The 54,352-nt window shown below is 60.1% G+C and carries 60 protein-coding genes and 2 tRNA genes (2 of these 62 only partly in view); 37 read left to right on the plus strand and 25 right to left on the minus strand.

The window, feature by feature from the left end:
* The 4 genes from A6U87_RS01350 to A6U87_RS01360 all read right to left on the minus strand — a co-directional run.
* A protein-coding gene (locus tag A6U87_RS01350) for a cold-shock protein (RefSeq protein ID WP_047514662.1) crosses the window boundary here: on the minus strand, positions 1–17 show its start. It extends 193 nt beyond the left edge of the window; the window shows 17 of its 210 coding nt (coding positions 1–17); the start codon lies at positions 15–17; the stop codon falls past the left edge of the window.
* A gap of 625 nt (positions 18–642) precedes the next feature.
* Positions 643–888, minus strand: coding sequence for a DUF982 domain-containing protein (locus tag A6U87_RS01355; protein WP_065689444.1), 246 nt, complete (start codon positions 886–888; stop codon positions 643–645).
* A 159-nt stretch (positions 889–1,047) separates the two neighbouring features.
* The gene (locus A6U87_RS29070) at positions 1,048–1,254 is read right to left on the minus strand and encodes a hypothetical protein (protein WP_083199245.1); all 207 of its coding nucleotides are present in this window, start codon (positions 1,252–1,254) and stop codon (positions 1,048–1,050) included.
* A gap of 88 nt (positions 1,255–1,342) precedes the next feature.
* Entirely contained in the window at positions 1,343–1,591 is a 249-nt protein-coding gene (locus tag A6U87_RS01360) for a hypothetical protein (protein WP_065689445.1), read from the minus strand.
* 337 nt (positions 1,592–1,928) lie between these two features.
* On the opposite strand from A6U87_RS01360, the gene A6U87_RS01365 reads away from it, so the two are divergent.
* Positions 1,929–2,972, plus strand: a complete 1,044-nt coding sequence (locus A6U87_RS01365; protein WP_141683894.1) for an acyltransferase — start codon at positions 1,929–1,931, stop codon at positions 2,970–2,972.
* Between the two features lie 34 nt (positions 2,973–3,006).
* Here A6U87_RS01365 and A6U87_RS01370 read toward each other — a convergent pair whose 3' ends face one another.
* Entirely contained in the window at positions 3,007–3,441 is a 435-nt protein-coding gene (locus A6U87_RS01370) for a CAP domain-containing protein (protein WP_244499405.1), read from the minus strand.
* 222 nt (positions 3,442–3,663) lie between these two features.
* Positions 3,664–3,738 (minus strand) — tRNA-Thr (locus tag A6U87_RS01375).
* 151 nt (positions 3,739–3,889) lie between these two features.
* Between A6U87_RS01375 and A6U87_RS01380 the strand changes: the two genes are divergently transcribed.
* The 13 genes from A6U87_RS01380 to A6U87_RS01440 all read left to right on the plus strand — a co-directional run bounded on the left by A6U87_RS01380 (position 3,890) and on the right by A6U87_RS01440 (position 11,268).
* Entirely contained in the window at positions 3,890–4,084 is a 195-nt protein-coding gene (locus A6U87_RS01380) for a hypothetical protein (protein ID WP_065689447.1), read from the plus strand.
* A 104-nt stretch (positions 4,085–4,188) separates the two neighbouring features.
* Entirely contained in the window at positions 4,189–5,481 is a 1,293-nt protein-coding gene (gene murA / locus A6U87_RS01385; RefSeq protein ID WP_065689448.1) for a UDP-N-acetylglucosamine 1-carboxyvinyltransferase, read from the plus strand.
* Between the two features lie 132 nt (positions 5,482–5,613).
* Positions 5,614–6,051 (plus strand): DUF2948 family protein, encoded by a 438-nt coding sequence (locus A6U87_RS01390; protein ID WP_065689449.1) that lies wholly within the window; start codon positions 5,614–5,616, stop codon positions 6,049–6,051.
* Positions 6,052–6,095: 44 nt separating this feature from the next.
* Positions 6,096–7,394 carry a histidinol dehydrogenase gene (hisD, locus tag A6U87_RS01395; RefSeq protein WP_065690204.1) on the plus strand — a complete coding sequence of 433 codons (1,299 nt, stop codon included), beginning with the start codon at positions 6,096–6,098 and terminating at the stop codon, positions 7,392–7,394.
* 3 nt (positions 7,395–7,397) lie between these two features.
* Positions 7,398–7,871, plus strand: coding sequence for a UPF0262 family protein (locus tag A6U87_RS01400; RefSeq protein WP_065689450.1), 474 nt, complete (start codon positions 7,398–7,400; stop codon positions 7,869–7,871).
* A 5-nt stretch (positions 7,872–7,876) separates the two neighbouring features.
* Positions 7,877–8,353 (plus strand): low molecular weight phosphatase family protein, encoded by a 477-nt coding sequence (locus A6U87_RS01405; protein WP_065689451.1) that lies wholly within the window; start codon positions 7,877–7,879, stop codon positions 8,351–8,353.
* A gap of 118 nt (positions 8,354–8,471) precedes the next feature.
* The gene (infA, locus tag A6U87_RS01410; protein ID WP_003545338.1) at positions 8,472–8,690 is read left to right on the plus strand and encodes a translation initiation factor IF-1; all 219 of its coding nucleotides are present in this window, start codon (positions 8,472–8,474) and stop codon (positions 8,688–8,690) included.
* Between the two features lie 56 nt (positions 8,691–8,746).
* Complete coding sequence (locus tag A6U87_RS01415) at positions 8,747–9,367, plus strand: Maf-like protein (protein ID WP_065689452.1); 621 nt, start codon at positions 8,747–8,749, stop codon at positions 9,365–9,367.
* Positions 9,368–9,397: 30 nt separating this feature from the next.
* Positions 9,398–9,607, plus strand: a complete 210-nt coding sequence (gene yacG / locus A6U87_RS01420) for a DNA gyrase inhibitor YacG (protein ID WP_065689453.1) — start codon at positions 9,398–9,400, stop codon at positions 9,605–9,607.
* A 182-nt stretch (positions 9,608–9,789) separates the two neighbouring features.
* A tRNA-Phe gene (locus A6U87_RS01425) sits at positions 9,790–9,865 on the plus strand.
* Positions 9,866–9,994: 129 nt separating this feature from the next.
* Positions 9,995–10,504: a hypothetical protein gene (locus A6U87_RS01430; RefSeq protein ID WP_065690205.1), complete on the plus strand. Its 510-nt coding sequence runs from the start codon at positions 9,995–9,997 to the stop codon at positions 10,502–10,504.
* 130 nt (positions 10,505–10,634) lie between these two features.
* Entirely contained in the window at positions 10,635–10,895 is a 261-nt protein-coding gene (locus tag A6U87_RS01435; RefSeq protein WP_065690206.1) for a hypothetical protein, read from the plus strand.
* Positions 10,896–11,082: 187 nt separating this feature from the next.
* Positions 11,083–11,268, plus strand: a complete 186-nt coding sequence (locus tag A6U87_RS01440) for a hypothetical protein (RefSeq protein WP_244499406.1) — start codon at positions 11,083–11,085, stop codon at positions 11,266–11,268.
* A gap of 38 nt (positions 11,269–11,306) precedes the next feature.
* Here A6U87_RS01440 and A6U87_RS01445 read toward each other — a convergent pair whose 3' ends face one another.
* On the minus strand, positions 11,307–11,549 hold the full coding sequence (locus A6U87_RS01445) for a hypothetical protein (RefSeq protein WP_065689455.1): 243 nt from the start codon (positions 11,547–11,549) through the stop codon (positions 11,307–11,309).
* 232 nt (positions 11,550–11,781) lie between these two features.
* Between A6U87_RS01445 and A6U87_RS01450 the strand changes: the two genes are divergently transcribed.
* Positions 11,782–12,186 (plus strand): hypothetical protein, encoded by a 405-nt coding sequence (locus A6U87_RS01450; protein ID WP_065689456.1) that lies wholly within the window; start codon positions 11,782–11,784, stop codon positions 12,184–12,186.
* A gap of 51 nt (positions 12,187–12,237) precedes the next feature.
* Here A6U87_RS01450 and A6U87_RS01455 read toward each other — a convergent pair whose 3' ends face one another.
* Positions 12,238–12,444: a hypothetical protein gene (locus A6U87_RS01455; RefSeq protein ID WP_065689457.1), complete on the minus strand. Its 207-nt coding sequence runs from the start codon at positions 12,442–12,444 to the stop codon at positions 12,238–12,240.
* A 244-nt stretch (positions 12,445–12,688) separates the two neighbouring features.
* Between A6U87_RS01455 and A6U87_RS01460 the strand changes: the two genes are divergently transcribed.
* Together A6U87_RS01460 and A6U87_RS01465 are read left to right on the plus strand one after the other, a co-directional pair.
* Entirely contained in the window at positions 12,689–13,117 is a 429-nt protein-coding gene (locus A6U87_RS01460; protein ID WP_065689458.1) for an OsmC family protein, read from the plus strand.
* Between the two features lie 158 nt (positions 13,118–13,275).
* On the plus strand, positions 13,276–14,172 hold the full coding sequence (locus A6U87_RS01465; RefSeq protein ID WP_065689459.1) for a DMT family transporter: 897 nt from the start codon (positions 13,276–13,278) through the stop codon (positions 14,170–14,172).
* Positions 14,173–14,177: 5 nt separating this feature from the next.
* Here the strand turns inward: A6U87_RS01465 and A6U87_RS01470 are convergent, their stop codons facing one another.
* The 3 genes from A6U87_RS01470 to A6U87_RS01480 form a co-directional block, all read right to left on the minus strand.
* A complete protein-coding gene (locus A6U87_RS01470) occupies positions 14,178–15,200 on the minus strand; it encodes a polysaccharide pyruvyl transferase family protein (RefSeq protein ID WP_244499407.1) in 1,023 nt (340 codons plus the stop codon).
* A gap of 45 nt (positions 15,201–15,245) precedes the next feature.
* A complete protein-coding gene (locus A6U87_RS01475) occupies positions 15,246–16,745 on the minus strand; it encodes a lipopolysaccharide biosynthesis protein (RefSeq protein ID WP_065689461.1) in 1,500 nt (499 codons plus the stop codon).
* Between the two features lie 61 nt (positions 16,746–16,806).
* The gene (locus tag A6U87_RS01480; protein WP_065689462.1) at positions 16,807–17,724 is read right to left on the minus strand and encodes a glycosyltransferase family 2 protein; all 918 of its coding nucleotides are present in this window, start codon (positions 17,722–17,724) and stop codon (positions 16,807–16,809) included.
* 617 nt (positions 17,725–18,341) lie between these two features.
* Between A6U87_RS01480 and A6U87_RS01485 the strand changes: the two genes are divergently transcribed.
* Both A6U87_RS01485 and A6U87_RS01490 read left to right on the plus strand, forming a co-directional pair.
* Positions 18,342–19,382: a glycosyltransferase family 2 protein gene (locus A6U87_RS01485; protein ID WP_065689463.1), complete on the plus strand. Its 1,041-nt coding sequence runs from the start codon at positions 18,342–18,344 to the stop codon at positions 19,380–19,382.
* Positions 19,382–21,082, plus strand: coding sequence for a hypothetical protein (locus tag A6U87_RS01490; RefSeq protein WP_065689464.1), 1,701 nt, complete (start codon positions 19,382–19,384; stop codon positions 21,080–21,082). The genes A6U87_RS01485 and A6U87_RS01490 overlap by 1 nt, the downstream gene beginning before the upstream one ends.
* Here the strand turns inward: A6U87_RS01490 and A6U87_RS01495 are convergent, their stop codons facing one another.
* The 4 genes from A6U87_RS01495 to A6U87_RS01510 all read right to left on the minus strand — a co-directional run bounded on the left by A6U87_RS01495 (position 21,083) and on the right by A6U87_RS01510 (position 26,772).
* A complete protein-coding gene (locus A6U87_RS01495) occupies positions 21,083–22,639 on the minus strand; it encodes a VOC family protein (RefSeq protein WP_065690207.1) in 1,557 nt (518 codons plus the stop codon).
* 62 nt (positions 22,640–22,701) lie between these two features.
* Positions 22,702–24,318, minus strand: coding sequence for a response regulator (locus tag A6U87_RS01500; RefSeq protein WP_065689465.1), 1,617 nt, complete (start codon positions 24,316–24,318; stop codon positions 22,702–22,704).
* Positions 24,319–24,323: 5 nt separating this feature from the next.
* The gene (locus A6U87_RS01505; protein WP_065689466.1) at positions 24,324–24,749 is read right to left on the minus strand and encodes a response regulator; all 426 of its coding nucleotides are present in this window, start codon (positions 24,747–24,749) and stop codon (positions 24,324–24,326) included.
* A complete protein-coding gene (locus A6U87_RS01510) occupies positions 24,736–26,772 on the minus strand; it encodes a PAS domain S-box protein (protein ID WP_083199271.1) in 2,037 nt (678 codons plus the stop codon). Before A6U87_RS01510 ends, A6U87_RS01505 begins: the two co-directional genes overlap by 14 nt.
* Before the next feature lie 286 nt (positions 26,773–27,058).
* Between A6U87_RS01510 and A6U87_RS01515 the strand changes: the two genes are divergently transcribed.
* From A6U87_RS01515 to A6U87_RS01525, 3 genes are all read left to right on the plus strand, one after another.
* The gene (locus A6U87_RS01515; protein ID WP_065689468.1) at positions 27,059–27,433 is read left to right on the plus strand and encodes a response regulator; all 375 of its coding nucleotides are present in this window, start codon (positions 27,059–27,061) and stop codon (positions 27,431–27,433) included.
* 358 nt (positions 27,434–27,791) lie between these two features.
* Positions 27,792–28,502, plus strand: a complete 711-nt coding sequence (locus tag A6U87_RS01520) for a response regulator transcription factor (RefSeq protein ID WP_065690208.1) — start codon at positions 27,792–27,794, stop codon at positions 28,500–28,502.
* A 14-nt stretch (positions 28,503–28,516) separates the two neighbouring features.
* Positions 28,517–28,954, plus strand: coding sequence for a response regulator (locus tag A6U87_RS01525; protein ID WP_065689469.1), 438 nt, complete (start codon positions 28,517–28,519; stop codon positions 28,952–28,954).
* Positions 28,955–28,961: 7 nt separating this feature from the next.
* Here A6U87_RS01525 and A6U87_RS01530 read toward each other — a convergent pair whose 3' ends face one another.
* The 4 genes from A6U87_RS01530 to A6U87_RS01545 form a co-directional block, all read right to left on the minus strand.
* On the minus strand, positions 28,962–29,663 hold the full coding sequence (locus A6U87_RS01530; RefSeq protein ID WP_065689470.1) for an ATP-binding protein: 702 nt from the start codon (positions 29,661–29,663) through the stop codon (positions 28,962–28,964).
* Positions 29,664–29,759: 96 nt separating this feature from the next.
* Positions 29,760–32,315 (minus strand): protein translocase subunit SecD, encoded by a 2,556-nt coding sequence (secD, locus tag A6U87_RS01535; protein WP_065689471.1) that lies wholly within the window; start codon positions 32,313–32,315, stop codon positions 29,760–29,762.
* 92 nt (positions 32,316–32,407) lie between these two features.
* The gene (locus A6U87_RS01540; protein WP_065690209.1) at positions 32,408–32,791 is read right to left on the minus strand and encodes a hypothetical protein; all 384 of its coding nucleotides are present in this window, start codon (positions 32,789–32,791) and stop codon (positions 32,408–32,410) included.
* Positions 32,792–33,045: 254 nt separating this feature from the next.
* Positions 33,046–34,470, minus strand: coding sequence for a glycosyltransferase family 39 protein (locus A6U87_RS01545; protein WP_065689472.1), 1,425 nt, complete (start codon positions 34,468–34,470; stop codon positions 33,046–33,048).
* Positions 34,471–35,095: 625 nt separating this feature from the next.
* Between A6U87_RS01545 and A6U87_RS01550 the strand changes: the two genes are divergently transcribed.
* From A6U87_RS01550 to A6U87_RS01610, 13 genes are all read left to right on the plus strand, one after another.
* A complete protein-coding gene (locus A6U87_RS01550; RefSeq protein ID WP_198928649.1) occupies positions 35,096–36,736 on the plus strand; it encodes a globin-coupled sensor protein in 1,641 nt (546 codons plus the stop codon).
* 63 nt (positions 36,737–36,799) lie between these two features.
* On the plus strand, positions 36,800–37,096 hold the full coding sequence (locus A6U87_RS01555) for an STAS domain-containing protein (RefSeq protein WP_065689474.1): 297 nt from the start codon (positions 36,800–36,802) through the stop codon (positions 37,094–37,096).
* A complete protein-coding gene (gene cheY1, locus A6U87_RS01560) occupies positions 37,093–37,458 on the plus strand; it encodes a chemotaxis response regulator CheY1 (RefSeq protein ID WP_065689475.1) in 366 nt (121 codons plus the stop codon). Before A6U87_RS01555 ends, cheY1 begins: the two co-directional genes overlap by 4 nt.
* A 17-nt stretch (positions 37,459–37,475) precedes the next feature.
* Positions 37,476–39,752, plus strand: coding sequence for a chemotaxis protein CheA (locus A6U87_RS01565; protein ID WP_065689476.1), 2,277 nt, complete (start codon positions 37,476–37,478; stop codon positions 39,750–39,752).
* Between the two features lie 4 nt (positions 39,753–39,756).
* Positions 39,757–40,224: a chemotaxis protein CheW gene (locus A6U87_RS01570; RefSeq protein ID WP_065689477.1), complete on the plus strand. Its 468-nt coding sequence runs from the start codon at positions 39,757–39,759 to the stop codon at positions 40,222–40,224.
* Entirely contained in the window at positions 40,221–41,132 is a 912-nt protein-coding gene (gene cheR / locus A6U87_RS01575; protein WP_065689478.1) for a protein-glutamate O-methyltransferase CheR, read from the plus strand. Before A6U87_RS01570 ends, cheR begins: the two co-directional genes overlap by 4 nt.
* Entirely contained in the window at positions 41,129–42,172 is a 1,044-nt protein-coding gene (cheB, locus tag A6U87_RS01580) for a protein-glutamate O-methylesterase CheB (RefSeq protein WP_065689479.1), read from the plus strand. The genes cheR and cheB overlap by 4 nt, the downstream gene beginning before the upstream one ends.
* Positions 42,172–42,561: a response regulator gene (locus A6U87_RS01585; RefSeq protein WP_065689480.1), complete on the plus strand. Its 390-nt coding sequence runs from the start codon at positions 42,172–42,174 to the stop codon at positions 42,559–42,561. Before cheB ends, A6U87_RS01585 begins: the two co-directional genes overlap by 1 nt.
* Positions 42,558–43,112, plus strand: a complete 555-nt coding sequence (cheD, locus tag A6U87_RS01590; RefSeq protein WP_065689481.1) for a chemoreceptor glutamine deamidase CheD — start codon at positions 42,558–42,560, stop codon at positions 43,110–43,112. The genes A6U87_RS01585 and cheD overlap by 4 nt, the downstream gene beginning before the upstream one ends.
* Before the next feature lie 14 nt (positions 43,113–43,126).
* Positions 43,127–43,519 (plus strand): hypothetical protein, encoded by a 393-nt coding sequence (locus tag A6U87_RS01595; protein ID WP_065689482.1) that lies wholly within the window; start codon positions 43,127–43,129, stop codon positions 43,517–43,519.
* A 108-nt stretch (positions 43,520–43,627) separates the two neighbouring features.
* Positions 43,628–45,316 (plus strand): flagellar basal-body MS-ring/collar protein FliF, encoded by a 1,689-nt coding sequence (fliF, locus tag A6U87_RS01600; RefSeq protein ID WP_065689483.1) that lies wholly within the window; start codon positions 43,628–43,630, stop codon positions 45,314–45,316.
* A gap of 302 nt (positions 45,317–45,618) precedes the next feature.
* Positions 45,619–46,365, plus strand: a complete 747-nt coding sequence (locus tag A6U87_RS01605) for a transcriptional regulator VisN (protein ID WP_065689484.1) — start codon at positions 45,619–45,621, stop codon at positions 46,363–46,365.
* A gap of 12 nt (positions 46,366–46,377) precedes the next feature.
* Positions 46,378–47,124 (plus strand): transcriptional regulator VisR, encoded by a 747-nt coding sequence (locus A6U87_RS01610; protein WP_065689485.1) that lies wholly within the window; start codon positions 46,378–46,380, stop codon positions 47,122–47,124.
* A 12-nt stretch (positions 47,125–47,136) separates the two neighbouring features.
* On the opposite strand, the gene A6U87_RS01615 is transcribed toward A6U87_RS01610, so the two are convergent.
* The 6 genes from A6U87_RS01615 to motA all read right to left on the minus strand — a co-directional run bounded on the left by A6U87_RS01615 (position 47,137) and on the right by motA (position 52,302).
* Complete coding sequence (locus A6U87_RS01615) at positions 47,137–47,577, minus strand: hypothetical protein (RefSeq protein WP_065689486.1); 441 nt, start codon at positions 47,575–47,577, stop codon at positions 47,137–47,139.
* 4 nt (positions 47,578–47,581) lie between these two features.
* Complete coding sequence (gene flhB, locus A6U87_RS01620; protein WP_065689487.1) at positions 47,582–48,661, minus strand: flagellar biosynthesis protein FlhB; 1,080 nt, start codon at positions 48,659–48,661, stop codon at positions 47,582–47,584.
* 127 nt (positions 48,662–48,788) lie between these two features.
* Positions 48,789–49,829: a flagellar motor switch protein FliG gene (fliG, locus tag A6U87_RS01625; RefSeq protein ID WP_065689488.1), complete on the minus strand. Its 1,041-nt coding sequence runs from the start codon at positions 49,827–49,829 to the stop codon at positions 48,789–48,791.
* Positions 49,830–49,858: 29 nt separating this feature from the next.
* On the minus strand, positions 49,859–50,422 hold the full coding sequence (fliN, locus tag A6U87_RS01630) for a flagellar motor switch protein FliN (RefSeq protein ID WP_065689489.1): 564 nt from the start codon (positions 50,420–50,422) through the stop codon (positions 49,859–49,861).
* A 62-nt stretch (positions 50,423–50,484) separates the two neighbouring features.
* A complete protein-coding gene (locus tag A6U87_RS01635) occupies positions 50,485–51,423 on the minus strand; it encodes a FliM/FliN family flagellar motor switch protein (RefSeq protein WP_065689490.1) in 939 nt (312 codons plus the stop codon).
* Positions 51,424–51,429: 6 nt separating this feature from the next.
* Positions 51,430–52,302, minus strand: a complete 873-nt coding sequence (motA, locus tag A6U87_RS01640) for a flagellar motor stator protein MotA (RefSeq protein ID WP_065689491.1) — start codon at positions 52,300–52,302, stop codon at positions 51,430–51,432.
* Positions 52,303–52,554: 252 nt separating this feature from the next.
* Between motA and flgF the strand changes: the two genes are divergently transcribed.
* Both flgF and fliI read left to right on the plus strand, forming a co-directional pair.
* Entirely contained in the window at positions 52,555–53,289 is a 735-nt protein-coding gene (gene flgF / locus A6U87_RS01645) for a flagellar basal-body rod protein FlgF (RefSeq protein WP_065689492.1), read from the plus strand.
* Positions 53,290–53,304: 15 nt separating this feature from the next.
* A protein-coding gene (fliI, locus tag A6U87_RS01650) for a flagellar protein export ATPase FliI (RefSeq protein ID WP_065689493.1) crosses the window boundary here: on the plus strand, positions 53,305–54,352 show its 5' portion. Its footprint extends 338 nt past the window's final position; 1,048 of the gene's 1,386 nt are visible here — the first part of the coding sequence; it begins with the start codon at positions 53,305–53,307; its stop codon lies beyond the right edge, outside the window.

Below are 54,352 nucleotides of genomic sequence, written 5' to 3' on the forward strand. Positions count from 1 at the left end.
ACTGTGCCTGTGGTCATGATGAACCCTTTCAAAGCATAGAGTGAGGGACCGCGGAAGCGATGCTTCGCGGACGGTGATACGACTATTTTTGAAAGAGAAGGTTCGAATAGAGCGCGGTGCCAATCGCGCGGTAGACAAAGCTCGGCAAGCAAAAGATCGATAAAACCAAAAATAGAGGCTTTGCACCGAAAGTCAACCGATAGTTTTCCGGAGGCCATTCAGTCGCCAGTGCGTATTAGGCAAAGAACCAGGCGGGAGAACCATCGAATGACCTGATCGGGCCGAACGCAGACAAAGGCCGTAACACCGTTTGAGGGCGCTTTAAGAGGACGTTAAGCGTCCCCGCGCCGGGCGTAGATGGCCAGGAACAAAATGCAGAAATTCCGGATCGAAGTGACAAAATTCCGGAGTTTCGCGACCGGCTACACCTTGGTTTGCACGGTAAAGCCGACGAGGCTCGTCTGCTTTTTAGGGCAGAGGGTGACGAGCCTCTGACCATCATCATGATGGCTGACGCTGTTCTATTGAGATACAGGCTGGCGTGACAACGACTTTCGCCGCGCGCCCACGGCAAGCTCCGTCGAGGGTTAAGCAAAAATAAACTATCGCCTTGTTTCGGTACACTTTTCCCGAAAAACGAGCTCAATGGATGCTGAGTTTGGCTTCCTCCGCGGCCGCGACAAATTCGGCGCGGGCTTCCTCCAGGCTCTTGCGCCCGTCGAGGGCTGCACGGCACGTGCTTCTTGCCTTCAGATAACGAAGGCCGCGCGCGTTCGGCCAGAGATCCGAAAGGCATTTCAGCGCATCGAGCGGACCGGAGACTGTGCGTGCGTCGTCAGTGGTTTCGAAACCTACGAGGATCGGCTCATTCCATTTTTCATTGGCCATCGGCAAATTCCTCCCTTGTGCATCGCATCCGCTCGGCCCTCCCGCGAAGCGGCATGCCGATGTATTTTAGTGATAAATCAGAAACCCGCAAACGGGAAAACATGTGCTTTCGGATGCAGCCCCTGAAATCCTCCGGAAAGCTGATCGACACTGCGGCGATCATTGCAGCCTGGCCCCATGAGCCGGCAAGCCGCGATAGTCCAACGGCTGGTGTTTCGGGCAATACCAATGCGTGACCGCCTCTCGATCCTCGTAGCCGTAGCATCCCCATTCTCGGCAGCGCAGCCCGTTGGCATCCACACGGTCGCAGAAATGCTCGACATGAATATTGGCGCCCGGCGCACTCGTGTGGTTTTCAATGCTCATCGCGATGCCTCAGCTCAATCTCAGCCTACGGCGGAAAAAGGCCCCGCGGTGTCGGCGGGGCAGTTGTTATCCGGATCTTTCAGAACGCCTACGCACCCTTGTCTGTTCCAAGCGCAAAGGTAATCCCGCGCGCCGCATCCACGAGAATGCGCAACTGTTGCTCGTCCCTGACGCCCTGTTGATAGAGTTCGACGGTGATGGCGGCTATTCGGTCGCTTTCCTCCGCGGAGACTTCGACGCCGAGATCGCCGCAAACTGCCTGGAAGACCTTATGGCAAATCCTGAGGTCACTGGAATGAAGGGGCTGCTCGTGACGGCTGTAAGTTCTGCGGGACATGGCATATCCTCCTCCTTGGAGAACACCAAACGGAGACGCCACGCCCGCTGCGGGCGTTTCAAGTCAGCGTTTTGGAAGGGCTGCGCCTTGAGAGCGACCAGAGCCAGGCGCTATCTGCATCGACAACGCGAGATCACCGATGCGGTTCCACACTCGTCATCAATTCTTTCGAGATGGCGACACCAGCACGCGCCAAAGGCCATCCTGCTGTAGTCCATTTGTCTAAGTTTAACGCCTGTGGGGAGTTTTGTATTTTTGCTCGATGTCATGGGGCGTTCAGCACGCGAACAAAATCGACCCGCGTGCTGATTGAGCTCGGTGGCCGACGGGGTTGGATTTGTCGAAGAATCTTGATCGGTACTACAATCTGGACTGGATGCGCGGCGTTGCGGCCATATTGGTCGTCGTCTATCACTACGGCTCAACCGGCCAGCCCAATCTGGCTGAACATGGCTTCATCGCGGTCGATTTCTTCTTCGTCTTGAGCGGCTTTGTTATCGACCGGACCTACTCGGCGCGTTTCGGTGCGGGGTTGTCGTCCTTCCAATTCATGACCGAGCGGTTCTGCCGGCTCTATCCACTCTTCATCCTTGGTCTCGCGCTCGGCTTCGCAAAAGCGCTTGGCGCGGTCTGGATCGGAAGTCACGATGGGCTTTTGAACCCGGTCGGTTCGCTGATGTTCAATGCGTTGTTTCTTCCATCGCCCGTCAGCGAATCCGTTATATTTCCGCTAAACGGCCCGGCGTGGTCGCTGTTTCTGGAGTTTTGGGTCAACGTTCTATTCGCGATCGTCCTTGTTCGGCTGGCGTTGCGTTCTCTCCTGGCGGTCGTGCTCGTTTCAGCCATCGGCTTCATATCAAGCAGCACAGCTGTCGGCGGCTTGAACGTCGGCTGGGATTGGGGCAGCCTGACGGGTGGGATGTTCCGCATCCTCTTTGCATTTCCCCTTGGCATGATCATCAGCCGAATAGCGCAGTGGAGCAAAGTGACCTCCCTCGCGTCGCTGGTGCCGGTGGCCATTCTGATATGCATGATGTCACTCAGCTCGTGGCCGGGCCAGCTTCCGTTCGATCTGACGATCGCGATACTCGTTGCGCCGGCGATTGTCGTTCTCGGCACCAGATATGAGGTCCCGCGCTATCTGGAAAAAACGGCGTCCATCTTTGGCGAGATCTCGTATCCGATGTATATCCTGCACTACCCGCTGTTGTTCGTGTTCGTGCCGGTGGTGCACAAATTGGGGATCAATGACGATCTGGCGATGGTAGCATTCGTCGCAGGAATGTTTGCCTTAAGCTTGGCCTTGAGCCGGGCATACGACCGCCCGTCGCGGAAATGGCTGATGTCGCGGATTAAGATCAGATCCCAGCAGCCGGCCTAGAGCGCGCCAACGACGTCTTTCGCCGTCGAGCCCGCTACCTGCAGACGAAGAACGTCGAATACCCGCCAACGACGACGACCGCGCCGTATCGCATGTTGGGTTGAAGCATGTTTGCGTTATGCCCCGGCGAAATCCGCCACCGGGAAAAAAGCTGCTGTGCGCTCTGATGCCCGAACCCGACGTTTTCCGAACAAACGCCAGTCAGTCCCGCAGCCTTGGCCTGAGCCAATCTCTGGCGAAAGCCATCATGGTTCATGCTTCCATGGGCGGCCTGTTCGCGGCTGTGCTGCAGCGCGAGGGCTTTCACCGTGCGGTTCTCGGCGAGGCGCGAAAGTCCGCGGCTTGTCCGATAGGAGTTGATCAGCTTTAGCGTCTCGGGGCCGAAGTCGCCCGACACGGCGGACTGCGCGGTCTCTGCATATCCCGAAATCATGACAGCAAGTGCAGTTGCCAGCAGTACTTTCATCATAGGATTTCCCCAGCGGTCTATGCTCTCTCTCCTACTACAACGAGCGACGATCTCACAGGATCAGGGTTCGCCTTCTCGTCCGCTGACCGTGCTTTGTAGCCGACCGTTGCGGGGAAACTGCAGTCTCTTGGGGATAAAGGCGCGGGCAACGCGATTTTCGGTGCATCTCAAGGGGCGCAAACGCTGCTGGCGGGTTGTCTTAAGTTTGCCTGGGGAGAAAACTGGTGCTGCCGAGTGGGATTGAACCACCGACCTCACCCTTACCAAGGGTGTGCTCTACCACTGAGCTACGGCAGCGAGGACCAGACGCGCAACCGAACCGGCTGCATTGCGTGAACGGGGCGGCTATTGCCATAGGTTTGAGGTGAGCGCAAGCCGCAATTTCCATCTTTGTGCAGATTAACCTGGCCACTTTTGAATTGGCGCGAATTCGGGTAAGCCATGAAACATGAGTGAAGACACTGAAAACGCCCAGAAGGGCCGCAAAGCCGCGATCGAACAGCAGGCGAAATTGCGCCGCGATCGCGCAGCCGAAAAACTTCGGGAAAATCTTTCTCGTCGCAAACAACAGACGCGTGCGCGCCGCTCCGGCCAAGCGGATGAGACAAATGGCCTGCCTGCCGCAAAAATGGACGAATCGTAATGTTCGCTCCGCGACGAATTGAAGCGTTCGCTAATTTCGTCTAAACACCCGCATCCTTTTAAAAGACAGCCTTTCAGAAAGGCGGGCATCGCCCGTAAGCGCCCATGGATCGTATTAGAATTGTCGGCGGTAATGAGCTTAACGGCATCATTCCGATTTCCGGCGCAAAGAATGCCGCCCTACCGCTGATGATTGCCTCGCTGCTGACCAGCGATACCCTGACGCTCGAAAACGTTCCGCATCTGGCCGATGTCGAGCTTCTGATGCGCATACTCGGTAATCATGGCGTCGACGTTGCCGTCAACGGCCGCCGTGAGCGCCAGGAAGACGCCTATTCGCGCACCATCCACTTCACCTGCCGCACGATCGTCGACACGACCGCTCCCTATGAGCTGGTGTCGAAGATGCGCGCCTCCTTCTGGGTCATCGGCCCGCTCTTGGCGCGGGAAGGCCAGTGCCGCGTCTCCCTGCCGGGCGGCTGCGCCATCGGCACGCGCCCGGTCGATCTGTTCCTCGACGGCCTGACCGCGCTCGGTGCGAACCTTGAAATTGACAGTGGCTACATCAACGCGACGGCGCCGAAGGGTGGCCTGATCGGCGCGCGCTATACCTTCCCGAAGGTATCGGTCGGGGCGACGCACGTGATGATGATGGCGGCAACGCTTGCCCGCGGCACGACCGTCATCGGCAATGCCGCTCGCGAGCCTGAGGTCGTTGATCTCGCCAACTGCCTGATCGCCATGGGCGCAAAGATCACCGGCGCCGGCACCTCGACAATTACCATCGAGGGCGTGACCTCGCTCTCCGGCGCGCGCCATCGCGTGCTTCCGGATCGTATCGAAACCGGCACCTACGCAATGGCCGTTGCCATGGCCGGCGGTGACGTCGTTCTGGAAAACACCGATGTCGCTCTGCTCGATACCGCGCTTGAGACCCTGCGTCGCGCGGGTGCGGAGATCTCGCCGACCAACAACGGCATGCGCGTTCGCCGCAACGGCGCCGGCATTCGCCCGGTCGATATCGTCACCGACCCGTTCCCCGGCTTCCCGACCGATCTGCAGGCGCAGTTCATGGCGCTGATGACACGCTCGACCGGCATTTCGCATGTCACCGAGACGATCTTTGAAAACCGCTTCATGCACGTGCAGGAACTGGCACGTCTCGGCGCCAAGATCTCGCTGTCCGGCCAGACCGCGAAGATCGAAGGTGTGCGGCGTCTCAAGGGCGCGCCCGTGATGGCGACGGACCTTCGCGCTTCCGTCTCTCTCGTCATCGCCGGCCTCGCTGCCGAAGGCGAGACGATGGTGTCACGCGTCTATCACCTCGATCGCGGCTTCGAGCGGCTGGAAGAAAAGCTCACCCGCTGCGGCGCGATCGTCGAACGCGTCAGCGAATAAGGAAAGGGGCGATCATCGCCCCTTATCCCGCTTGCACCCCTTATGCCGGTTGCGCATTGCGTTGCCGCGTCTTATGTCCGTTGTCTGAGGCGCCGCCATTCTGGCGGCGTACTGGCGATGGGATATGCCTGTATGACCGACCTGAAGCTGCTTGCGCTTGACAACGAAGACTTGGCCGTCATCTCCGCGCATTTGCAGGATAGTGTCTTCAAGGTCGCCGATATCTCGTGGTCCCCGCGTGAGGCCCAGTTTTCGATTGCCGCCAACCGCTTCGTCTGGGAAGACGCCGCGCGCAAGCGCAAGGGTTTCGAACGCCGCCGGGCCGCACTTGTCTTCAAGCGCGTGCTCGCCGTTCGTTCCGTCGGCGTCGACCGCAACAAGCGCGAAGAGGTCCTGTCGCTGCTTGCCATTCGCTTCGAGCAGAAAGGCGAGGGGCCGGACGGATTGGTCGAGCTCGCTCTGGCCGGTGGCGCGACGATTGAGCTCGATGTCGAATGCATCGAAGTTCAGCTTGCGGATATCGGTGGGGCATGGGAAACCGCCTCAAAGCCGCGCCATCCGGGTGCGTGATCAAAGCCTCTGCGTTCATTGAATATCGAGAAGGAATATCGGCCTTGGCAATCTGGTTGGATCAGACATCGGGGGATTTCGAGCAGCGTTTCGCCGCTTTCCTGACGACCAAACGCGAAGTATCGGAAGACGTCAACACGATCGTCCGCGCCATTGTCGATGACGTGCGCGCCCGGGGCGACGTCGCACTTGCCGAATATTCGAAGAAATTCGACGGGATCGACTACGCCATCACGCCGATGCGCGTATCCGAGGCCGAGATCGATGCCGCCGTGGCCGAGGTCCCGGCCGAAGTGCTGGGCGCGCTGAAGGTCGCAGCCGTGCGCATTGAATCGCATCACCGCCGGCAACTCCCGAAGGACGACATCTACGAGGACGACCTGGGGGTCGGGCTCGGATCGCGCTGGACGGCGATCGAGGCCGTCGGCCTTTATGTGCCGGGCGGCACGGCGAGCTACCCGAGTTCGGTGCTGATGAATGCGGTCCCCGCCAAGGTCGCTGGCGTCGATCGCATCGTGATCGCGGTGCCGGCGACGGGTGGCGCGGTCAACCCGGCCGTGCTTGCCGCTGCAAAGATCGCGGGTGTGACGGAGATCTACCGCGTCGGCGGCGCTCAGGCGGTTGCCGCACTTGCCTATGGCACGGAGACGATCGCGCCGGTTGCCAAGATCACCGGTCCGGGCAACGCCTTCGTCGCAGCCGCCAAGCGTCAGGTCTTCGGCACGGTCGGTATCGACATGATCGCCGGACCATCGGAAGTGCTGGTGATTGCCGACAAGGACAACAACGCCGACTGGATCGCAGCCGATCTTCTGGCGCAGGCAGAGCACGACGCCAGCGCGCAGTCGATCCTGGCAACTGACGACGCCGAGTTCGGAAAGGCTGTCGAAGCCGCTGTCGAGCGTCAGTTGAAGACACTCAACCGCTCCGAGACGGCTGCCGCGAGCTGGCGGGACTTCGGCGCCGTCATCCTCGTGAAGAATTTGCAGGACGCAATTCCGCTCGCAAATCGTATCGCCGCAGAGCACCTTGAGCTTGCCGTTGCCGATCCGGATGCGCTGCTCTCGGGCATCAGGAACGCTGGCGCTATCTTCATCGGCGCCCACACGCCGGAGGTTATCGGCGATTACGTCGGCGGATCGAACCACGTGCTGCCGACGGCGCGTTCCGCGCGCTTTTCATCCGGTCTCGGTGTACTCGACTTCGTCAAGCGGACGTCGATCCTGCGTCTCGGACCCGAGCAGCTTCGCACCCTCGGTCCGGCGGCGATTGCGCTTGCCGTGTCCGAAGGTCTGGATGCCCATGCGCGGTCCGTGGCAATCCGCCTGAACCTGGAGAGGTGAGGGATGGCAAACGGCGCCTTCCGGCTTTGCGACGTCGTACTGGACGACACCATCGGCCGATCGACGCCCGATGTCGAGCATGAGCGCGCCGTTGCGATCTTCGATCTCATCGAGGAAAATAGCTTCACTCCGATCGGACATGGCGGAGGGCCCTATCGACTGAATATCTCGCTGGTCGAGTCCAAGCTTGTGTTCGCCATCAGCACGGATGGTGGCGATCCCGTCGCCACGCATATTCTGTCGCTCACGCCATTTCGCCGGATCGTGAAGGACTACTTCCTGATTTGCGAAAGCTATTACGAGGCGATCCGCTCTGCGTCGCCCAGTCGGATCGAGGCGATCGACATGGGACGCCGGGGCATTCACAACGAGGGCTCGCAAACACTGAAGGACCGGCTGAACGGCAAGATCGATGTCGATTTCGATACGGCGCGCCGGCTTTTCACGCTCGTCTGCGTTCTCTATTGGCGCGGATGATCGCCATGGAAACGGTGATCGGCCAGAACGAGGAACGGCAGCTGGGAGCCATCCTCTTCATGTGCGGGCTCAATGCCATCCGCTCGCCGATGGCCGAGGTCATTGCCCGCAGCATGCTGCCGGCGAATATCTATGTCAGGTCCGCCGGCGTTCGTGCGGGCGAGCGCGATCCTTTCGTGGATGCCGTGCTGGATGAGGTCGGCTTGTCTCTTGGCCGTCATCACCCGAAAACGCTTGAGGAACTGGAAGACGATTATTTCGACCTCATCATCACGCTTTCTCCGCAGGCCCATCACGCCGCGCTGGAGTTGACCCGTGCCAATGCCGTCGACGTCGTCTACTGGCCGACCATGGATCCGACGGTGGTTCAGGGAACACGTGAGCAGATTCTCGATGCCTATCGAGGGGTGCGCAATCACCTCAGCGACATGATCGAGACCCGATTGGCGAGAAGAAGCGGCATTGCCGCGCAATCCGCATGAAACAAATGACAGAAACCCGATCAATTAGGTTCACAAACCTCCCTTGATTGTGTAGTTTCCGCCCAAATTTTGAGACGGCCGCTGCCGTCACATCAACCGACAGGAAGAAAACCCTTATATGCCTAAAGAAGAAGTCCTCGAATTTCCGGGAATCGTGACCGAACTTCTGCCGAATGCGACATTCCGCGTGAAGCTCGAGAACGAACACGAGATCATCGCCCATACGGCTGGCCGCATGCGCAAGAACCGCATCCGCGTCCTGGCGGGCGACAAGGTTCTCGTGGAAATGACGCCTTACGACCTGACCAAGGGCCGTATCACCTACCGCTTCAAGTAGGCTTGATCTGAAGCTCGAAAGGCTGTTGCTCCCGTCTTGCCGGTTGTCGAGGTTCCATGGCGCTGAAATATAAGCTCATTCTGGCTTCCGGCTCTCCCCGCCGCGTCGACCTCCTCAATCAGGCAGGTATCGAGCCGTCGCGCCTGATGCCGATGGATATCGACGAGGCGCCGAAGAAGTCCGAGCATCCGCGCTCGCTGGCGCGTCGCCTTTCGACGGAAAAGGCCGAGGCAGCGCTTGCTGCCATCAAGGGCGATATGACGTGGAAGGGCAGCTATATCCTCGCTGCCGATACCGTTGTCGCCGTCGGCCGCCGTATCCTCGGCAAGGCCGAATTCGCCGACGAAGCGTCTGCCTCGCTTTACCTTCTCTCCGGCCGCAGTCATTGGGTCTATACGGGCGTCTGTCTCGTGACGCCCGACCGCAAGGTTCGCCAGAAGATCGTTGAAACGAAGGTGCGTTTCAAGCGCTTGTCCGGTTTCGAGATCGAAAACTACCTGGCCTCCGGCCAGTGGCGTGGCAAGGCCGGTGCTTATGGCATCCAGGGTCTGGCCGGCACCTTCGTACAAAAGATGGTCGGCTCCTACACCAACGTCGTCGGCCTGCCGCTTTATGAAACCATTCTGCTTCTGACCGGCGAGGGCTTTGACGTCCACAGCCGGTGGCCCGAAGGCTGAGCCGACGGGCACAAACCCGGAGGACCGATCATGTCTGAAGAAAAGAGCATCGGCGCCAAGATCGAGCCGCTACGCAAGGCGCGGCCGTGCCCCGAGTGCGGCAAGCCCTCGCATCGCGAACACTATCCCTTTTGCTCGAACCGCTGTCGCGAACTCGATCTCTCGCGCTGGCTCACGGGCTCCTACGCGATCCCCGTTGCCGACGATGAGACCAAGGCGGAATACCCCGACGAGGAATGAGTCGGTTTTCCACGACGGGAAGCCATTAAATTTGCTCATGAATTTGGAAAATTCACAGGCCTGTCAAAAAACTCGCATTTGACGCTTGCCATGGCCGAACAAGATGTTATAACCCCGCTCGCTTCCGGGGAAAACCAAGCCCCTGCAGATCTCGCCAGCGAGAAATGTATCGAAGCAGGTAAGCCCAGATAGCTCAGTTGGTAGAGCAGCGGATTGAAAATCCGCGTGTCCGTGGTTCAAATCCGCGTCTGGGCACCACTCTTTCCTCGTGAAATTCGAAACATTACCTCGACGCTGCACACCCCACAGCTTGAAGCCGTTTGCCGTGTCCTGTCTTATCTGCGAATCAGCTAAACTGAGTCAGGGAAAGACACGGGGAGGGGTATGATGAAGACTGGATTCAGGTTCGCATTCTCGATGGTTATCGCGGTCGGTCTTTCGACTGTCGCGTCCGGTGCAGCTCAGCTTCCATCCTATTGGCGCAAGAGCATGACGAATGACCCCGCGACCAACTATTTTGTCGCCCAATCGATGAAGCCGCTGGCCAGCGCTGATGCCCAGGCGTTGCGGGTCGTCAAGCTCGCCAGCATCGCCGGGGAGCAGTGCAAGGGCTCTGCTGTCAACAGGAAGGCTCTGCAAGCCTATAAGATCCAGGTGGGCTACTCCAAGATCAAGGGCAAGGCCTATGACGATGCGGCCTTCCTTGCCGACGACAGCTTCAAATATTTCGACTACGGAGCGCTCGCGCATCTCTGCGCGGGAACCGACTACCTGTTCGGACCGGACGGGCATCTCGCCCCCGGCTTGGTGAAGCCTGGCAAGGGGCTGCCGAAGGCTTCCTACGACCCAAGGAATCCTTATGTCCGGGTGTCGCCACTGATGAAGAAGCCGCTCTGACATAGGCTGTGGCTTGATCCGCCGTGGCAGCGCCATCTGCTGACGCCGGTGGCGCAATCATGATATGCAGCGGTCCGGAGCGGGACGTTTCGATTCCGCACTCACGGTTGAGCAAGAAAAGCAAAGCGACATGGCCAAGAAAGAAAAACTCGAGCACTCCGAACTCGCGGGCGAGTTCACCGAAGACGACGTAACGGTCCTTGTCGATATCTTTCGGCCGGCTGGAACCAATGGCGACTGGAAGATGGAGGTCATCACCCAGGATGAGGACCTGATCGAGTGGGAAGAGACATTCCCGACCGATCGCGAGGCGTTCGACGAGTTTCTCGCCACAGTCGCACGCGATGGAATACGTACGTTCCTCGACGACACCGATCCGTCGGTCCATTGACAGCCTCTTTCGTATTTGCGCCATTCGGTCGCAAATAGGCCGTGAAATGTCGCCGCTGGGGCACCCAGAACATGAGATGAAACTAAAGTACGCGACTTCGAAAGAATAGCGCGCGTAAAACGCGCCGGGAACAGCACATATGAAAGCGTCGGAGTACAGAGCCGCAGTCGCGGTCCTCGGACTGACTATGGCTGCCATAGAAGAACTCTTCGGAGTGGATCAGTTGACGAGTCGTCGATGGGCTTCCGGTGAGCAGGCGGTGCCGCGCGCCGTGGCGCTGTGCCTGCTGCTGATGGTATCGACCGCGACGTCGGTCAGCCAGGCGCGAATCCTTGCTGACGGCGTGGATACCGAACTCGCGAAATCCGCGTAGCGCCGGCGTTTTCAGCAACCGTTTGTCTGAGGCTCTGCCTAAGCTGTTTTCAGCATCTTCTTCAGAACGTCGAGCAGGGCTGCGGAATCATCGTTGGCGACGCAGACCTGCAGGCGGTCTTCAGCAAGATACAGGATCGCCTCAAGACTTTCCCGCTCGCTCCAGCCCGAGGCGACCGATGCGGCGACAAGATCCTGGAATGCAAACTGCATCGCGTCCTGGCAACGAATATCCCGGTCGGGATCGTCGGCGGTGACGAACGGTTTGTAGATGTCCCTCATTTCGCTTCTCCGCGAATATGCTGAACGATGAGGGTAGGTCACAGAGTTTAAGAAAGTGCTGATGAGCCACCCTGTTCTGTCCGGAGGCAGTGACAGCCTTGGGCCTTGATCGACGTCGCAAGGATTGTCCGGTATCGTTCCAGTATTCAGCCAGAAATGCGAGCGATGTTGTCTCTTCTAAATTAGAGGAGTCGGTGATAGTACTCCTCGGGGGAAATGGAGGGGAATATCGATGCCACGTGTTTCGCAGCTATACTTCAAGACCGCGGTAATTTTTCTGATCGTCGGTATCGGCATGGGGCTGAACATGGCGATCTCGCAAGATCACAGCGTCATTGGCGCTCATGCACACTGTAATCTCTTGGGGTGGGTGACGATGGCGCTCTTCGGCGGCTATCACGCGCTCAATCCCCGCAAGGCTGAGCGGCGCATCGCGATCATCCAGTACTGTGTCTATACCGCCGGCGTGACGCTCATGGTGCCGTCGCTGTATCTGATGCTGCTCGGCAACGCGGCCATGGAGCCAATCGTCGGCATTGCATCGGTGATCACCCTCGTGGGTGTCCTGCTCTTCGCCTTCATCATCTTCTCGAGCGAGGAAACGGTGGTCACGCCACGGGCGCAGCCCTATCGCTGAAATCTCACCTGAGCTGCCGGTGCTCGCTTGGTCGGGCACCGCTGATCGGCGTCAGTGCACGATCTGAATGCGGATCTGTTCTCTCGTCGCGTAAGTGTGGCAGTCGCTCAGGGCGTCGCCGACAAAGATCACGTCACCGTCGGAATCGAACAGGCCCCAGCAGGGTTCATCGTCAACGTAGACTTCACGGACATAGCCGAACGGCTCTGCTTCAAGAAGGACGTTGGGTGCAACAGCAACAGCTTCAAGTGCTCGCATGGATGGCTCCAATGAGTCGGTTCTGTATTAGTGCAGACTCATATTGCCCTGCGAAGCTGGAGCAGGGCTATCCTGAGAAATAGGGATAGGGAACTGGGATTGACGATCCGCACCCAGGTCGGCGCGAATCGCTATCGACGTGTATTTCTGTCGTCGACACAACTTCATAGGCCGCCGCGACCTCGTTGCGTGTCGTGCGCGAAGTCCCTATCTAGAGTGGCCGTACTCATCAAAGGAATCGTCCATGGCCGATCTCAAGGCTCGTCCCCGTCCCGTTGGCTCCACTGCCGTTCTCGGCCGCACCGGTTTTCCGCATGTCACCACAGCCACCAAGGGTGAGCTCGATATCGTGACTGGCCCCTCTCAGCCCGGGTTCAATCCGCTGGACCTCCTCTATTCGTCCCTGTCCGCCTGCCTTGTCCTGAGTGCGCGCATGGCTGCAAGCCAGCTTGGTGTCCTCGACAAGATCACGCTGATCACTGCCGATGTGACCGGCGAGAAGGCCACGGAAGGGCTTTCGCGGGTGCAGAAGTTCAACATTGCCTTCTCCATTCAGGGTGAAATCGACGAGGAGACTCGTCTGAAGATCGCTCATGCGGCCGAAGACGAAATCTGCACCGTCAGCAACACGATCCGTGGCAACCCCGAGTTTTCCACCGTTATCTCCGGGTGATCGATGCTTTTTTGCCGCGACGACGCAGAAAACTGTAGGGCGCTATCGGTTTTGCCTGCGTTTGTCGCTCCTCGGCTATTCTCCCGCTGAGACATCTGCTAACCGGCTGCGAAATGCCGCCGGGTGCAACGGGAGCGGCGCGGAAAGCATCGGAAAACATGTCACAGGCCTCCAGCGTCGCCGTCCAGTCCTCGCCGTCAAACCGCTTTGCGCTTGCCGCCCTGATCTTGGGAGGGGCGGCGATCGGTGGCTCGCCCATCTTCGTGCGCCTGTCGGAAGTCGGCCCGATGGCAACGGCCTTCTGGCGCGTGGCCCTCGCGCTGATCCCGATCTTCGCGTTCTCGCTCGCCAAGCGTAAGGATGCGGGGCCAAAGCCCGAGAGGCTCTCCGACTATGGCCTTCTCATCCTGCCGGGCGTCATTCTGGCCATGGATCTCGCGGCCTGGCACTTGTCGATCACCATGACCTCCGTGGCCAATGCGACGCTGCTTGCCAATCTCGCTCCCGTCTTTGTCACCGTTATCGGCCTTCTGTTCTTTGGCGCGGCCGTTACACGCGTCTTCGTGCTTGGCCTCGCGCTCGCGCTTGCCGGCGTCGTCATCCTCAAGGGTGGACCTGCAGCGCTCGGCAACGGCGACCTCAAGGGAGACGGTGTGGCGGTGGTCGCGGCCATATTCTATGCGGGATACATTCTGGCGATCGGAAAGCTGCGCAGCCGCTTCGATACGACCCGCATCATGCTGTGGAGCACGGGCGCGGCGGCCGTCTGCGTCTTCCCGCTCGGCTTCTTCTTTGAAGATCACATGCTGCCGGCGACGGCCTATGGCTGGGCAATCGTTTTCGGGCTGGCCTTCGTCAGTCACGCCAGCGGGCAGGTGGCGATCGCCTATGCGCTTGCCTATCTGCCGGCGGCATTCTCGTCGCTCACGCTTTTGCTGCAGCCTGTCGTGGCGGCGATCCTGGCCTGGGTCGTGCTGAGCGAGCCGATCGGGCCGATGCAGGCTCTGGGCGGCATGGTGGTTCTCGCCGGGATCATGGTCGCCCGGCGAGGCTGACGGGATCAGGCGACGGCGGCCTGCTCGACCCGGCGTGCATCGAGAATGGTGAGCGCGTCGTCGACGGTCGAGGCGAGCGCTGCCTTGGCGCCATTGCATGTGCCCCAGGCCTCGATAAAGCCACTCGTCTTCCCATAGCTATTGTCGAGCACGCAGTGGTCGGCGCCGATGAGAACCGACATGATGTGCCCGTGCATGCGGTCGGTGATGACTTGCCGCGCGGAGCTCAGCAGCTCCACGCCACGATCGAAGCGCTGCTGCGCCCGCTCGCGATAGGCAAGTTCGGTCATCCGTGCCCGCCCGCCGATACGACCGGTCATCAGGCCCTTCAGGATCGCGGCGTGCTTCGTCTGCCGCTGGAAGTCAGCGGGATCGTCGGTCCAGTCGGACTTCACCGTGCCGGGACGCAGCGTTGCCGCTGTCAGATCCTGTGCACCGCCGACTTCGACGTCGTCGCGAAGGTTCAGCAGAAGTTCGTGCTGCGGCGTGCCGAGCTTTACCGGACCGATGCAGAACGCCATGTCAGGGCACATGCGGACTTCGCATTGGAACCACAGGCGCGCGAATTCGAAGCTCCGCTTGTCGCGGACGAGCAGCGTGAAGTTGCCGTGCTTTTCAATCGCGCGGGCCATGCTGTCGATGTTTTCCTGCGACCGGAACTGGATCGTCTGCGGCATCTGCACGATCGGACGGCCGCGATATTCGCTGAGCAGCCGTTCGCGGAACGGGCTGTAGTGTGGCCAGACATCGCCGAAATTGCCGCCACCGTTGATGAAGATGCGCCCGTGCCCGATCGCCGCGTTCATGCGATCGCCGTCGAAGGTCGACATTTCGCTGACATAGGATGGCCGCGTGCGATGTCGGTCGAAATAGGCGAGCGCGCCGAGCCAGATGGCGCTGTCGCCGATGTTCGTGTGGTTCGGGAAGTTGAGCAGCGCGAAGCGTTCAGAAGGATCGAAAAGGTCGGCGTGGCAGGCAGTGATCAGCCCCTGCAGGCGGTTGATCGTCGCATTGTTCGATTCAGGCACGGAAGGCTCCTTGTGTCGGTGACAAGAGGTCTGCATGGGACGCGCTCATGTGCTCTGCGCGTCGGCCTGTCGGCGGGACGGCAGCAGCGAGAGCGCGAGTGCGATGTAGGGGCGAATGGCCGAGCGGCCGAATGTCGGCAGAAAGGCACCGTAGATAATGGCGCCAAGGCCGATGCTGAGCGCCAGCGACAGCCAGCGGTTTGCAACGTGAGCGACGATGACAGGATGCGCAAACCAGACGCAGACCGCCATCAGGGCTGCACCGCAGAAGGGCACGGCAACAGCCTTAAAAGTGCTCTTCGCGTCGATGTTGGCATACTTGCTCAGAACATACTGCTGGTAAGGCATCGTCAGCCATGCGCGCAGCGTGTAGCCGGCGGCCACGGCGACGACACCGTAAGGCACGAGCAGCCAGGTGAGCACCAGCGTCGCGGCAAGCTGAAGCGCCGCGACCGAAAGGATCGATTCCGCCCGGTTGACCGCCGACAGAGCCGAAGATGCAAAGAAGTTCATCACGAACGGCACCGACATCAGAACCAGCACCGTCGCGATATCGCCGGCATTGCCCCACTTGTCGCCGAAGAGCAGCGCGATCATGTCGTTGGACAGCGCGCCAAAGCCGAGAAGCAGGGGAATCGTGCCGAGAGCAGCCGCGCCGACGATCTTGTTGTAGGCATTGCGGAAGGCCACGCGGTCATTCTGCAGCCGTGACAGTGTCACCAGGGCGACGCTTCCGATCGGTGCGAGGACGGCCTGTCCGATGAGTTCGATCAGCCTCCAGGCGATGCGATAACGGCCGACTTCGACCGGGCCGTACCAGCGCGAGATGAAGATGTCCTGGACGCGGGCGAGAAGCATCCACATCAGCTGCGTCACGACAAGGCTGATGCTGAAGAGGAATACCGAGCGAAACAGTGGAACGTTGAAGCGGAACTTCGGCACCCAGGGATACGAGACCCAGCCGAGCAGAACGGTAACGACGGCATTGACGGCCGTTTGCGCGACAAGCGCCCACACACCCCAGCCGAGCAAAGCACAGACAACAGCCGTTGCGCCGGAAAGCATGCTGGCGGCAATTGCCTGGCCTGCCAGGCTCTTGTGGCCGAACTCGCGCGCCAGGCGCGCATTGTGGATCACCGCGAGCGAGGAAACCGGCAGCAATGGTGCCAGCCAGCGCAGGATGCCCGCAACCGACGGATCGCGGACGAGGTCGCCATAGTAAGGCGCAAACACGAAGACAACGGCGGCGACGATGGCACTGAAGGCGATGGTCGCCCAGAATGCGGTGTCGGCCAGCTCCTCGTCGAGATCGAGCTGGCGCGTGATCGCGTCCCCGAGGCCGGCATAGGCAAGGACGCGACCGATCTCGACGAACAGGCTCGCCAATGCAAAAGTCCCGAAATCGCCGGGACCGAGAATGCGCGCAAGAACGACAAAGATCACGAAGGTCGCAACCGTACTCCAGGCAACGCGGATGACCGACCAGAGGACGGAGAGCGCGGTTTTCTTCTTCAGGTCGGCGTGGGCAATTGCCGTATCTGCCATTCATTGTCCAATCGAATAGGCGCGGAAAAGCGCGCATTGATCCCGTGGGAAACGGGGCCGATTAAGCGGGTCGCTGTGTCTTCTGGCCGCGCCAGTAGGCGAGCATGCCGGTGAGGTTGTCACGAAGCTGGCTGCGATAGGTCAATCCCAGCTCGTCGCTGAGCTTGCGCCGGCCCACGGCTTCAAGAACCGCTTGGCGGATATCCCAGCGCAACATGCCTCGCATGTTGGAGCGGCGATCGAAAAGATATTTGGCGTATAGCGCGCCGTTGCCGAACGCGTAGCCGCTCTGCAGCTTCTTCACGTCGCCAAGCTCGCGGCGGCCATGAAAGTGCTTCACGGCGAAATCCGGCAGATACTCGACGCGAATACCGGCGTTGAAGGCGCGATGCACATAGTCGGTGTCCTCGCCCGAACGAAATGGGGAGCCCGCACCGAACCGGGTATCGAAAAGCCCAACCTTGTCGATCAATGTACGAGGGAAGGCCATGTTCGCGCCGTGGATAAAGCCGCCGGCGTGAAGGTCGCTGGTGAGCGTCGCGGGCTCGAGTTCCGTCTTGATTGTCACCGGAAGGTCGCGCGCGTCGCCAAGCTCGATCCGGCCACCCCTCATGATCGGCCCGGTGTCCCCGGCAAAGAGGGCCGCGACCGTGCTGAAATAATCGGGAAAGAGTTCGCAGTCGTCGTCGGTGAAGGCAAGGATGCGACCCACGGCGGCTTTCATTCCGGTGTTTCGCGCGACGGCAAGGCCAGGCGTCGCCTCATAGATGAGATTGGTCTTCAACGGCGCGTTTGCGGCCCATTGGCGCACGACATCGGAGGTTCCGTCACTGGAACCATTGTCGACGAAGACCAGTTCCAGCCTCAAATAGCTTGCCTGGCGAGCAGCAGCGGAAACGGCATCCAGGCAGTTCGTCAGTCCATATGCCCGATTTCTCGATGAGATGATCAGGCTGATATCCACGGGCTGAGGAGGCATTCAATTTCCCCTTCTGCGATCGATGTTGAAGCGAGGATAGGGCGCGTATCCGGCTTCGGCAAGGCACATTTTGCGTTGCAACAAAACAGTACAGAGGGTTGAAAAACCAAAAGAATGTGGTCATTTCTTGTTTGAAGGATCTGGCAAGAAAGTTCAATGATATATGATGTGAATAAATCTCATGATTGAATTCTGTTGTGTAGCATAATGTGATCACAAAGAATGGAATCACTACTTTGAAAATAAAACTTTCGGATTGATTTTGCCGGAAAAACCGTAATTTCAATTAATCAAAGATCATAAAGTAACAAATTTCAGAATTTGTTCTTTGTTGATGGTTTGGCCGCGACGATGTTGCATGAGTTTGTCCGTTTGGCGTTTTGCTGCAAAGCAGCGCAGATCGTATTTCGCGACAGACACGCAATCGCCACCAACCGAATGGCCCGCTCACGGCTTCAATATTTGCCGATCCGCACCCAAATCGCACTGTCGTCATACTAGAATAAAGATGACGACTCGCCTCGCAGGGAGAGCGTTAAAGGAGGTTTGACGTTTCATGGATACGCTCTTGGCCGAATCACACACGGGTGTCTGCCTTGAGGACGTCGCTTCAGCCCATGCTTTCAATCGTCGCGCCCTGCCACAACGAAGAGGAAGGCCTGGCGGAATTCTGCCGTCGTGCCGTGTCAGCGGCTGATAGCGTCGCTGGCGGGGCCTTCGAGATCATCCTTGTCGATGATGGTTCGACGGACGGCACCTGGGACGTGATCGCCAGCTTGGCCAGAACGATACCTGAGATCGTGGGCGTGCGGCTTCTGCGCAACCATGGCCACCAGCTTGCGGCGACTGCCGGTCTATCCGCCTCGCGAGGCGAGCGGGTACTTCTCATCGACGCCGATCTTCAGGATCCTCCTGAATTGTTGCTGATGATGATGCCGATCATGGATCGCGGCGCGGATGTTGTTTACGCGCAGCGGACGCGGCGAGAGGGCGAGACCTGGTTCAAGCTGGCCACGGCATCGGTCTTCTATCGCCTTTTGTCGCGCCTCGCCTCGGTGACCATCCCGCGCGATACCGGGGATTTTCGCCTCATGAACCGTCGCGTGGTCGATATTCTCCTGTCCATGCCGGAGCGTGACCGGTTCATTCGCGGCATGGTCAGCTGGATTGGCGGGCGTCAGGTTGCCCTGCCTTACGAACGGGACGCGCGTTTTGCGGGTGGCAGCAAATATCCAGTGGGCAAGATGATCGGTCTCGCAATGGACGCCATCACCAGCTTTTCGACAACACCGCTTCGTATCAGCACTTGGCTAGGTATTGCCACTGCGGGCGTCGCGATGATGCTTTTTGCCTATACCCTCGTTCGCTGGGTCGCCGGAGAAACGATCGTCGGTTGGTCCAGCATCATGGCTGCGATCACGGCCTTTAGCGCCATCCAGCTGATCTGTATCGGCATCATTGGCGAATATCTGGGTCGCCTCGTCCAGGAGAGCAAGCGGCGGCCGATGTTCATGATCGAGACGATGGTACGTGGCGATGCATGTGCCGAGCTCGAGACAACCTTCGCCGACATGACGGCAAAGGAGAGGCGCGAAGCCCTGGCCGCGGCCTTCCCGGATCGGGCGTCGTCCGGGTTTGCGGCCGGCAAGCCCAGGTGATGGATCAGGTGGCGCACAAACCCGAGCCGGTCGCTAGCGACAACGCTCCTTTGGTCAGTCAGAACTCTACACCGTTCATCGTCGCCTATATCGCGTTTGTCGCGCTGCTTGTGGCGGCGTTCAAGTTTCCCCCGCTGCTCGATTACCCCAATCACTACGCGCGCATCTGGCTGCTTTCGGGAGGCATCTCGCAACAACCGTTCCCGCAGATCTACTCAATTGACTGGAACCGCACGTTCACCAACGTCGGTATCGATCTGCTGGCCTACTGGATCGGGCCGACCGTCGGCCCGTCGTTGCTTGCAAGGTCCTTGCTCTTCCTGGCAATCATATTGCCGCCGCTGGGCGCAATCGCTTTGCACCGTCGTCTGTTCGGCCACGCCTTCTACTGGCAGATCGCCATCCTCTATCTGTCGTGGTGCTCGACGATGGTCGGAGGGTTTCTCAACTTTCAGATCGGCCTCGGCCTGGCGCTGCTCCTTGCGTGCGTTGATGAACGCCTGCAGGCCGGAAATCCATTCGTGCTCTTTGCGTGGCGAATGTTCGCGTCTCTGCTGCTGACCGTCACGCACATCTTCTCGCTCGGTTTCTACATCGCGCTTGTCTGTGGGCTGGAGTTTTCCTGGAGCTTTGCAATCCTGCGCGCGGGGAGGGCTCTGGCGCGGCTTGCGGTGCGTCTCGCGGCCGTTTTCACTGCCTGTGCGCTTCCGGCCGTCGCGCTCTTCTTGAACACGTCGCATTTGCCTGGCGTCGAAGGAGCCGGGCTTCAAGCGATCTGGAACGACAGCGTCCCGGCGTTGTTCATCAACATCATATCCGCCGTCTCGACCTATGTGCCGACAGTGGATCTGAGCTTTATCACCGTCGCCACTATTGTGCTCGTTTTTGCGCGTGTCGGTGCTTCGCAGTCCGGAAAGCAGGGGATCCATGCCGGTCTTGCCATAAGCGCTTCGGGACTATTCATCCTTGCCTGTCTCTCGCCGCTCCATGCACTCGGAACGGGATGGATCAGCTGGCGCTTCCCCATCATGGCGGCGCTAGTTGCGGCAGTCATGGTGTGTCCCTTCACAGTGCTAAATCGCCGACAGGCAATGTGGCTCTTGGTAGCGTTGGGAATCGTCGTTTTTGGCAGGACGGGATGGATCGGCTTCAACTGGTGGCATAGCCAGAAGGATGTTGCAGCCATCGAGGCTGTGCTGGTGTCCGCTCCGCCGGGCTCAGCGATCATGCCGCTGAAGCGTGAGCCCGATCCGGCGCATCTGCCGCGCAACTCGCGCTATTATTTCTGGCAGGAAGACACCTTCCGGCACCTGCCGACCCTGGCCGTGCCGCTGTCGCATGCTTTCGTTCCAACGGTCTTCACGGCCATCGGCAAGCAGCCACTACGAGTATTGCCCCCGTGGTCGGAGATCGCGGTGCCTGAGGGAAATCTGCTGTCGCTCAGTGTGTTGATCTGCCCTGCCGTGATGGCGCGCGATACGACCTATACGCCCTATCTCCGGGATTGGCGAAACCGCTTCGATTTCGTCCTCGTCGTCAACGCCGACACGCCCGACAAATATATTGGAGACGTGGTGCCCGCCGGGCTGAAGCTGGTCAACGACGGCGGCTTTGCAAAACTCTATGCGATCGACAAAACTCTGCCGGTCGGCGAGCCGGTGCCCGCCGGATGTCCGGCGAGCCTCACCGGCGCTGAATAATCAGCGCTCTTCTTCCGTCAGCCACTTGCGGATCACCGGGATATCGTCGTCCCCGAGATCGTGACCGGTCGGGATCACACTCGAATCGACTGTCGCGCCGGCGCTCTTGAGCCGGGCTTCGAGGTCGCCGGCATATCTTCCGTAGGCGTCCGTCTTGCCGCTGATAACGAGCAGGTCGGTTCCGGTGAGATCGGCATGCGGAAACGTGCTCAGCACCGGCATGGAGCGCAGAAGGACGGCTTTGTGAACGAGGTTCGGGTGAAGGTAGAGAAGTGAGTTCAGGAGGTTCGCGCCGTTGGAGTAACCGACATAGACGAGCTTCTTCGGGTCCAGCCCGTACGACTTCACGGCGCCGTCGATGAAGGCGGCAAATGCTTCGGCCTCGCTCTTGATGTCCTGCTGGTCGAAGGAGAAGGGCGTAATGCGCTTGTACCAGCGCGGGATGCCTTCTTCGGTTGCGCGTCCGCGCACACCGAGCAGGGTTGCGCGCGGCGCGACCTTATGCAGGAGCGGCATGAGCGTCGTTTCGTTCCCACCCGATCCGTGCAGCAGCACCAGCACGCTGCCGTCGGGGTCCGGCGGGGTATAGAAGCGATGGACGAACGGCAGGTCGCGATAGTTGACGCGCGGCTCGCCGGGCATCGAAAACTGCGGCAGGACGACCTTGAGATCCTTGAGATCGGTGATGGCATCCTTGGGGACGAAGAGCTTTGTGCCAAGCGTCGCTGTCGGCTCGTCGACGCTCATGCCGGGTTTGTCGGTGGCAAGCTCGATCAGGGTGCCACCCGGCTCGCGAACGTAGAGCGAGCGAAAGTACTTTCGATCATGAAGGTTGGCGGCCGGTGCGTCGGTGGTCTCCAGGGCCTCGTAAACCCCTAGCAGGGCCTCGTCGTCGGCTGCCCGAAAGGCGACATGGTCGAATGTGCCCGTGCCCGGCGCGCCGGACCAGAAGCCCTTGGCGTTGCGGACATCGATGACATCCCCGGCTTCGGAGACAAGGCGGTCGATGTTGCCGCGATTTGCCTGGAAGCGATAGCCGAAGTGGCTTTCCACGAAGCTCCGGCTTTCCTCGGGCTTTTCTGTCAGCATCGTCGCGCCGCGTATCCGTTGGACGGCATGTTCGATCGGCACGCCTGCGCCGTCCCAGACAGAAGGCGATCGCAGATCCCGGGTTCCGGCGAGCTTGACGATGATATTGTCAGGGTCCTTCAAGCGCAGCACCGGTTCGCCGAACTCATCCGCGGGGCCTTCGGCGCGAACACCGAAGCTCATCGACCGCGTCAGCCAATAGCCGATGCTGGCCGGATCGATGGCGAGGGAGAGCTCGTTGACCTGGCCGTAGCCGGCTCTGCCGGGAGATCCATCCTCCCAGACCAGAAAGGTCACCAATGAGCCCGGCGTGCCTTCCTTGTCGCCGTAGAACAGATGGAGCTGCGTCGCATCCTCGAACCCGGCGGTCTGCTTGACCAGCCTCATGCCGAGGAAGCCGGCATAGAAATCGACGTTTGCCTGAACCTTCCGGGTGATGAGAGTGATGTGATGAATGCCAGATACCATCGAATGCAGCCCGGATTGAAAAGGCGAAACAAAGAGCGCCAGAATGAGAGAAAAGGTAGGGATCATGCCGTTGTCGGTGATTCTTGCCTGAATTGTCCTGCACAAAGAACTAGGGCATCACCGCGCGGCTGCAAAGTCAGACTGCTCAAACCGTCGATCGCCATTGCCAGTTGGGCCAGCGTCGGTGGCTTCACCATGTAGGCGAGCGCTCCGAGGGCCTTGGCCTGGCGCATGTCGTCCTCGTCACTCGACGTGCTGAGAATGCAGACGGGAATCGTGTTCAATTGCTGGTCGTCTGACAGCGCACGTAGCACCTCGAAGCCATCCATGATCGGCATGTTGATGTCGAGCAGCATAAGATCTATCGCCGGCGCGCCGGTAGTTGAACGTTCCGCCAGCATCCGCATGGCGTCGCGGCCGTTGGATGCGACATGAAGGTTGAAGCTCACCTTCTCGCGTCTCATCAGCTTGATCTTCAGGATCTGTACGTCTGCCGGGCTGTCGTCTACCAACAGAACCTCCGCCACTCGTGCCGTGCCGTCGGTGCCCGGCTCAGGCGATGTGGCTTCCGCTCCGGCGGTCTTCTCGTCCGACGCGATTGCAGCGGTCGGTGCAAGCGGCAGCTCGATCACAAATCTGGCGCCGCCGTCCTCGCCGTCTTCGCACCATATGGCCCCGTCGTGCAGCTGAACGATGCGCTTGCTGATCGCGAGCCCCAGCCCGGTGCCATCGACGCTCCGATCGACCAGGCGCTTGAATGGTTGGAAAATGAGGTCGCGATGTTCAGGAGCGATGCCTGGCCCGTTGTCCTCGACGACAAGGCGACAGATGCCACCGTCACGTTCAGCGGAGATCCGAACCTCGGGTACTGCGGCGTCACAATGGTGAACGGCATTCAGGATGAGATTTTGCATAAGCTGGACGAGCAATGTCGCGTCGCCCATGACCTCGGGCAGGGGGGAGCGGACAATACGCGCCTGGCGGCTGCTGATCAGTTCGCGCAGGTTGCTTTCCGCCTGCGCAAGCACGGTCTGCAAGGCCACGGGCTTTGCTTCGAACTCGCCAGAGGCCTCGAGCTTGGTGAAGCGCGAGACCTTGACGATCAGCTCCTCCATATGGTCGGCGGCATTGAGGACATAGGCCAGAAGCTCGTGATCCTCGGACCCGAGCGCTTTGGAGCCTTGCAGGAGTTTGCTGAAGGACTTGATCGTTCGCAGCGGTTCCTTGAGATCGTGTGCCATGGCACGCGTGAAAATCTCCAGGGATTGCCGCTTCTGTTCCAGCTGCGCTTCCAACTCGCCATGCATGATGGCGCTCTGGACACACCGATGCAGAGCCTCCGAAGACAGCATGTCCTTGGTAAGATAGTCGCGAGCGCCCCGCTTCATCACCTCGACCGCCACGGTCTCGCTGCCCTGACCGGTCAGCATGATGACGTTGGCCTTCGGATCGGTCGCAAGGATATCTTCGAGAACGCCGAGTCCATCGCGGCCCGGCAGGGAAAAGTCGAGAAGAATGCAGCTCGGCCGCTTTGCCGCGTTCAGAGCCAGACCATCGCTGCCGTTGTCGGCTTCGAAAACGGTGTAGCGCGCGCCGGTCGCGCGCGACAGCATGCGACGATAGACCTCCCGGTCGTCGATATTGTCGTCAATGATCAGTATCGAGCTTTCGTCGCTCACCGCGGCTATCCCTCTACCGGCAGGATGGCGATCTCGAACCAGTATTCCTTTAGGCGCTGGATGGCCGCAAACAGACCGTCGAGATCGACCGGCTTCTGCACATAGGTATTTGCCCCCAGCGCATAGCAACCTTCGATGTCGCGTTCGTCGTCCGACGTGGTGAGGATGACGACGGGGATCTTGCGCCAGTTGGCATTCGACTTGATTGCCTCAAGCGTCTTGCGCCCGTCGAGACCGGGCATGTTGAGATCGAGCAGGATAAGCCCGGGCCGGGTCGGTGTCTTCTCGAGGATATCCAGCGCTTCATGGCCGGAAGCCGCCCACTGCACCGGATTTTTCAGGTTGGCGCGCTTGAAGGCGCGAATGGTCGCCTCGAAATCGTCCTCGCTGTCCTCGACGATAAGGATCGGCTGTGTCTCACGCTGTGGCATGGTGGTCTCCGCGTTTGTGACCCAATGTAAAATAGAACGTCGTCCCCTGGCCGACTTCGGAATCAAGCCAGACGTCGCCGCGGTGTCGCGCGATGATCTTGCGAACGAATGTCAGACCGGCGCCCGTACCGTCGTCGGAATCGTCGGACTTTTCCAGCCGCTTGAAGATCCGGAAGATGTCTTCGTAAAACTCTTGCGAGATTCCCTTGCCGTTGTCGCGGACGAAAAACACGTTTCGGGTGATCTTGCCACTCTTGTCGGTGAACCGGTCGAGATGGCCGATTGTCACCAGCGGCTCGGCCTTGTCGTTGTACTTGACGCCGTTGGTGATCAGGTTCCGGTAGACCTCCGTCAGCCGCAGCGCATCGCAGGTGACTGCCGGCAAAGGTTCCTCGATCACGACGCTCGCCTTTCGTTCCTCAAGGTAGAGTTCCATCGTGGAAACCACATCCTTCACGATCGACGTGACGTCGGTGCGTTTGACCGCCAGCTGCTGTCGCCCGATCCTGGAGAAATAGAGCAGGTCATTGACCAGCTTCTCCATCCGCTGGCTGAGCCGAACGATACGGTTGAGACGCCTCACGCCATCCTCATCCAGCTGATCTTCGTAGTCTTCGAGCAGGAAGCGGGAATGATTGTGCATTCCGCGCAGCGGTTCCTTCAGATCGTGCGAAGCAATGTAGGCGAATTCGTCGAGATCGGCGTTGCTGCGTTCCAGATCGGCGGTATAGGCCTGGAGTTGACCGACCATCGTCTTCAGCTGTGCCTCATGAGCCAGTCGAAGCGTGACATCACGCAGAATGGCGACGAACGTAATGGCGGAGCCCGTCGTGAACGTGCTGACGGACAGGTCGAGATGAAACAGCGATCCGTCCTTTCGCCTGCCGGAAACCGTCCGCGTCATCTCGATGACACGCTGCTTGCGCGTGCGACCAGACCGCCGGAGATACCTGTCGTAGGCGGAATGGTAGAGCTCGGGCATGAGCATTTTGACGTTCTGGCCAAGAGCCTCCGAGGCCGTAAAGCCGAACATTGCCTCTGCTGCAGGATTAAACAGCGACATCACGCCCCGTTCGTCGGTCGCGACCATCGCATTCGGGGTGTTTTGGGTGATGGCGTCGAAGCGGGTACGCTCCGCACTCAGATTGAGGCTGTTGCGGTGGAAATGGAAGACGAAGATGGCAATGAGCCACAAGGTCACGACCGTGATGGCCCGGCTTGATGCCTCGTCCCAATAGCTGCTACCCGGATGATTGCCGGCGAGAAAGCCGAGCAGGATCAAGGCGGAGCAGGCGAAGGCAAGGGAGAACGGCGCCGTCTGGGTCCCGAACCATAGCGAGGTCAGGATGAGTGGCAGATAGAGCATGCCGTTTGCCAGGCCGAATGGCGTATAAAGGTCGACCAGCAGGCCGGCAAGGCAGATCGCGGCCGGGACCCAGATGGGCATCTGGCCCTTGCTCTCCGGCTGCAGCCACCAGGAGCGCGCGACCATGGCCAGCCCAAGGAACACGACGCCGATTGCGGTATGAACTGCCATCCCGATACCGGAGCCCCACCGGTATCCCTGCTCGGTATGCGTGACATAGCCGGCAAGAGCAGTCAGCCCGAGCCCGACCACGAGATAACCCACCAGCTCCAGCATGAATTGCGGCTTGGCATCGTCTGCTGGTGGCGCAAGCGCCAGGGATATGGTGGCGACGAAAAAGATGATGGCTGTGTTCGATGCCATGCCGCCGCCAATTCGCGCGGCAAAGGTGGGATCGACGAACAGATCGGCAAGAAAATGCTCGGTAATCTGAACGTGGCCGCCGAGGAAGGCCACTTCGATCAGCCGCACCGCCGTTATGGCGGCGGCGAGGGAAAACACGAGGAACGTCGCTGTCCGGGCTTGTGAGCTTGCCAAAGTGGAGCAGATCAGCCCGGCGCCGGACAGCGTAAAGCAACACGCCGTGGTCAGCGCCATCGCCGATGTGCCGGGCACGAACGAAAGGATGGACGCGATCTGCCAGATCCAGGCGGCCATGTCGACCAGGCCAAGCAGGAGAAGCAGGAGACCGATGATCGCGACGGTGAGGCGATACCGCTCCTGGTGCCGAGGCACAACTCCAGTTCGGCCCCCTGTCGTCTCTGACACTGCTGGTTCTCCCGTCTCGCGGGCTCATCTATTTCCGGAACTGTAAAATATTCAATACGGATCGCCGAAGATAAACGACTTTTGCAGCCTTGCCGGAGGCGCCCAGAGCCGATTTTCCTGATACGACGGAGGTTGATGGCGCAATGCCTGCAATGGTGGGCTGGGAACAGGTACGATGCCGCTAGTATTCTATGTCGATGACAGCAGGGACGACCTGTTTTATGCCGACTACATCAGCAAGAAGCAGCGGACGAACATCGACCTGCAATGCTTTCCCGATACCCGCTCTGCCCTTCGAGCACTGGAAGACCTGCAAGCTGCCGCAGGCACGCTGCCGGACGCGCTTGTGGTCGATCTCTATATGCCGCTGGACAGCGGTCTGGAGCTGATTTCGCAATTGCGGGCCGACCAGCGATTTTCCGGGATCAGACTCGGTGTCTGCACGGGGTCCGACGCCGTGGAGGACCGCGAGCGCGCCATGGCGGCTGGAGCGGATTTCTATACCGGAAAGCCCATTGATCTGGGCGCGATCGTCAACGGTGCCCAATGATTGACAGGACATCGGCGTTCTCTAATTTGAGACTGAAAGAGGTGGTTTGGAAGGGTCGAGAGAGCCGATTGACCCACGTTTGCCGCCACAAACTTAGCCAACCCCTTGGCTGTGGATGCCGTCGGCTCTCTCCGATACCAGCTGGGGTACCGCTTTCCGCATGCAAGGGGTACTGAATGCGGAAAGTTGCAAGACCAGGTAGAGATTGACCTGCGACATCGACCCCGTCTGCGATGCGCGTTTCAACTCTTCCATCGTTAGTCTCGTCGGTGCTATTAACTGTCCCGGTTTGAAACGTGTATCCCCAGATCTTGGGATGGCATGGCCAAGTATCGCGAAGATTGATCAAGGAATCGGAATGAATAGCGCGATGGCAGTTCCCTTTCATGCAGGTCCGGAGTTGGCCCGCGCAATCAACCGGACCGATTTCTTTCGTCTCCTGAAGGCTGCCGCCCATCACTACCAGTTCGAAACCTTCGCGCTTGCCCGCATTTCCGAAACCTCGCCTCCGTTCGGTGCGCGCGAGGTCGTCATCACCAATGTCGCGGAGCGGCGCCTCAGCCTGTTCGTCTTCGCGCTGGGGCGCGCGCTCGGTCTCGTCAAGGCAAAGGCTGCGCAGTTTCTCGCGACGCCGCTTAGCGGCCGGGGAACGCCCAGCGGCAATGCCGAATATCCAACCGAGCTTGTTCTCAACGAGTTCGACAGCAACGCTTTCCTGCTCGTGCCTCTCTTCACACCGGAAGGCCGGCGTTTTTGCGTGACGTTCAGCGGCGGACGTCACGAGCCGTCGCAAAGCGAGATCGCCGAAATCATGCTCGACACCATGCGGATCTTCGACCGGTTCTACGAAGAGATTCTCGCTCAGGAGATGTCCGGCCGCCTGACACAGCGCGAAGGCGAAGTCGTGAAATGGACGAGCGAGGGAAAGACCTCGGCAGAGATTGCGATCATTCTTGGGCTGTCCGAGCACACGATCAATTCCCACATCGCCGCCGCTGCGCGCAAACTCGACGCCGTGAACCGCGTGCACATGGTGGCGATCGCATTGCGCATGGGGCTTGTTTCGTGACTGATGAGGATAGAATGGCAGTGGACGCCGGCAGAAAAAATGTCGTCAAGGTTCTCTTCGTCGACGACGAATTCATCGAATTTCGATCCCTGAAGAAAACGGTCGCGGACCTGAGCGAGCCGCAGGTCGATATGGATTATGCGCAGTCGATCACCGACGCGTTGTCGAAGCTTGCCGACACGAGGTTCGACCTGATCCTGCTCGACAACCGCCTCCTGCCGAACGCGGATTTTCGTGAAACCGTGCCGAAGCTCCGCGGCAGCGGATACACGGGTCCGATCGGCGTCGTCTCGATGGACGTGTCGGACGAGTATTTCCAGCAGTTCCAGGACTACGGCGTGGATTTTCGGATCGGCAAGGACGAGATCGACGCGGATACCGTGCAATACATCATTCGCGAATATGTCGACTATCGGGTGCCTGACATCTGGAAGGACGACTACAACAGGTGAGGTCGCATCATGATGCCGGGAGCACGATGGTGAACCGGCTCCCGTCGTCGCCCGAGCGGTCGAGATGGATGCTGCCCCCGAGCGCGGCCAGAAGGTCGCGCGCTGCGGTCAGGCCGAGCCCCACGCCGGTTCGATTGTCTGCCTGCGGTGTTTTCCAGAAGGCGTCGAAGATGCTTACCTGATAGCCGGGCTCGATCCCGGGGCCATCGTCGGTGACATGGATTTTCCAGGCGCCGGCATCTTGCTCGGCCTCGATCGTCACGTGGCGAACCGGGCTCTGGTTGTGCACCAGCGCGTTCGACATGACGTTCCGCAGCACCAGTCCGACGATCGTGGCATCGGTTCGGATCGTCGGCAGCGCATCTGCTTTGAGCGTCGCGCTATATCCCTCGGCTTCGGCGCGGAGTTCGGCCCAGATGTCCCGGACAGTCGCGTCTAGGTCGACGTCGGTGATGGTTATCGCGGGCGAACCGGCGGCAAAGCCCATCAATGTCTTGGTCAGTCGCTGGGCTGTCTGCGCTTTATCGCGAATGGTCTTCAGACTCTGGAGGTGCTCGCCGTCGATCGTCTCGCCGAGATCTTCCAGCAGCATCTCCGCATACATTGAAATGTGGCGCAGGGGCGATTGCAGATCGTGGGACGCGATGGCGAGGAAGCGTCTAATACGCGCTTCGTCCGCACCGTGTTCTGCCGGCAATTCGGATGACATGCTGTAGAATCTCCAACCCCAAGGCGGCGGAGAATAGAAAGCGGGCGCCGGCTCTGCAACCGGCGCCCGTATTAATTTCGTTTCGTCAACTTCCTATCAGCTGGCCGACTTGCGGGGCTCGCTGGCCTCGGGAGCAAGGATCTCCTGCTTGGCGTCGGAAGGTGCTGCCGCCTTGGCGTGGCGGCGGCGCCAGTCGCCGAGGAAGAGCAGGATCGGTGCTGCGATGAAGATCGACGACGCACCGGCGACGAGGATGCCGAATACCATCGGGATCGCGAAGCTCGAGACCGCGCTGCCGCCCCAGATTGCCATCGGCAACAGGGCGAGGAACGCCGTCGCGTTGGTATAGAGGCTTCGTGCCAGCGTCTCGTTGATCGACCGGTCGATGATCTCGCGCAGCGGCATCGACTTGTAGAGGCGCATGTTTTCACGCATGCGGTCATAGACGACGACCTTGTCGTTCACCGAGTAGCCGACCAGCGTCAGGATCGCAGCGATCGCCGTGAGGTTGAAGTCCAGTCCGGTCAACGCGAAGAAGCCGATAGCCTTGGTGACGTCGAGGATCAGCGTGACGATCGCGCCGACGGCGAACGGCCATTCGAAGCGTGCCCAGATGTAGGCAAGCATCGCCAAGCTTGCGATGACGACCGACAGGATGCCGGCCCAGGCAAGCTCACCACTGACCTTCGGGCCGATGACATCGGTGCCGGTCACGGTTGCCGATGGATCGATCTTGATGATCTCCGCCTTCAGCTTTTCAACTGCCGCCGTCTGGGCTTCTTCTCCACCTTCCTGGCGCTGCGCACGCACCGCCATGGTGTTGTTGTCGCCGTAGGACTGCAGGGAGACTTCACCGAGACCAAGGCTGTTCAGGCCTTCACGGAAGTGGCCGAGATCGGCGGCCTCCTGGGTCTTTACCGACATCTGGATACCACCACGGAAGTCAACGCCGTAGTTGAGGCCCGGATGGATGAAGAGAATGACGGAGGCGATCGACAGAAGCGCGGAAACCGTCACACCGAAGAAGCGAGCCTTCATGAACTGGATGTGGCGGCCGTAAGGGTTGAACATCATCGGGATCAGCGGCTTGATGTTCAGGACCTTGAGTTTACGACGACGGGTGATCTCGATCATCGTGACGCGGACGAAGGCAACCGATGTGAACATCGAGATGATCAGGCCGAGCGCCATGGTGACCGCGAAGCCGCGAACCGGGCCGGTGCCGAACCAGAACAGGATCGCAGCTGCGATCAGCGCCGTCATGTTGCCGTCGATAATCGTCGAATAGGCGCGGCGGAAGCCGGTGTCGATGGCGGCAAAGGCGCTCTTGCCCTTTCGCGTTTCTTCGCGGATGCGCTCGTTGATGAGAACGTTCGCGTCAACCGCAAGGCCGATACCGAGAACGACACCCGCGATACCTGGCAGCGTCAGCGTTGCGCCGACGAGCGTAAGCGCCGAGAAGGTCAGGATCGTGTGGATGAGCAGCGCGAAGTTCGCGAGGAAGCCCCAGGTGCCGTACAGGATGAAGATGAAGGCCGCGACGAGCACGAAGCCGACGAGACCCGAATAGATACCCATGCGGATCGCGTCTGCGCCGAGGTCGGCGCCAACGGTACGCTCTTCGATGACGGTCAGCTTGGCGGGCAGGGCGCCGGCGCGCAGCATGGCGGCAAGCGTCGTTGCACTATCAGCCGAGAAGCTGCCGGAGATCTGGCCGGAGCCACCGGTGATCGGTTCGCGGATAACAGGGGCGCTCAGCACCTTGTCGTCGAGAACGATGGCAAACGGGTTGCCGACGTTCTGGCGGGTGATGTCGGCGAAGCGGGTTGCACCGGCGCTGTCGAAGCGGAAGCTGACGACAGGCTCATGCGTGTTCGGGTCGAAGCTGACGCGGGCATCCGAGAGGCGGTCGCCCGAGATCTCGACGCGATCGAGAACCGGATAGCTGTTGCCCTGCTCGTCCTTGAGCATCGTCACGCCCGGTCCCGGCTGGTTGTTCGGAGCGAGCATGTGGAAGGACATCTTCGCGGTCGAACCGAGAAGCTGGCGAAGGCGCGACGGATCCTGTGCGCCCGGAAGCTGCACGAGAACGCGGTTGCCACCGATACGCTGGATCGTCGGTTCTGCAACGCCAACCTGGTCGACGCGCTGACGGATGACTTCAAGGCTCTGCTGAACGGCGGAGTCGACGTTGGCGGCGATACCGGCTGGCGAGAACGCGACGAGAATATTGCCGCCATTGGTCGTCACCGAGAGATCGGACTGGCCGGCGCTGAGGCCGGTGGCGATCGCATTGCCGAGGGTCTTGAGCTGCGTGACAGCTTCGTCGCTCTGGGCCGGATCGGTCAGGGTCACGACGATCTGGTTCTGGTTGCGGACGACAGACTTCGTCTGGATGTTCTTTTCACGAAGCACGCGGCGAGCATCCTGAAGGAGCGACTGCAGGCGCTCGCGGGTCAGGTCCGCTTCATCGACTTCGAGAACAAGGTGCGAGCCGCCACGCAGGTCGAGACCAAGCGAGACCTGGCTGTGCGGCAGCCACGAGGGCAGACGGTCGAGGGTGGATTGCGGCAGTGCATTCGGCAAAGCAATCAGAATGCCGAGGAGAATGATCACCGTATAGGTGAACACCAGCCATGGTGAATTGCGCATATTGTTGTTTATCCTTGATAACGCTTGTGCCGGCACTTTTCGCGCAGGCGGCGTGTCTTAAAAGCAATGGAGAGCGCATAAGGCGCGCTTTGTCAGGCCGCCGCTACAGGTGGTCCGTGCGAGTCGTAGGACTTGGCGTCGCGCGCATGCAGCGCTGCCTGGAAAGGCGCGGCCAGTGGCAGGCTGCCACTCCGCGCAAGCTCAAGGGGAGGGAGGGCAACAAAGGCCGCATCGCCGGAATCGTAAGCCGACGACTTCGACGCGATCTTGCGATCAGCCGTCAGGATTCCGCGCACAGCGTCGCGCGCGCTCATCTGCTGCGGCTGGTTGTCCTTGCTGGAGGACGAAAATGCGTTCGGTCCGCGGGTGGGGCCGATGACGAAGTTGCCGCCGAAGAGCAGGCCGAGATAGGCGAAGATCGCAACGGCAAGAGAAACGGCAACACGACCGGTCATGCGGCGCGCGGCGAGCCTCATCTCGTAATCGTCATGATTTTCGATCTCGAACCGGCTCAACGGCGCAAAATTCTCTCGTTCTTTTTCTGGAGAAGGCGTTTCCTCGCGCCGGATTGTACCAGCCTCGGCCTCGACTTCATAGGGTGCACTGTCATGATGCACTTGGGACAGGCGGTCAAGCGCGCCCGTCGCGATTTCCCGCTCGCCCATGGAAAACGGGCCCGGTGTCGGGGTGCATCCGCATCCGAACGGGTCGAAACGAAGCGATATGCCAGCTATCCGCCGGACTTAAGGCAGCTTGGTGGCACCTTGTAGGCGTAAATGGTCTTGCCGCGATAATAGCCGTCGCTCGGCTGCCAGGATTTGACAGTCACAGGCTCGGTCACGCATTTGAACGGGCGCGTTGTCACGAGCAAGACATCCTCGGCAACGTCATCGGGCATTTCAAATGTCTGTTCGTAGTAATTGTCGGGAGCCCCTGCCTGCGGTCGCGTGTAGATGCGCAGCGGCTGGTCGCGCAGCGTGTGGAACATGTCGGCAAGCATGTCGCGGCTGTCGCTGACGATGATCGTCGTGCCGGATTGGCGTGCAAGGTCACCAGCCTCGCGGCTGATCTCGCTGCGCCCCAGGTAGCGTTTCATCACTTCCGCCCCATTGGGCAGCACGAGTTGATGAGCGAACACGGTCGCCAGCGGGAAAAGAATGCTGACGACGCCGTTGATGCCGAGCGAGATCCGCAATCCCTTTGGCCATTCGCGATTGAGCAGCCAGACTGCGAGGATTGTTCCGGCGACATAGGCCGTGACGGCCCAATTGGCGTAGGCCTTGGCGATCAGCGCCTGGAACGTGATAAGAAGCACGACCGGCACCGAAAGCCAGATCAACTGCTTCTCGAATGCGCTGCTCTTGCCCTTGAGGCTCCGGTACACCGCCCAGAGGATGGCAAAGAACACGATCGGGCCGACGACGCCGAACTGCGCCAGGAAGAATTCCACGCCGCCCCGGAAATCGATCGCCATCGTGCTCCAATGCGCGATACTGGTCGTGTGCTTTACCGTCGTGGCGTCATGCGTGACGTTCCACCACAGGTTCGGAGACGCCACGACGATGGCGGCAGCTGCCGAGATGAAGAAGTCTCGCCAGCCGATGCGCGCCGACGGCAGCAGCAAAAGCGCCACCAAGCCACCCGGGACCACGAAGAGAATGGCGTATTTCGAAAGGAAGGCGCAGCCGAAGGCGACGCCCATCGCAAGCGCCAGCGCGACCGAGCGTTGCCTGGTCAGGCCAAAATAGGCAAACAGCGCAACAGCAAGGAAGAACAGCAGCACGACGTCGGTCGAGAAGAATACCGAAGACAGCGCAACGCCGGGCAGCGTGATGTAGGTTACGGCGGTCCAGCCTTCGACTTCCGGGCCGACGAACCGCTTTGCGATCTTCATCAGCACCAGCGCCGTTGCCATGTGGATCAGCGGGCCACAGAGACGGATCCAGAAAATCGCGGACGATCCCGCCATTTCGGTCATCGCACGAATGACCCAGGCGATCATCGGCGGTTTTGAGTAATAGCCGAAGTCGAAATTCTGAGACCAGAGCCAGTATTGCGCTTCATCGACGAACAGATCGGTGGTGTCGAAGTGAAGCATCACGATGCGCCACAGGGTAAAACCGAAGACGATGAACAGACCTGTTCGCGCGGACATATTCTGGAATTCCGTTAAGCTGAGCGGGTCTTCATGAGGCTTTGCCACAGCTGCGACCGAAAGGGAGGCACTGTTGCTACAACTCTTTTATGACCGAAATTCAAAGGACGCGAAGGGACATGGCGCCGCGGGCGGCCTCGATACGATCGAGAAGAGTAACTGCCGCAAGCACTGCAACGGCAAGCAGGCAGGAGCCCAGTCCAAGAACAATCATTGCCCAATCCTTTTGACGTCATGTCGCGATTTGGCGGGGATATAGCACAAAGCTTGCTGCGAACTTGTAGCAGCCGTGCAACGCAAGCCCAGTAATTCATAGATGGTTATTCGCGTTGTCCCGAAAGCGCGTATTCATAAAATGTGCATTAACCTTCACGCAAGGAATTAACCATAAACATTGCACTACACGTCGGAATGGGAAGAGTAGCTCGTCCCCACCAGGCATGAAGCCGAACCGCCGTACCGGGTCGATCCGGTATCAATCTCTCAAGCAGCTTTGCACGAATGCACTGATCGGGAGGCTTCAGCCGCCGGCGATTGCCGGTTTTGCTGTCGCCCCGCAGCAAGTCTGTCGTGCAGACAAGAATTTCAGCCGGGCAGCCGCCCGGACCGTGGTTGGGGACAGGCGTTGGGGCAGGAATTGCCATCGGATCAGGCTCGAGGGGCACAGGCAGGCAGCCTGCGCGACCGCCTGCGCTTTGCCGGCCTTGATGCCGACCAGTGCGAGATGGTGCGACGCCACCGGCCAGAGCTCCAGGAACACCTGACGTCCGGCCTTCGCGATCTCTTCCAGCGCTTCCAGTCGTTCCCAGATGCCGCCCGCAACTTCGAGAGCGAACGGCAGGTCGAGCGCCTGCATGATCTGCAGGCATCCCATTGGGATGTCTTGACGGATGCGCGCTTCGACAGCTTGTACGCCGAGCGCGTCAAGGTGCTATCGGATTCCGAAAGCAAGATGGGCCTCGACCCGCGCTGGCACGTTGCCGGCCACGGTGTCGTACTCGAGCATGTCATTGCCGGCCTCGCGAGCGAGCTCGCAGGCCGACCATTCCTGCCGAGCGCCAAACGCCGCTCTCGCGAAATCGCCGAGCTGATGACGGCGATCATCCGATTGGTCATGGTGGATGTCGAGATTGCGGTATCGCTGCGCTTCAATGCGTTGCGCGCCTCGCAGCAGCGTCAGCTCGCCGACCAGCGCAGCAGCGACAAGGCTGAGGTCGCCCGTATGTTTGCCGACGTCATCCGTGGTCTTGCCGCGCGCGATCTGACCGTTCGTGCCGCGGTCGGGCAGGAGAGCGCACATCGCGGCATCGGCGAAGCCCTGAACGGCGCTCTTGACGTTCTTCAGTCCGAATTCGTTGCCATCGGCGAACGCACGGCAACGGCGGAAACCTTTGTCCAGACGCTGGGCGAGGAAAACCGCCGGTTTGCAGGCAACGCCTCCGAGCAGGCCGAACAGTTGCTGCATTCCGCCACCGCTCTCGCTGATCTCTCCGAGCGTGTCCGCCTCGGGGCAGCCGGAAGCCGTGCCGCCGAGCAGACCGCCGCCGCCACCCGTGCCGCCGCCGAGCAAAGCGGCGAAGTGGTTGGCCGTGCGATCACGGCGATGGCCGACATCGAAAAGTCCGCCGAACGCATCGGACAGATCATTGGCGCGATCGATGAGATCGCTTTCCAGACGAACCTGCTTGCCCTCAACGCCGGTATCGAGGCGGCACGTGCCGGCGATTCCGGTCGTGGCTTCGCCGTCGTCGCGCAGGAAGTCCGCGCGCTTGCTCAGCGCTCGGCCGACGCCGCGCGTGAAATCAAGACATTGGTGAGCACGACCAAATCGCAGGTGGACGCCGGCGTTCAGATGGTCGGTCGCACCCAGGATTCGATCGGCAGCATCGTCCGCCAGGTTACCGAAATCAACGCCGCCATCGCCACGGTCGCAAGCCAGGCAGGCGAGCACGCGATGGGTCTCGATGCCGTGACCGCCGACGTGAAAGGGCTGGGCGCGCAGGTCGCCGGGAGCGCGACAGCCGCCATGCAGTCCGCTGCGGGTGCAGATCATCTGCACACCGTCATCGTCGAACTCGGCCAGACCATCAGGGAATTTCGCATTGCCCGCCGGAACGCCGAAGAAGACCGCCGGCCGGCGCCAGCTTTTGCGGCATCCTACTCCATTCAAGCCGCGCCCGCGCAGGCACCTGTCGATGAAGACGAGAGCGATTTCGGCTTCGGTCAGCCTCTGGCGAGCCTCGGAGGTGGGCGGAATGTTTACTAACCGCATGAGATATGACGGCGGCTCACATTCGCTGGGCGCAAACGAGGGAACAAGGAAAAGCTGATGGCAGCAAAGAAAACCGGGAAGGCGCTGAGTTTGGCAGCCGCACTCGATCTGAACGAGGCGACCGCTCTGCGCGACAAGCTTCTGGGGATGCGGGGCAACGACGTTTCGATCGATGCCTCCGCTGTGGAACGGGTCGGCGCGCTCAGCGCACAGGTTCTGATGGCTGCCGCCAAGACCTGGGACCAGGACAAATTGGCGTTCACCTTCACCAAGGTTTCGGACGCGTTTCAGAAAACCATGCAGTTGATTGGTGTCGACATCCACCATCTGCTCGCCAAGGAGATCCGGCAATGAAGAAGAAAGTGCTTACCGTGGATGACTCACGGACGATTCGGAACATGCTTCTCGTGACCCTCAACAATGCGGGCTTCGAGACGATCCAGGCGGAAGACGGCATCGAAGGCCTTGAGGTTCTGGAAGAATCCAACCCCGACGTCATCGTCACCGACATCAACATGCCACGTCTCGACGGCTTCGGCTTCATTGAAGGTGTTCGCCGCAACGACAAGTATCGTGCGATCCCGATCCTGGTCCTGACGACTGAAAGCGACGCGGAAAAGAAGAACCGCGCACGCCAGGCCGGCGCAACCGGCTGGATCGTCAAGCCTTTCGACCCTGCCAAGCTGATCGATGCCATTGAGCGCGTAACCGCTTAACCCCAGGATTTTTCCTTATGGATATGAACGAAATCAAAGAGATCTTTTTCCAGGAGTGCGAGGAGCAGCTCGCTGAACTGGAATCCGGTCTTCTGAAAATGAATGATGGCGATCGCGACCCGGAAACCGTCAACGCGGTGTTCCGTGCCGTCCACTCGATCAAGGGCGGCGCTGGCGCCTTCGGTCTGGACGATCTCGTTGCCTTCGCCCACGTCTTCGAGACCACACTTGATTGCGTTCGTTCCAACAAGCTTGAGCCGACGCAGGATGTCCTGAAGGTCATGCTGAAGTCGGCCGACGTGCTGGCGGATCTCACCAACGCTGCCCGAGATGGCGGCAGCGTCGATGAAAGCCGCAGCCGCGGTCTGGTCAAGGAGCTGGAAGCACTGGCAAACGGCGAGCTGCCGTCTGCTGCTGCGGAAGCTCCTGCCGCCAAGCCGGCACCTGTCGCCGCACCGGTGGCTGCTGCCCCGGCAGCAAAGCCGACGGATGAGAGCGGCTTCCAGCCTATTCCTTTCTCCTTCGACGATTTCGGCGAAGAGGAAGCATCTGCTTCGGAAACACCGTCTTATAAGATCACCTTCAAGCCGCGCTCGGATCTCTATTCCAAGGGCAACGACGCCACCTTGCTGCTGCGCGATCTGAGCCGTCTTGGCGAAATGCGCGTCAACTGCAATGCCGATGCGTTGCCCGGGCTCGACGAAATCGATCCGGAAGCCGCCTACTTCCATTGGAACATCACGCTTACGACGGACAAGGGCGAAGACGCCATCCGTTCGGTTTTCGAATTTGCCGAATGGGATTGCGAACTGGAAGTCGCTGCCGCTGATGCCGAAGCTGGCGCTTCTGCAGCCGAAGAGCTGCCGATGATCCCGGTTCCCTTCGACCTGTCGATTCTCGACGATAGCGCCGCTGAAGCCCCGGCCGAGGAGCCGAAGGCGGATGCCGCTGCAGCCGTCGCTGCCGCTGAAACTGCCTCGAACGTTGCGCAGATGGCTGCCGCCGCTGCCCGCGTCGAGAAGAAGGAAACCGCAGCAAGCGCTGCTGCCGCTGCCCAGAACAACGCGGCCGCCGCAGCCGCTAGCGCCGGCCAGACGATCCGTGTCGACCTCGATCGCGTCGATCGCCTGATCAACCTCGTTGGCGAGCTTGTCATCAACCAGGCGATGCTGTCGCAGAGCGTCATCGAGAACGACACGACCGGCACATCCTCGATCAACATGGGCCTCGAAGAGCTGCAGCAGCTCACCCGCGAGATCCAGGACTCGGTCATGGCGATCCGCGCGCAGCCGGTGAAGCCGGTCTTCCAGCGCATGTCGCGTATCGTTCGCGAAATCGCCGACATGACGGGCAAGTCGATCCGCCTGATCACGGAAGGCGAAAACACCGAGGTCGACAAGACGGTCATCGACAAGCTTGCCGAGCCGCTGACCCACATGATCCGCAATGCCGTCGACCACGGCATCGAGACCCCGGAAAAGCGCGCCGCCAACGGCAAGAACACCGAAGGCACCGTTCGCCTCACCGCGAAGCATCGCTCCGGTCGCATCCTGATCGAGCTGGCCGACGACGGCGCCGGTATCAACCGCGAGAAGGTGAAGCAGAAGGCGATCGCCAACGAGCTGATCCCGGCCGATGCCAACCTGACCGATGAGGAAATCGACAACCTGATCTTCCTGCCGGGCTTCTCCACGGCCGACAAGATCTCCGACATTTCTGGACGCGGCGTTGGCATGGACGTCGTCAAGCGCTCGATCCAGGCGCTCGGCGGTCGTATCAACATCACCTCGCGGCCGGGGCAGGGCTCTGTCTTTACAATGAGCCTGCCGCTGACGCTCGCCGTTCTCGACGGCATGGTCGTCACCGTTGCCGGCCAGACCCTGGTCGTGCCGCTGACGGCAATCGTCGAAACGCTCCAGCCGGAAGCGTCCGCGATCCACTCCTTCGGCGCCAGCCATCGCCTGATTTCGATCCGCAACAGCTTCTGCCCGCTGGTCGATGTCGGTCGCATCCTGAACTTCCGTGCCACCCAGGCCAACCCGGTCGAAGGTGTCGCTCTCCTCGTCGAATCCGAAGGCGGCGGACAGCGCGCCCTCATGGTCGATGCGATCCAGGGCCAGCGCCAGGTCGTCATCAAGAGCCTTGAGGCGAACTACACCCACGTCCCGGGTATCGCTGCGGCGACCATCCTCGGCGATGGTCGAGTAGCGCTCATTCTTGACGTCGATGCCGTCGTGGGTGCGTCCCGCGGGCAGGCATTGAGGCAGGAAGTATCGTTGGCAGCAGTGGGATAAGATAATGTCGTATGCCGTGAAAAGTCTGAACGAACGGGATCGCGAGCTGATCGCGTTCCGCGTCGGGGATCAGGAGTTTTGCGTGAATGTCATGTCGGTGCGCGAGATTCGCGGCTGGACGCCGGCAACGGCGATGCCGCACTCGCCCTCCTACATGAAGGGTGTCATCAACCTGCGCGGTGCAGTGTTGCCGATCATCGATCTGTCTGCGCGTCTCGGCATGAAGCCGGCCGTGACCACCCCACGCCACGTTATCATCGTGGCGCAGGTGCACAGCAAGGTCGTCGGTCTGCTAGTCGATGCCGTGTCCGATATTCTGACCATCGCCGAAGACAGCATCCAGCCGACGCCGGAGATCGCATCCGAGCTGCAGCGCCAGTTCGCTCGCGGTGTTCTGTCGATCGACAAGCGGATGATCTGCCTACTCGAACTCGAAGCCATCTTCCCTGAAACGGAAAGCGAAGCTGCATGAATGTCCTGAGTGCAAAAGACATGAGGCAGGGGAACCCCGATGAGGTTCTGGCGAACGGCGAATACCCGCTCACGCGCCGCGACCTCACGGAAATCGCCGCGATGATCTATTCGGATGCGGGGATTTTTCTGAACGAGACCAAGGCATCGCTGGTCTACTCGCGTCTTTCGAAGCACATCCGCAATCTCGGCCTTTCGGGCTTCCGGGAGTATTGCACGCTGGTGTCGTCGCCGGCGGGGGCTGCTCCGCGCCGTGAGATGCTGTCGCATCTGACAACGAATTTCACGCGCTTCTTCCGCGAGAACCACCACTTCGAGCATCTGCGTGATCATGTGCTGCCGGAGTTGTTGCAGCGTGCCAAGATGGGCGGCCGCGTCCGTATCTGGTCAGCCGCCTCGTCCGACGGGCAGGAGCCTTATTCGATCGCGCTGACCGTGCTGGCAATGATGCCGAACATCGCCGATTACGACTTCAAGATCCTGGCGACCGATATCGACCCGAAGATCCTGGCCATCGCTCGCGCCGGTGCTTACGACGAAAATGCGCTGGAAACCGTATCGCCCGCGATGCGCAAGCAGTGGTTCAGCGAAGTCGAGGTCCAGGGTCGCCGCAAGTTCCAGGTCGACGATCGGGTCAAGCGTCTTATTACCTATAACGAGCTGAACCTGATGGCCCAGTGGCCGTTCAAGGGCAAGTTCGACGTCATCTTCTGCCGCAACGTCGTCATCTATTTCGACGAGCCGACCCAGATGAAGATCTGGTCGCGCTTTGCCGAGCTGCTGCCCGAGGGTGGTCATCTCTATATCGGTCACTCGGAGCGCGTCTCCGGTGATGCCAAGAATGTCTTCGACAACATCGGCATCACCACCTACCGCTACACGACCAAGGGCGTCGGGAGGAAGGCATGAGCGCGCCGGCCAGAGTTCTCGTCGTCGACGATTCGGCGACCATGCGCGGGCTGATCACCGCTGTGCTGAGCGCCGACCCCGAGGTCAGCGTCATCGGCCAGGCGGGCGATGCGCTCGAGGCTCGCGAGGCGATCAAGAAGCTCAATCCCGATGTCGTGACACTCGACATCGAGATGCCCAACATGAACGGCCTCGATTTTCTCGACAAGATCATGCGGCTGCGCCCCATGCCTGTCATCATGGTCTCGACGCTGACGCATCGCGGCGCTGATGCCTCGCTGGCGGCGCTCGAGATCGGCGCTTTCGACTGCGTCGGCAAGCCGCTGCCCGGCGATGCGCGCCCCTTTGGCGATCTCGCCGAGAAGGTGAAGGCGGCCGCGCGTTCGCAGCGGCGCCAATACACCCAGCCGGCACCGGCCGCGCCGCCACCGGCCGTTGCCGATTTCCGTGTCGGTCGCAAGATCGTTGCCATCGGGTCGTCTACCGGCGGGGTCGAAGCATTGATCGCCGTACTGCAGAAGTTTCCGGCCAATTGCCCGCCGACGGTCATTACGCAGCATATGCCGCCGACCTTCACCAAGAGCTTCGCCGAGCGGCTCAATCGCCTTTGCGCACCGGTGGTGCAGGAAGCGACTGATGGCGCTCGCCTGGAGATCGGGAAGATCTATCTGGCACCCGGCGGTGAACGCCACCTGCAGGTCACGAACGCCTCCGCGCCAGCCTGCCGGCTGGTCGAGCGCGATCCGGTAAACGGCCACCGGCCGTCCGTCGACGTGCTGTTCGATTCGGTCGCCGAACTTGCCGGCCGCAATGCCGTCGGTGTCATCCTGACCGGAATGGGACGTGATGGCGCCGCCGGTCTCCTGAAAATGCGCCATGCCGGCGCACGCACTCTCGGACAGAACGAGAAGACCTGCGTGGTGTATGGCATGCCGCGCGTCGCCTACGAACTTGGAGCCGTGGAACATCAGCTGCCGCTGAACGCCATCGGCGAAGAAATCTTGAAAATGACTGCCGCCCGAAAGGAAGGAACTGACTAATGTCGATTGCAGAGAAAATTAAGGTCCTGATCGTTGACGATCAGGTGACGAGCCGGTTGCTGCTGAGCGACGCGCTGACCCAGCTCGGCTTCAAACAGATCACCTCGGCCGGCGACGGCGAGCAGGGCATGAAGATCATGGCTGCCCAGCCCCACCACCTGGTCATCTCGGACTTCAACATGCCGAAGATGGACGGCCTCGGCCTGCTCCAGGCTGTTCGCAGCAATCCGGCGACGAAGAAGGCGGCCTTCATCATCCTCACCGCCCAGGGCGACCGCGCCTTGGTGACGAAGGCTGCGGCATTGGGCGCCAACAACGTTCTCGCCAAGCCGTTCACCATCGAAAAGATGAAGGCGGCGATCGAAGCCGTATTTGGAGCATTGAAATGAATGTCGAGGTTGCGGCCCGCCGCGTTCACATCATCCAGGGCGAATGGAAGGTCCTGAATGATCCGAACGCGGTCTTGACGACCATACTTGGCTCGTGCGTGGCTGCATGTCTGAGGGATCCTGTGGCAGGCATTGGAGGAATGAATCACTTCCTGCTGCCCGGTACTGGAAATACGCCGATGACCGGTGGCGATGCCACCCGCTACGGCGTCCATCTGATGGAACTGCTGATCAACGGCCTCTTGAAGCAGGGCGCGCGCCGCGACCGCCTGGAGGCCAAGATCTTCGGTGGGGCAAAGACGATCTCGACATTCTCCAATGTCGGCGAGCAGAATGCCCAGTTTGCCGTGCAGTTCCTGAAGGACGAAGGCATCCCCGTCGTCGGTTCGAGCACCGGTGGCGACCACGGCCGTAAGCTTGAATTCTGGCCGGTTTCCGGGCGCGCACGGCAATACCCCCTGACTGGCGCGGAAACGCAGAGGACTGTCGCTCTAGAACAGCGGCCGGTTGCTCCGCAGAAGCCCGTCGAAACTAGCATTGAATTTTTCTGAGGCGAGGATTGTGAATGACCCTGACTACCGTTGTGGAGCCGTCGTCGCCGGTGGAAGCGCTGCCTGAAATTCTGACCCGTGTCGTCGCGGAACTGCATGACGTCGCCTACCTCATCGAGCGCATCGAGCCCCAGCTTCTCGAACTGGGCGGCGGTGCCGCGCTTCTGAACTCGCCCGAAAGCATGAAGGTGATGCAGGGGATCGACCTTGCCGTACAGAAAACCCGCGGCCTGGCCGAATTCATTGACAACATCACCAATGAAATCTCGCATGACTGGACCGTTGACGTGGCAACGGCACTCAGCCTCGTGAAGCTGAGTGAGATGCAGCGTGCGCTTCGCGGCAGCATACATCCGGCTCATTCCCAGCCTCTCGCCAAGGCCGCCGGCGACTTCGATTTTTTCTGACCGGCGCCAATCTCGCACCTTCGTAGGAAACGCTCGCACAAGTTTCGGCTCGTATTGTCGAATGAGGCAATAAGCCTGCTATGTCTGTGACGATCGTGCGAGAACAGAATGAATCTGTTAAATCAATTACTTCAGGTTATTAAGAACTTTAGTTCGCTAGGGCGGAATCGCCTGTTGGCGTTAGCCGGTGTGGGTGTCGTTTCCATTGCTCTCGTGCTCGGCGCGGCGCTCATGGTCAATAAACCCGCGCAAGAATCGCTTTATGTCGGCCTTGATGCGCCAGATCTCAATCAGATTAGTATCGCTCTCGCCGAAGCAAACATCGCCTTCCAGGTCGGCACTGACGGAACCAGTATCACCGTTCCCGCTGGCATGACCGGAAAGGCACGTCTCCTGCTCGCCGAGCGTGGCCTGCCGAACAGCGCCAACGCTGGCTATGAGCTTTTCGACAATGTCGGCTCGCTGGGCCTGACCTCGTTCATGCAGGAAGTCACCCGCGTTCGTGCACTCGAAGGTGAGATTGGCCGCACGATCCAGTCCATCTCAGGCATCAACGCGGCGCGCGTCCACATCGTCATGCCCGAAACCGGCAACTTCCGCCGCGCCGAGCAGAAGCCGACGGCCTCCGTCATGATCCGCGCAAGCGCCTCCACAGGCCGCAACGCCGCGACCTCCATCCGTCACCTTGTCGCCTCGGCCGTCCCCGGCCTTGATGTCGGCGACGTGACCATTCTCGATTCTGCTGGCCAGCTGCTCGCTTCGGGCGACGAGGCTGGCAACAGTTCGTTGAACCGCTCGCTCAGCATCGTCCAGAACGTTCAGGACGAGGTCGAATCCAACATCGACAAGGCTCTTGCCCCGTTCCTCGGCATGGACAACTTCCGCTCCAGCGTCACGGCGGACCTGAATACCGACAGTCAGCAAATCCAGGAGACGGTCTACGATCCTGAATCGAAGGTGGAACGCTCGGTTCGCACGACCAAGGAAGCGTCCCAGTCGCAGCAGAAGCAGTCTGACAACGCCACGACGGTCGAACAGAACATTCCTCAGGCAGCTCCGGATTCTGGCGGCAACAATGGCCCGGAATCGCAGGACAAGTCCGACAAGAAGGAAGAGCAGACCAACTACGAGATCAACAGTAAGACGACCGCGACCACGCGCAACAGCTACAAAGTTGACAAGCTGTCGGTTGCCGTTGTCGTCAACAAGGGTCGCATCGCCAAGATGGTCGGCGAGCCGGTCGACCAGGCGAAGATCGACGCCTATCTCGCGGAGATGCAGAAGATCGTTTCCTCGTCTGCCGGCATCAACACCGCCCGCGGTGACGTTGTTACCGTCACGGCGATGGAGTTCCTGGACAACCAGCTTCTCGAAGACACCGGCTCCGGCGTTCGCGTCATGGATATGCTGAGCAGAAACCTCGCAGGCATCATCAATTCGCTTGCCTTCGTTGCGGTCGCCTTCCTGGTGGTCTGGATGGGTCTCCGTCCGATGGTTCGCAGCATGACCGGTGGCGCAGCGATCGGTGGCGACACCTCGCCGGAAAGCGCCGGCCTGGAACTGCCCGACTTCGCACCGGCTGTCGGTGCTGGCGGCGGCGGCGCTCTGATGGAAGGCTTCGGATCCGATTTCGGCTTCGACAGCACCGAAGACCTGCTCAGCCTAGGCGACGACGACGGCAACTTCAATCGCCGCGTCAAGGAAGGCCCGGAACGCAAGCTGGCCCGAATGGTGGAAATCAACGAAGAGCGCGCAGCAAAAATTCTTCGAAAATGGGCGGTCGAAAACGCCGCATAAAAGAAAGGCCGGGAAACCGGCCTTTTTCTTTTGTCGTGATTTTCTCCGGCCGATTGGCGCTATCTCGCGTTTGACGCGAATCGTATTGCCAGAAAGGCCAGAATCATCTTAATTTTAGCATTCATTGAAGATATGGAATCAGCGTGCGAATCGGCGCACGAAATGCGGATAATGTAAATCCCAAGAACTCGGAGGTGGTGAATTTCCTCCGTTGTCGTAATCTTGGATGATTCGCGGCTAGGGTGTATTTCTGTAGAAGACGCCGCGGATCTGTCGTAATTCCTCAGCCGCAGGATTTGTCAATGGACATGCACATATTGCAGGCGCTCAAGAGCGATACACACAAGGGAAACTTTGTGGGCATCGCCTCGGCAAACCTGTCATCGCGCGAGGAATTGATCAGCCAGCTTTGCGAGATTTCAAGCACGGGCAGGTTGCAGCCAGGGCTTCGCGCCCTGACGGACTACGTAGGAGCGTCGCACTATCTTCTTGCCCGCGCTGACCTGGTGCAGGAAGCTGGACTCGACTTCGTGGTGTCGTCGGACTGGCCGTTCGATCTGGTAACCAATCTGGCCGGGACCTTCGTCGGTGGCTTTGCCAGGGCGACCGAGCTCGAGAAGTGCATGCAGCTCTTCCAGCCGCATTTCGCGCAACTGCCTGATAACGCTGACGTACCGGACGGCGCCAGCCGGCAATACTGTTCGCTGATGTTCAATCTTGGCCGCTCGCGCCTTGCCTTGATGTTCCTCTTCGACGACGGCTTCATCCTGTCTCAGGAACGGCTACGAGACGTGGGCCTGCTGACGGCCTACTTCACCAGCTTCCTGAACTGCGGCGGCTCCAAGTCGGATCGTGATTTCGAACTCACCGACCGCGAACTCGAATGTCTCTTCTGGATTGCCGAAGGCAAGACCAGTGATGAAATTGCGATGATCCTCGGCATCTCCCGCAATACCATCAACAACTACATCACCAGCGTCATGCGCAAGACAGCAACCAAAACTCGTTCCGAAGCGATAGCGTTCGCGGTTCGAAACAATCTCGTTTAGAGGAACGGCTCAATGGCACATCCAACGGGCAGGTCGCTGGGAAATTCCGATACCGGGCGTCCGATGCGTACCAACAAGGTAAGCAGCCGATCGGATCTGTTTCCTCGCCTGGTTGCCATGCAGAAGCTGGCTGACGCGCAGAACTTCGCGGTTTACCGAATCAGCGGCGCCGGCCTGCCGGCGAAGCAGCGGCTCGTCTGCGAACTGGAAAACTGGGGCCCGTCGAATGCGGGTTTTAGCAAGGCCTTCGTGGACGCTCACGGCGAAGCACTCCTGGATCATCTCGAGAAGTCCATGCTGCCGCTCGCCTGGGCCGGTGGGCACGATCGCGCGTTGCCTGGCCCCGCTGGTATCGTTCCGTTCATGGCGAAGCTGCAGGACGGCCTGGTGCCCTTTTCTGGCATGGCCTTTCCGGTGCGCCTGGGCGCGATCGGAAACGGCTTCGTCATCTTCACCGGCGACGATCTCGATCCGCCGGGTGACGTCATCGTCGAGCTACACGGTCGTGCGTGCCATGTGCTGATCGATCTGTTGTCGCTCGATGAGCGGCGAGTCGCCGCGGCGGAAGCGCTCAGCGAGCGCGAAATCGCCTGCCTTCAGCTGGCCGGCGACGGTCGGATCAGTGATGAGATCGCGGAGAAGCTCGGCCTGTCGGTCCATACCGTCAATGCCTATCTCGGCTCGGCCACGATCAAGCTGGATTCGGTCAACCGAATCCAGGCGATCGCGAAGGCGATCCGCCTCGGCTACATCAGCTGAAGATTTGACAGCTTAGCTTGCCAGGGCCTGGAGCGGATCGACGTTGAAGCGCGCCGCATGCAAGCTGCGCTCCAGGAAAGCGGTGTTTTCGTCGGGATCGTTTGAGGGATTCTCAAAGGCGATGTGGTTGATCTCGATTCCGGCGTGCTCTGCTGCCAGTGTCAGCTGGGCATAGACGGTGACGCCCTGTGGCTTGATTTCGAGATCGATCACGACTTCCGGCTTGCCACCCCACTCCAGCGTATAGCTGCCGCCATGGCCGAAATTGACGGTGCCGGGGTGGAAGAACATTTCGGCGGCCGAAGAGACGAGATCGGAAAGATTGCCGTAATACTCAAAGCGCAGGATCGAGATCAGGTCCGAAGCGTCCAGAAGTCGGAGCTCAGTGGCGACCGGGCTGATTGCTTCAGCTAGAATTTTTTCACGCTGGGCAGAGTAGGGGCATTTTTTCATTCGGCTATCGTACCCGTTGGTTCTTGGCTTGCGTCGCGTAAACCCGATGAATGAGTTCGGCGACGGCCTTGTAGAATGCTGACGGGATGACACTATCCACCGAGACTTGCGCAAACATGGAGCGCGCAAGTGGCGGATCTTCGAAAACGGGAATTCCGCTCGACTCCGCGATCTCTCTGATTTTCAACGCAATTAGGTCCTGCCCCTTGGCAACGACGATAGGCGCATCGTTTTCTTCGCGGACGTAGCGCAGCGCGACGGCATAGTGGGTCGGGTTTGCTATGACCAGGGTGGCGCGCGGTACGTTGGCGATCATGCGGCGACGGGCGCGATCGCGCATGAGGGATCGCTGGCGGCTTTTGACGAAGGGATCGCCCTGCGACTGCTTGTTTTCTTCCTTGATTTCATGCCGGGTCATCTTCAGTTCGCTGAAATAGTGATAGCGCGTCCAGAAGAAGTCGGCGATTGCCACCACCGCCGTCGCGATCAGCACCACGATGGTGATCTTCTGCATCGCGGACATCATGCGCGTAAAGATCGTCGCCGGGTCGGAGAACATGGCGTCGATGGCGCCGAAATATTCGCTCTTCAGGACGAAGAACATCACGATGCCGACAATCAGGATCTTGATCAGCGATTTGCCGAACTCGATCAGGCCGGGCAGGCTGAAGATGCGCGACCATCCCTTGGCCGGCGAAATGCGTGAAAATTGCGGACGAATGCGCTCGAGCACAGGTACGGGAAGGTTCTGCGCGATCGATGCTATGAGGCCGAATGTCATGAACAGGATCATTGCCGGCGCGAGCAACGCGGCCGCCACCCAGCCAAGATGGACAAACAGCGAGAGAACGTCGGGTCCGGTCTCGATCTTCCATTGATCGGGCTGCTCGAAAATGTCCTTGAGCGCATCGCCGACCCGACCGAGACCGCTCGGCAGAAAGAAGATCAGGTAGACGTAGGTCGCAAGGACCGTCGCAAAAAGCGGCAGCTCGCGAGAGAAGGGCAGGTTACCTTTTTCGGCAGCGTCGCTCTTCTTTTTCGCGGTAGGGGCTTCTGTTTTGCTGTCCTTGTCATCATCAGCCAAGGTCGCGGCCCTCCATCAAAAGGAAACGGCCGCACTAGAGCGCGGCCGTCTTCAAGGTTAGCTGTCGGGATTGCCGCGATCAATCGCTTCAATCGACCCCGGTCGATCTGTACACAGCTACAGCGCCTTAGGCTGCCGCTGCGCCGTCGCCTTCGGTCTCCTTGAGCTGGATCTGGCCGGAATTCGAAAGACGAATCGCTTCCTGGGCAATCGCGCGGCGCGCAATCGCGATCTCGCGCGGGTTGATGCCGACGGTACCGCTCTGCAGGTCCGATTCGATCATGCGCCGCTGGCGAGGGCTGATCGACGCAAGAACCGCTTCGCGCATTTCGGCAGACGAGCCACGCAGGGCCATGGTGAGGATGTCTGCAGAGATGTCGTTCAACAGCATGACGCGGCTGCGCTGCGGCATGAGCATGAGATCGTCGAAGAGGAAGATCTTCGGACGGACCTTGTTGACCGATTCGCGGCTGATCGATTCGAGCGAGGTGAGCAGGGTATCGACCTGCGGCTTGTCCATCTCGTTCATCAGTTCCGCGACCTTCGTCGAGCCGACCGAGTTCTTCTCGGCATCGATCTCGGCAAGCAGCGTCATGACCTGCTTCTCGATGATCTGCGCTGCCTTCGGGCTGACAGACTTCAGGTTGACGGTACGGTTCATGATGTCGGCGCGTCGGCCGTCCGGGATCTGCATCAGCACCTTGGCGCCGAAGGAAGACGGCATCATGGAGAGGATGTAGGCCACGGTCTGCGGATGTTCGCGCATGAGGAACTTGCCGATAAACGCCGGGTCGCCTTCGCCGAGGCGGTCCCAGATCGACGTCTCGTATGCCTGGAAGGTCGTGCGCCGGCCGAGCAGGCTGTCCACCTCGTCGGGGGTCAGGCCCTCTTCGAGAATGCTCTCGATCGCCTTGGCATTGTCCATCAGGCCGGCGCCTTCGGTGAACAGGTCCTCGAACTCGGCAACGAGTCCCAGCAGTTCATCCGGTGGAATGGCGCGCAGCGATTGTGCTGATCCGATGATCGTCTGCAGTTCGGCCTGCGTGAAATACTTCAGCAGGCGGCCAGCGACCCCTTTCCCCATCGCAAGGAGAACGGCAGCCGCTTTTTCAGCCTCGGTCAACGGTTTCCCGGCTAGAGCGCCGCCGAAATCGTCAAAGTCCATCATGGTCTAACCTCTCCGTCCCTGCAGCGGGATCAGGCTTTTTTAGTGCTCATTACTTCGATCAGCTTGACCCCAAAGCGGGTGTCGTCGTTTTCCAGTACGGTGATTTCGCCGCGCGCGATCTTGCGGCCGTTCACCATGATCTCGACGGGTTCGCCGATCTTCTTGTCGAGTGCGATCGTGGCGCCCTCGTTCAGGTTCATCAGGCCCGAAACCTGCATGCGGCTGCTGCCGAGCATGATCTGGACGTCGATCGGAATGTCCATGATCAGCTCGAGATTCGACTGCATGGCGCTGCCGAGCGGTGCCGGCTCGGAAGCCGTTGCGCCGAACGACGTGTCGCTCCCGAAGTCGCCACCGCCGAAATCGGAGGAGCCACCGAAGTCACCACCGCCGAAGGAGGTGTCGCTGTCCAGGTCGCCGCCGAATGCGGAGAGATCGGTGCCGGGAGCATCGCCGCCGAAGTCCGGCATGCCGCCATCTGCGTCGGTCTTCAGAACGCCGCGCAGGTCGTCGATAGCCTGATCGAGTTCAGCCTCGTTGCCCGGGAGCTCGAGGGAAAGATCGTCGGTTTGCTTTGTCTTCTTCGTCGCCATGAAATCACTATTCCAGTTGAAACTTGCCTCAACCTGCCGTGCGGCAGGGGACAGGAAATGCGCTAATTCATTAAGTGGCGGATGAGCTCGTCATCCGAATTGATCGTATCCTTGACCCGGACGGTATAATTCTCGCCCGAGCGCCCGAACTCGCACACATACAGTTCCTTGCTGTTGGCACTGACATCGACGCGGACGTCGCCGCTGTCATGGAACGGAATGACATCGCCTGCCGCCAGCTTGGAAATGGTCCGAAGCGTGAGGTCTTGAAGGCGGATCTTGGCCTCCAGGGTGACCTGCGAACGTCGGACCTGCTCGGAGAGCTGGTCGGTCCATTCGGAAGACTTCGGCGACTGATTCTTCGCGCGGGGCGCGGTAACAGTCGTCTTCAGAAGCGCGGCCTGCGGTACGATCAGGGCGAAGTCCGCCGTGATGCCGGACAGCGTGATCGACATGTTAATCGTGGCTGCAAATTCGTCGGGCTTGTCGTCCGCGGGCTTCGGCCGTGTCTCGATCGCGTGCGGCGGCTCAAGCGTTGGTTCGAAGCCGCCAGGTGCGTTGACCGCGGAGCGGAACACATCGGCAATCTTGTCGAACACCGTAACGGCAAGTTCGAGCTCGATCGCGGAAAGCAGGCGGTCGGCGGGTTGCTCGACCGTCTCGGGCGACGCGCCCAGCAGGTGCTCCATCAAGGTAATGATGAAGCCGTTGCCGCAGGCCATGGTCACATTCCGCGACCAGTTGCGCAGCTCCGCATTGACCAGGGTGACACTTTCGCCGAGGTCGGCGACCAGGTCGTTCTTGTAGCCGCTGTGGCAACCGAGATAGTCGACCTGAACCTCGAGGCCGGTCTCGCTCTTGATGACGTCAGGCAGGAATTCCCGATAGACATCGCCGAATGCGCTGCAGATCTTCTCGACCGTCGCCTTGTCGCCGAGCCTTCCGGTCAGCTTTGCAAGCAGGCTGTCGTCCATGACTGGTTTCTGGAGTGGAGCATTCATGTGATTTTACGCCGCCTTGTTCTCGCCGCCCGGGTTCATCATTTCCTGCTCGACGGCATCGATCGACGGACGCTCGTAGGCCGAGATCGTCTTGCGACCGTATTCCAGAGCGACCTGAGGTACCGAGCCGTTCATGTAGGCAAGCAGGGTCTGCTTGACGATGACATAGAGGCGGTGCTGCTTGGTGCGTACGATCTTGATCTGGGAGACGATCGGCGAGCAGACGCAGTAGGAAAGCAGAATGCCGAGGAAGGTACCGACGAGCGCCGAACCGATCAGGTGACCGAGAACCTCGGGAGAGTCATTGATGTGCGCCATGGCCTTGATAACGCCGAGAACGGCGGCGACGATACCGATCGCCGGGAAGGCGTCGCCCATGGTCTGGATGGCGTGGTAAGGCTTCATCTTGTCATGAAGGATCGTGTTGATCTCTTCGTCCATCAGCGCCTCGATCTCGTGCGAGCGGGCATTGCCGATGATGATCAGGCGGACGTAGTCGCAGATGAACGCGGTCAGCTCTTTGTTCTTGAGGATCGTCGGAGCGGACTGGAAGATCGAGGATTCGGCCGGATTGTCGATATGCGCCTCGATTTCGTTGCGCGACTTCGTGCGCAGGTCGCGCATCAGCGAATAGAGAACGCCGAGCGTATCGAGGTAGTTGCGTTCCTTCGGAACCGAATGCTTGAACGCTTCGCCGAGCGCCTTGCCCGAGTCCTTCACCACCTTCATCGGGTTACCCATGATGAAGCTGCCCAGGCCGGCGCCGCCGATGATGACGAGCTCGAATGGCTGCCAAAGTGCGTCGACGTGTCCGCCCATCGCCATGAAGCTGCCGACGATGCAGCCGCAGGTAATCACAAATCCGATAATGATGTTCATCGTCAGTCCAAACCTGATCGTTATTTTCAACGGAAGGGATAGGATTGCTGGCTTGCGTGAGGCTGATGGTTGTGCCTGCGGAACAAGCTTTTTGGATGCCAGCTTCGCGCAAGGATTTGATGACAGGTTGTAGGTGACGAATGGGCGTCCGCGCCCGTTTCTGAGATGCCGCCTCAGCGAAACCCGTGGTCGAACCGACTGCAAACACACGGCTTTCGTACCGTTCATCGCCAATGCCAGGAGCCTACCAAGATGCAATCCGGTCTTTATGTTTCGTTGTCTTCGCAAATGGCACTGGAGCGTCGTCTCGACACCATCGCGGACAACATGGCGAACGTGAACACCACCGGCTTCCGCGGCACTGAGGTGAAATTCAATCAGATGCTTGGCGACACCGGTAACAAGGTCAACGCAAAGATCGCTTACGTCTCGCAGGGCAACGACTATCTGTCGGGCGACAACGGCGAACTGGAGCACACTGGCAACATGCTCGACTTCGCGGTCAAGGGCGATGCCTGGTTCTCGCTCGACACGCCAGCCGGCAAGGTTTTGACCAAGGACGGTCGCTTCACGCTGAAGGATAGCGGTGAACTGGTCTCGGTTCGGGGTTACCCGGTTCTCGATGCGGGCGGTGCGCCGATCCAGCTCAACAAGGCTGGCGGCGAGCCCAAGGTTGGCTCCGATGGCTTGATCTATCAGGATGGCAAGCAAGTCGGCTCGCTCGGCCTATTCGAAGCCGATATCAGCAAAGGCTACCTGCGCTACGAGAACAGCGGCATCATGACCACGGAAACGCCACGGTCCGTCACCGACCGCTTCAACGTCGGCGTCCAGCAGGGCTATCTCGAAAATTCCAACGTGAACGCCATGCGGGAAATCACCCAGCTGATCGAAGTCAATCGCGCCTTCGAGAGCATGACGTCGCTCACCAAGGACAGCGAAGATTCCTTCAACGAAGCGATCAAGACGCTCGGTGGAAGCCGCTAAGCGGAAGGTTGACGCATGTCTCACGCACCGCTCGCCGCAGACGCACTTTCGCCGAAGCTCGCGCATCTTGCTGGCCTCGTCGAACGCTATTCCAATCCGGATTTTCTGGTCGCCCCGGGCGGCCATGTTCAAACCATCGCGGCCGGCCACTACACTGTGACCGGCCTGTCGCGGCATGTGCGGCTGGGCGAATTCGTCGCCCACAAATCGCCGACCGGCGTCCATCTCGGAGAGGTCGTTCGCGTCGAACCGGAGCTGACCTATGTCTGCCCGATTGAGCCGGGCGAGCCGATCGGCATCCACGATACCGTGATCCGCAAGGGCGCATTCCGGATATCTCCTTCGGACAGCTGGTGCGGACGCACCATCAATTCCCTGTGCGAGCCGATCGATGGACTGGGGCCAGTCGTCGAGGGGCTTGGACGCCGCTCGATTTCCAATACCGCGCCGCCGTCGATGACGCGCCAGCGTGTCGAAAAGGGCTTCAAGACCGGCGTGCGCGCGATCGATATCTTCGCGCCGCTCTGCCTTGGGCAGCGCCTCGGCATCTTCGCGGGCTCGGGCGTCGGCAAATCGACATTGCTGTCGATGCTTGCGCGTGCCGAAGCCTTCGACAAGGTGGTGATTGCTCTCGTCGGCGAACGTGGTCGCGAAGTGCGTGAATTCATCGAAGACACGCTCGGCCCACACATGAAGAAGTCGATCGCCGTCGTGGCGACGAGCGATGAAAGCCCGATGCTGCGCAAGATGGCGCCGTTGACGGCGGTGACAATCGCCGAACACTTCCGCGACCAGGGCGACAACGTTCTGTTGATCATCGACAGCGTTACCCGCTTTGCCCACGCCATCCGCGAAGTTGCGACCGCGTCGGGCGAGCCGCCGATTGCGCGTGGCTACCCGGCGTCGGTCTTTACCGAACTGCCGCGGCTGCTGGAGCGCGCGGGGCCGGGGCCAGAGGGAACCGGAACGATCACCGCGATCATTTCCATCCTCGTCGATGGCGACAACCACAACGACCCGATCGCCGACTCCACGCGTGGCATTCTCGACGGCCATATTGTCC

Origin of the sequence: Rhizobium sp. AC44/96 (assembly GCF_001692185.1) — a bacterium.
In the GTDB taxonomy this organism is placed as follows: Bacteria; Pseudomonadota; Alphaproteobacteria; order Rhizobiales; family Rhizobiaceae; genus Rhizobium.

Excerpts from the sequence above, each read along its gene's own strand:
- A6U87_RS01400 (WP_065689450.1), top strand. The coding sequence starts at position 7,398 with ATGGCAAACGGCGCCTTCCGGCTTTGCGACGTCGTACTGGACGACACC.
- A6U87_RS01610 (WP_065689485.1), top strand. The coding sequence starts at position 46,378 with ATGGCACATCCAACGGGCAGGTCGCTGGGAAATTCCGATACCGGGCGT.
- A6U87_RS01510 (WP_083199271.1), bottom strand. The coding sequence starts at position 26,772 with ATGGCCGCCTGGATCTGGCAGATCGCGTCCATCCTTTCGTTCGTGCCC.
- A6U87_RS01475 (WP_065689461.1), bottom strand. The coding sequence starts at position 16,745 with ATGGCAGATACGGCAATTGCCCACGCCGACCTGAAGAAGAAAACCGCG.
- A6U87_RS01445 (WP_065689455.1), bottom strand. The coding sequence starts at position 11,549 with ATGAGGGACATCTACAAACCGTTCGTCACCGCCGACGATCCCGACCGG.
- yacG (WP_065689453.1), top strand. The coding sequence starts at position 9,398 with ATGTCTGAAGAAAAGAGCATCGGCGCCAAGATCGAGCCGCTACGCAAG.
- A6U87_RS01540 (WP_065690209.1), bottom strand. The coding sequence starts at position 32,791 with ATGAGGCTCGCCGCGCGCCGCATGACCGGTCGTGTTGCCGTTTCTCTT.
- murA (WP_065689448.1), top strand. The coding sequence starts at position 4,189 with ATGGATCGTATTAGAATTGTCGGCGGTAATGAGCTTAACGGCATCATT.
- A6U87_RS01585 (WP_065689480.1), top strand. The coding sequence starts at position 42,172 with ATGTCGATTGCAGAGAAAATTAAGGTCCTGATCGTTGACGATCAGGTG.
- A6U87_RS01490 (WP_065689464.1), top strand. The coding sequence starts at position 19,382 with ATGGATCAGGTGGCGCACAAACCCGAGCCGGTCGCTAGCGACAACGCT.
- A6U87_RS01530 (WP_065689470.1), bottom strand. The coding sequence starts at position 29,663 with ATGTCATCCGAATTGCCGGCAGAACACGGTGCGGACGAAGCGCGTATT.
- A6U87_RS01480 (WP_065689462.1), bottom strand. The coding sequence starts at position 17,724 with ATGCCTCCTCAGCCCGTGGATATCAGCCTGATCATCTCATCGAGAAAT.
- A6U87_RS01565 (WP_065689476.1), top strand. The coding sequence starts at position 37,476 with ATGGATATGAACGAAATCAAAGAGATCTTTTTCCAGGAGTGCGAGGAG.
- fliF (WP_065689483.1), top strand. The coding sequence starts at position 43,628 with ATGAATCTGTTAAATCAATTACTTCAGGTTATTAAGAACTTTAGTTCG.
- A6U87_RS01415 (WP_065689452.1), top strand. The coding sequence starts at position 8,747 with ATGGCGCTGAAATATAAGCTCATTCTGGCTTCCGGCTCTCCCCGCCGC.
- A6U87_RS29070 (WP_083199245.1), bottom strand. The coding sequence starts at position 1,254 with ATGAGCATTGAAAACCACACGAGTGCGCCGGGCGCCAATATTCATGTC.
- cheY1 (WP_065689475.1), top strand. The coding sequence starts at position 37,093 with ATGAAGAAGAAAGTGCTTACCGTGGATGACTCACGGACGATTCGGAAC.
- secD (WP_065689471.1), bottom strand. The coding sequence starts at position 32,315 with ATGCGCAATTCACCATGGCTGGTGTTCACCTATACGGTGATCATTCTC.
- A6U87_RS01605 (WP_065689484.1), top strand. The coding sequence starts at position 45,619 with ATGGACATGCACATATTGCAGGCGCTCAAGAGCGATACACACAAGGGA.
- A6U87_RS01555 (WP_065689474.1), top strand. The coding sequence starts at position 36,800 with ATGGCAGCAAAGAAAACCGGGAAGGCGCTGAGTTTGGCAGCCGCACTC.
- A6U87_RS01495 (WP_065690207.1), bottom strand. The coding sequence starts at position 22,639 with ATGGTATCTGGCATTCATCACATCACTCTCATCACCCGGAAGGTTCAG.
- A6U87_RS01520 (WP_065690208.1), top strand. The coding sequence starts at position 27,792 with ATGAATAGCGCGATGGCAGTTCCCTTTCATGCAGGTCCGGAGTTGGCC.
- A6U87_RS01615 (WP_065689486.1), bottom strand. The coding sequence starts at position 47,577 with ATGAAAAAATGCCCCTACTCTGCCCAGCGTGAAAAAATTCTAGCTGAA.
- A6U87_RS01515 (WP_065689468.1), top strand. The coding sequence starts at position 27,059 with ATGCCGCTAGTATTCTATGTCGATGACAGCAGGGACGACCTGTTTTAT.
- flgF (WP_065689492.1), top strand. The coding sequence starts at position 52,555 with ATGCAATCCGGTCTTTATGTTTCGTTGTCTTCGCAAATGGCACTGGAG.
- A6U87_RS01505 (WP_065689466.1), bottom strand. The coding sequence starts at position 24,749 with ATGCCACAGCGTGAGACACAGCCGATCCTTATCGTCGAGGACAGCGAG.
- A6U87_RS01525 (WP_065689469.1), top strand. The coding sequence starts at position 28,517 with ATGGCAGTGGACGCCGGCAGAAAAAATGTCGTCAAGGTTCTCTTCGTC.
- A6U87_RS01390 (WP_065689449.1), top strand. The coding sequence starts at position 5,614 with ATGACCGACCTGAAGCTGCTTGCGCTTGACAACGAAGACTTGGCCGTC.
- fliG (WP_065689488.1), bottom strand. The coding sequence starts at position 49,829 with ATGATGGACTTTGACGATTTCGGCGGCGCTCTAGCCGGGAAACCGTTG.
- A6U87_RS01355 (WP_065689444.1), bottom strand. The coding sequence starts at position 888 with ATGGCCAATGAAAAATGGAATGAGCCGATCCTCGTAGGTTTCGAAACC.
- A6U87_RS01360 (WP_065689445.1), bottom strand. The coding sequence starts at position 1,591 with ATGTCCCGCAGAACTTACAGCCGTCACGAGCAGCCCCTTCATTCCAGT.
- fliN (WP_065689489.1), bottom strand. The coding sequence starts at position 50,422 with ATGGCGACGAAGAAGACAAAGCAAACCGACGATCTTTCCCTCGAGCTC.
- A6U87_RS01440 (WP_244499406.1), top strand. The coding sequence starts at position 11,083 with ATGGCTGCCATAGAAGAACTCTTCGGAGTGGATCAGTTGACGAGTCGT.
- A6U87_RS01380 (WP_065689447.1), top strand. The coding sequence starts at position 3,890 with ATGAGTGAAGACACTGAAAACGCCCAGAAGGGCCGCAAAGCCGCGATC.
- cheD (WP_065689481.1), top strand. The coding sequence starts at position 42,558 with ATGAATGTCGAGGTTGCGGCCCGCCGCGTTCACATCATCCAGGGCGAA.
- motA (WP_065689491.1), bottom strand. The coding sequence starts at position 52,302 with ATGAACATCATTATCGGATTTGTGATTACCTGCGGCTGCATCGTCGGC.
- A6U87_RS01370 (WP_244499405.1), bottom strand. The coding sequence starts at position 3,441 with ATGATGAAAGTACTGCTGGCAACTGCACTTGCTGTCATGATTTCGGGA.
- A6U87_RS01435 (WP_065690206.1), top strand. The coding sequence starts at position 10,635 with ATGGCCAAGAAAGAAAAACTCGAGCACTCCGAACTCGCGGGCGAGTTC.
- A6U87_RS01430 (WP_065690205.1), top strand. The coding sequence starts at position 9,995 with ATGAAGACTGGATTCAGGTTCGCATTCTCGATGGTTATCGCGGTCGGT.
- A6U87_RS01455 (WP_065689457.1), bottom strand. The coding sequence starts at position 12,444 with ATGCGAGCACTTGAAGCTGTTGCTGTTGCACCCAACGTCCTTCTTGAA.
- A6U87_RS01595 (WP_065689482.1), top strand. The coding sequence starts at position 43,127 with ATGACCCTGACTACCGTTGTGGAGCCGTCGTCGCCGGTGGAAGCGCTG.
- A6U87_RS01450 (WP_065689456.1), top strand. The coding sequence starts at position 11,782 with ATGCCACGTGTTTCGCAGCTATACTTCAAGACCGCGGTAATTTTTCTG.
- A6U87_RS01570 (WP_065689477.1), top strand. The coding sequence starts at position 39,757 with ATGTCGTATGCCGTGAAAAGTCTGAACGAACGGGATCGCGAGCTGATC.
- cheR (WP_065689478.1), top strand. The coding sequence starts at position 40,221 with ATGAATGTCCTGAGTGCAAAAGACATGAGGCAGGGGAACCCCGATGAG.
- A6U87_RS01485 (WP_065689463.1), top strand. The coding sequence starts at position 18,342 with ATGCTTTCAATCGTCGCGCCCTGCCACAACGAAGAGGAAGGCCTGGCG.
- A6U87_RS01465 (WP_065689459.1), top strand. The coding sequence starts at position 13,276 with ATGTCACAGGCCTCCAGCGTCGCCGTCCAGTCCTCGCCGTCAAACCGC.
- A6U87_RS01545 (WP_065689472.1), bottom strand. The coding sequence starts at position 34,470 with ATGTCCGCGCGAACAGGTCTGTTCATCGTCTTCGGTTTTACCCTGTGG.
- infA (WP_003545338.1), top strand. The coding sequence starts at position 8,472 with ATGCCTAAAGAAGAAGTCCTCGAATTTCCGGGAATCGTGACCGAACTT.
- cheB (WP_065689479.1), top strand. The coding sequence starts at position 41,129 with ATGAGCGCGCCGGCCAGAGTTCTCGTCGTCGACGATTCGGCGACCATG.
- A6U87_RS01460 (WP_065689458.1), top strand. The coding sequence starts at position 12,689 with ATGGCCGATCTCAAGGCTCGTCCCCGTCCCGTTGGCTCCACTGCCGTT.
- A6U87_RS01635 (WP_065689490.1), bottom strand. The coding sequence starts at position 51,423 with ATGAATGCTCCACTCCAGAAACCAGTCATGGACGACAGCCTGCTTGCA.
- A6U87_RS01405 (WP_065689451.1), top strand. The coding sequence starts at position 7,877 with ATGGAAACGGTGATCGGCCAGAACGAGGAACGGCAGCTGGGAGCCATC.